Here is a 54,769-nt window from a genome sequence, read left to right on the forward strand (position 1 = left end):
CCTGCGCGCGCAGCGGCACGTGGATCACTCGATCACGACACTACGGCACCGGCTCAGCTACACCCTGATCGCACGCCTCGGGCAGTGCCCCTGCTGCGGCAGAGCAAGCGCAAAGCTACTCTTGTGACACAGTAAGATTAGGACCCTCATGGAAGCCAACACCTTCACCACCACCGTCTACGCGGCCACCGGCGACAACAAGGCCTTCGCCTACCTGCGCCACCTGCCGCACCTGAACGAGTGGACGCTCGGCAGCCGCATGGTCACGCGCATCGACGACGACACCTGGATGGGCACCGCCTCGGGCTACCAGACCATGCTGTGCTACCACGTGCGGCCGCTCGAACACCCGAACTTCCTGGCCATCGAATGGCAGTGCGGCTACCGCTACCGCGAGTACTTCAAGCAGTACCCGGTGTTCGTGTTTCCGTCGCGTTATGTCGATCCACAGGGTGACGAGAGCGGCAGCTACATCCACTGGATCAGCGTGATCGACCCGGTCCGCCGCACGCCGATGATCATGCAGGGCATCGCCGCGGTGCACCAGTACGAAGGCCGCGGGCTCAAGGCCGCGCTGGAGCGGCGTGAGCAGCTCGGTGCACCGGCCCCTGGCCGCTGGCGCATCGAGACCGACACGATGTATGTCGACGCGCCGATCGAGCTGGCGGTGGCCGAACTGAATGACCCTTCGCGCCTGCCGCTGTGGGCACCGATGTTCCGCCCCGATCCGCGCGGCGATGGCCGCGACTTCTTCGACGAGTATGACCGTCGTGTTCGCGTCACCTTCACGCCCCACCTGCTCGACGACTACATGCTGGTGGAGCAGGATTACGCGTACCCCGACCAGGCCGTCGTGCATCGCCACCCGATTGTGTTGATCCCGTCGTCACGTGCGTTCTCGCCCGCGGCATCGGGCTTCCTGCTGCACCGCATCGGCTTCTGGGACAACCGGGCCGCGCCGAGCTGCGGGCGCCTGGGGCCGCAAGAGCTGGCCGCGGAAAACATGGCGATCAAGCGCCGTGTCGAAGCCGCAGCCGGCAACTTGGCCGCGTTCGCGCGCGGCATGAGCTATGCCGCCGAAAGCTGCGCAGCGGCCACGCCAGCCAACCACACCGATGGCAGCCACGCGCCGCCGGACATCTTCTCGCCGGCTTTCGCCGACGACCCGTACCCTGCCTACCGCCGCATGCGGGACGACCACCCGCTGTACTTTCACGGGCCGTCGCAGGCCTGGATCCTGAGCCGTTACGAGGATGTGCAGGCCGCGCTGCGGCTGCCCGAGTTCACGACCCACAGCTACGCGGCGCAGACCGAGCCGCTGCTGGGCCGCACGATCATCCAGCTCGACGGGCACGAGCACAACCTCCAGCGCCTGCTGCTGGCGCCGGCGTTCCGCGGCGCCAGCATCCAGCAGCGCTGGCAGGCGGCGATCGAGCGTGTGGTCGACGAACTGGTGGCCGGCCTCGTCGGGCAACGTGAGCCTTGCCTGGTGCGCGACTTCGCGGCCCAGTTGCCGGTGCGCATGATGGTCACGATCCTCGGTCTGCCGGTGGCTGACCGCGAGCGATTTCGCGGCTGGTATGCCGGGCTCATCCGCGCCGCGCTCAATCTGCAGCGTGACCCGGCCGTGGCCCGCGCCGGCGAGCGTGCTCGCGCCGAACTCGGCGGCTATCTGCGGCCGCTGATTGCGCGCCGCCGCCGCGACCCTGGCGATGACCTGATCTCGCAGCTCACGCAGGCCGAGGTCGAGGGCCGCCGGCTGGCCGACGAAGAGATCGTGCGCTTCGGCATGCTGATGGTGTTCGCTGCCGGCGAGACGACCGAAAAGGCCCTGTCGACCACCTTGCGCAACCTGATCGCCCACCCCGAGCAGCTGGCGCGGGTGCGCGCCGACAGCAGCCTGGTGCCGCGCGCGGTGGCCGAATCCTTGCGCTACACCGCGCCGACCCACATGGTGCCGCGCCGCACCAGCGCCGAGGTCAGGGTGTCCGGCGGCGTGTTGCCGACCGGTGCCGAGGTGATGTGCTTCCTCGGCGCGGCGAACCGCGACGAGCGGCGCTTCGGCGACCCCGACCGCTTCGACATCGACCGGCCCGAGGCCGACCCCGAGCTCGCCTTCGGCCCGAAGGCGGCCCACCTGGCTTTCGGCCATGGCCGCCACTTCTGCCTTGGTGCGATGCTGTCGAAGTTCGAGACCTGCATCGCCATCGAGCGCCTGCTCGCTGCCACCCGAGACCTGCGTTTCGCGGGCGGCCAGGCACCGCCCGACGGCGGGTTGTTCCTGCGCGGGCCGTCGACGCTGCCGGTGGAGATCACCTGCTCGCATCGAGGCTGAGGCGGCGGCGTTGCCGCGGCGGGTTGACTCACAGCACGTAGTGCAGGATGGCGACATAGTGCAGCGCGCTGCCGGCGATGACGAACAGGTGCCAGACGCCGTGCGCCCAGCTGAGCCGCGAGTCGAGGGCATAGAAGACGAGCCCCACCGTATACGACACGCCGCCCGCCGCGACCCATGCGAAGCCCGCCGTGCCCAGCACCTGCAGCAGCGGCACCAGTGCGACCACCGCCACCCAGCCCATCACGAGGTAGATCACCACCGACAGGATGCGCGCCCGGCCCATTGGCCACAGCTCCTGCACGCCACCGATCACGGCCAGGCCCCACACCACGCCGAACAGCGTCCACCCCCAGGGCCCGCGCAGCGTCACCAGGCAGAACGGGGTGTAGCTGCCGGCGATGAGCAGATAGATGCCCTGATGGTCGAGCTTTCTCAGAACGATCTTGGGGCGACCGCGCAGGCTGTGGTAGAGCGTCGAGAACGAGTACAGCAGCACGAGCGTGAAGCCGTAGATCGAGACGCTGACCACTTTCCAGGTGTCACCGTCGACGGCGGCCAGCACGATGAGCACGATGGCGGCAGGCAGCGCCAGCACGGTCGCGCCAAGGTGCGTGAAGGCGTTGAATTTCTCGCCGTAGTACATGGGCCTGGCCGGCTTGCTCAGGCCTCGGCGGCATCCGGCTCGCCGCAATGCGCCAGGATTTGCGCACGCGCCGCGTCGCGCAGCGCCGCCGCGGCGGCAAACGTGTCGGCCGCGCCGGCCGGTGCGAACAGGGCCTTGCCGATCGTGACGGCGACGGCGCCGCGCCGCGGCAGCCATTGCCCGTCGCGCAGGATCGCGCGCGTGCCGCAGATGGCGACCGGCAGCACCCCGACCCGCCCTGCCACCGCCGCCGCAAACGCCCCCAGCCGGAACGATGCGAGCCCTGACGCCCGACGGAATGTGCCTTCGGGAAAGAACCCGAGCGATGTGCCGGCCGCCACTTCGTCCGCCAGCCGCCTTGCCGCCTCGACGCTTTCGCGTGGTTCGAAACGCTCGACGAACTGCACGCCCAGGCCACGCAGGTAAACGCGTGCCAGCGCATGGCCCAGTAACTCACGCTTGGCGACCAGGCTGAAATGGTGCGGAAGGGCCGTGAACAGGGCCAGGCCGTCCAGGTAGCTGGCATGGTTGGCGACCAGGACGCAGGGCGTGTGCGGCAGGTTCTCGAGCCCGCTCACCGTGAGCGGCATGCCGGCGAGCCGCAGCATGGTGCGTGCGGCCAGCCGGTTCACGCGCCATGCTGCAGCCGGGCTCGGCGCGAGCGTCGTGAACAGCCATGCCGGCGGGGCGAGCAGCGCGAAGACCAGCCAGCCGTAGAGCCCATACAGGACCTGCGCAGCGGCAAAGGCAAGGCGTCGCAGCTGGGGTGCCAGCGAGCCGGCCGCCAGGCGCACCACCTGCCACCAGGCGGCGTGCGGGTGCGCACCGACACGCCCCTGCTCGTACAGCTCGCGGCAAGCCACGCGACGCAGCTTGCCGCTGGAGGTCTTCAGCACGGCGTAGGGGGGCGCCAGCACGATCTCGTCGGGCGGCTCGCCAAGCACCTTCACGGTCACGTCGAGGATGCGTGCACGAAGCGCGTCCTGTTCGGGTGAACCGGTCTCGCGGGTTTCGGCGAGCACCACGAGGCGCTCGGTGCCGGTGGCGGCGTCCGGGCTTCCGAACACGGCGACGCAGCCTCGGCGCACCCCGGGCACCGAGCCGACAGCGTCCTCCACCTCGTGCGGGTAGATGTTGCGACCGCCGCGGATGATGATGTCCTTCACGCGGCCGGTCAGGTAGACCTCGGCATCGGCCATGTAGGCGCGGTCGCCGGTGTCGAGCCAGTCGCCGTCGAACAGGCGTTCGGTCTGCTGCGGGTTGCGGTAGTAGCCACGGGTCGCCGAGGGGCCCTTGAACTCCAGCCGCCCTTCGACGCGCTCGCCCACCTCGCGGCCAAGCGCATCGACGATGCGCACCTCGTGCCCGGGCAGCGGGCGGCCGCAGCAAACGAACTCCAGTGCGCTGGTGTCGGCGGCTGCGGCCGGCTCGGCCCGGCCTGCGCCGCTGAACGCCCCGCGGTTCACGCGGTCGATGCGGGGCCCGCGACCCAGCGGCGGGCACAGCAGCCCGACGGTGGATTCGGCCAGACCGTACACCGGCGTCATGGCCTCAGGCCGGAAGCCGCGGCGCGTGAAGCGTTCGCTGAAGCGGCGCAGCGTCTGCGGTAGCACCGGCTCGGCGCCGTTGGCGGCCAGGCGCCACGAGCGCAGGTCCAGGCCCTCGCTGCCGGCCTCGTCGATGCGCTTGACGCACAGCTCGTACGCAAAATTCGGCGCGGCGCTGATGGTGCCCCGGTACTGCTGAATTGCCCTCAGCCAGCGCTCGGGGCGGGCGAGGAACGCGAGCGGCGACATCACCACCAGCGGCGCCGCGAAGTACAGGCTGGCCAGCCACACGCTGATCAGGCCCATGTCGTGATACAGCGGCAGCCAGCTCACGAACACGTCGTCGGGGCGGATGCCGATGGCCTGGCCTTCCGCGCGGATGTTGGCCAAGACGTTCGCGTGCGTGAGCACCACGCCTTTGGGGTCGCCCGTGCTGCCGGAGGTGTACTGCAGGAACGCGATGTCTTCGCTTCGAACGGCCACCGGCAGCGCAGAGGCCGCACCCGCGCTCAGCTCGGGCAGCGTCAGGACCCGGCGCAACCCGGCCACACGAGCCTCGAGCAACCGCGCAACGCCACGCGCCTCGGGCACCGTGACGAGGATCGACGCCTGCGCGTTGGCCAGGATGCCCGCATGGCGCCGCACGTGTTCCTCAATCTGCGACAGGCGCGCGGGCGGATAGATCGGCACGGGGACGCCGCCGGCTCGAAGCACGCCAAAGAAGGTGTGAAAGTACTCCGGGCTGGTCGGCAGCATGATCGCCACCGTCTGCCCCGGCTCCAGGCCTTGTTCCTGCAGCCCGGCGGCAACGGCGCCTGAACGCTGCTGCAGCGCCTGGTAGCTGATGGGCGTCGCCTCGTTGTCGCCGAGATGCACGATGTGAACCCTGGCGCCGTGGGCCTGCGCGTGCCAGTCGAGCACCTCGACAAGGGTCGCGGCAGTCACCGGTTCGGCTGGCGCGGCTTCGGCCCAGGGCGTGGGCGGAACAGCCGGCACCGCGGTGGCAGGCGTCTTCGTGCCGCTGCGCAGCGCCACGAGCAGGTCGCGCAAAGTCACGGCGCTGGCCAGCACCTGCTCCGGCAGGTCGGCGCCGAACGCGCGCTCGATGCGAACGGCCAGTTCCACCCGGCTCAGGCTGTCCAGCCCCAGATCCTCGTCGAGCGCACTGTCGAGCGTGAGCGGGCGATGGTGTGCGGCACCCGCCTGGACCTCGGCAAGAAATTGGCGCGCCAGTTCCAGCGCCAAGGCTTCCGTGCGGGTGCGGTCGCCGATGTCCTGCCCGGCTGTTGCGACTGCCATCTTCCACGCTTCAAGACGAACCGAAAGGCCTCGCTTCGGCCTTTGCGCCGGCGCAGCGAGGGGGAAATTCGATGCGCAGACTTTGTGGCGTGCAAACGCTGCGCCGATTGAGCCCGCGCAATGCCGTTCTCGGCTCGCGGCCTAAGGTGCCCCCGGTGGCTTGTCCACCCCCCTCAACTCACTTCAAGGTGATTGCATGAACAAGGATCAAGTCAAGGGTGCCGTCAAGGAAGCAGCAGGCAAGGTGCAGCAGAAGGTCGGCGAGATGGTCGGAAGTTCGGAGCAGGAGGCCAAGGGCCTCGCCAAGAAGATCGAAGGAAAGGTGCAGCAGAAGGTCGGCGACGCCAAGGAAAAGCTCGCGCACGCGAAGGAAACGCTGAAGGACGCGAAGGACAAGGCCTGATCAACGCTCGACCCGCCGATGGCGCCCGGGCGGGCGCGGGCGACCAGGCCCGGCCCCCCGCCACCCACGGCGCAGGGCGGGCCTGGGTCAGTCCTCGACGCGGAAGCCGACCTTCAGCGTGACTTGGTAGTGGTCGATCTTGCCGTCCGCCACATGCCCGCGCGTCTCGAGCACCTCGAACCAGTCGATGCGGCGGATGGTCTTGGCCGCCGTTTCGATGGCGTTGCGGATCGCGTCGTCGGTGCCGGAGGTGGATGTGCCAACAATCTCGACCAGCTTGTAGACATGGTTGGCCATCATGGGCTCCTTACATCGTCGGATCGGGTTTCAGGATCGCGATCGCCGCGCCGAGCGAGTCGCCGAAGATCGCGATGCGGCCGACGGTGGGGATGTCGGTCGGTGGCATTGCGGTGAAGCCGGAGCCGAGCATCTGCGCCTTGGCGAAGGTGGCGTCGCAGTCTTCCACGTGCACATACGGCAGCCACATCGTCGGCATCGGCTCCTTCGGCTGGAACAGGCCGGCGCGGCCTTTGTCGCCAGCGGTGTTGAGAATGTAATAGGTGCCCTGGTCGCCCATGTCCATCGTGCTGTGGGTGTAGCCGAAGGCTTTCTCGTAGAAGGCGAGTGCCTTCTTCGCGTCACCGGTCGACAGCTCGTTCCAAATGAAGCCGCCGACGGGCACGTCGCCATCGGGCTCGTCGCCGTTCGTGCTGGTCCACAGGCAGAAGGCGGCACCGGTCGGGTCGACCAAGCCTGCGCCGCGGCCCACCGACGGGAAGTCGGTGGGTGGCAACACGACCTTGGCGCCGGCGGCGGTGGCGGCCTTCACGCCCTCGTCCACGCTGTTGACCGACATGTAGCTGATCCAGTGGTTGGGCGTGCCGGAATCGGCCGTTCGCAGGCCGCCGATGCCCTGGTTGCCGTTGAGCAGCATGTGGTACGTCTGGCCGCCCACCGGCATGGCCTCGGTGTGCCAACCGAACAGCGGCTCGTAGAACGCGCGGGCTTTGGCCAGGTCGTTCGAGAAATGCTCAAACCAGATGAACTTGCCGGGCAGGTGCGGGGTCTTGTCGGTGGGTTTCACTTCTTTCGTCCTTTCCTGTGGGCGCGGGTGGCGCCAGGTTGGTGCAGTGGCCGCTGGGTGGCGGGTGCTCAAGGGGCGGTCGTGACGAAGCTGGGCCTCTGGCGGATGACGCCCTGGGCCCGGCGGATGTTCGGCATGTCGGTCAGCAGGCGCTTGCCTTCGGGCATTTGCTCCAGGTAGTGCAGGATCGGCGCGACGAACAGGTCGGCAAACGAGATGCCGTCGCCGGCGATGAAGTCGGCACGCTCGTACACCTTCTCCAGCGCGGCCAGCTGCGCCGGCATCTCGCCGAGGGCCTGGTCGATCACGCGGCGATCAGGCTGGCCGCCGTCGCCTTTCGGGAAGAGGTACTGCATCACGTAGCGTCGCACCATGGTGTCGTACAGGTAGCAGTTGACGGCGCTGACCCACTGTTCGCACTGCACCCGGTCGCTGATGCGGCCGGGCGTGAGCAACGGGCCGTCGCCGAACGATTCGTCGACGAAACGCAGGATCGCGATCGTTTCCCAGATCGCGGCTTCGCCGTCCAACAGGGCCGGCATGCGGCCAAACGGGTGCACGGCCAGCAATTCGGGTGAATGCGCGGCGACGGGCTTGAGTGTGACCGCCACGCCCTTTTCCGCAAAGCCCATGCGGGCGGTGCGCACATAGGGGCTGCGCGCGTCGCCGAGCAGCGTGAGTGTGCCGGCGGTGCCCTGCGGGTCGACCAGGTCGTTGAGCTTGTTGAAGCATGAGTCCCAACCGTGGCGGTGGTTGCCGCGCTCCAATGCGTTGCGAAAGCCGCTGTGGCGCATGCGCATCTCGGTGCCGCCATCGCGGCCGACAAAGTCGACCTCGATCAGCGTTTGCAGGCCTGCGAGCGGCGACTCATCGCCCTCCCAAGCCCAGGTGTAAGTCAGCCGGCCCGGCGGGTCGAGCTCGACGAATTGGCCACCGACCGCGAACTGGTGGCCGTCGCGGCCCCGCATCTGCAGGTGGTAGGCGCCGCCGACCCGCACATCGGCATTCACCTCGACCGTCATGCCGCGTGGGCACTGCCAGGCGGCCATCAACTCGGGCTGCACGAAAGCCGCGTAGACCTTCTCGCGTGGCGCGCGGAAGAAGCGGGTCATCGTCAGCTCGAAGTTTTCGTTCGGGGCATTCATCGCGGTTTCCATTTCAGCGGGGTATGGGCGCGCGGGGCGCGGGTAGATGGGCGGCGCGGGTGTGCGGGCGCCTGCGCAGGTGCGGGGGCAGGGCGGGGCGCTTCCAGCAGCTCGGCCAGCCGGTCGAGGCTGGCCTCCCAGTAGCGGCGGTACTGCGCCAGCCAGTCGTGCGCGCCCTGCAGGCCCTCGGGCCGCAGGTGGCAGATGCGCCAGCGCGCGTCGACCTGGCGCTCGATCAGCCCGGCGTCTTCGAGCACCCGCAGGTGGCGAGACACCGCGGGCGCCGAGATTGCAAAGGGCTGTGCCAGGTCGCCGACGTGGGTGTGGCCCTGCGCCAGCCGTGCCAGGATGGCGCGGCGCGTCGGGTCGGCCAGCGCGGCGAAGGCGGAACTCAGCGGGTCGGTGGCAGGTGGCATGATTTCATTTAACAAGTTGGTTAAATGAAAGTCAAGCCGCCGGCGGCCCTGAGTTCACGACGGCACTTGCGGGCCTCTTGCCGGCGCGTTGATGACAAACGATGACAGGGCGCCGCAATCCGTCATCGATTGCCATCACCGGTGACACCCTCGGCGGCGACATCGGCCCACAGTCGCGGCACCCCAACGAGACACTGAAAGGGAATTGCGATGACCGATCTGCACTGGTCCACGACCTGGCTGCTGGCATTGGGCACTGCCGCCGCCTGCACCGCCGCCCAGGCACGCCGCGAGCCGACGATGGCCGAGCGCATCTCGGCTGCCCACAGCACGGCCGAGAACAACGCGTTCTGCCAGGACATCCGCCCGTTCTACTGGTCGGTGGGCGATGCCACGGGGGTGCGCACCGATGGCCGGGAGGGCCTGATGGCGCCAGGCGCGACCACCAAGATGTCGATCGCGTCGGCGTCCAAGCTGATCCATGGCGCCTACGTGGTCGAACAGCTCGGCGGCGTGCTCACCGACGAGCAGGCAAGCCTGCTGAACTTCACCAGTGGCTACACCGAATTCGACCGTTGCCTGAAGGACCAGACCGTGGCCGAGTGCCAGTCGTTCCGCAACCGGGTCATTCACAATGGCCGTTACGTGCCGGAGCACGCCGGCCGCTTCTACTACAGCGGGGGCCACATGCAGAAGCAGGCGGTGGACATCGGCCTCGGCCCTGATGACAACGCCGCGCTCGCCGCGCACGTCAACGCCCAGCTGGGCGGCGCCGCCTTCGAGTACATCCAGCCGCAACTCGCCGGCGGTGTGAAGACCAGCGCGGCGGAGTATGGGCGCTTGTTGCAGAAGATCGTGGCCGGTCGCCTGAAGATCAGCGGCCTGCTGGGCGCGCATGCCGTCTGTACCAACCCCGAGACCTGTCCGACGGCCATCTACACGCCGATCTCGCCGAACGAGAGCTGGCACTACTCGCTGGGCCATTGGGTCGAGGACGATCCGGTGGTGGGTGACGGGGCGTTCAGCAGCGCCGGCGCATTCGGCTTCTACCCGTGGATCCAGAACAAGAAGCGGTGGTGGGGTGTGGTCGCGCGCGAAAGCCTGGACCACCTGGATGACCCTGACCACAGCCATCATCCCGGCGCCAAGTCGGCCTACTGCGGCCGGCAGATCCGTGCCGCGTGGGTCAGCGGGCAGCCGCGTTGAAAGCCCGGCGCGCGCAGGCCGGCTGACCCGCAAAGCCTGTGTGCGCGTGCGCGCAGGCTTTCTTCGAACGGTTCGTTTCGCAGCGAAGCAATCTCACCGGCGGCTCCATAGAGTCGCCGGGGTCAGCCACTTTGCCTTGCGCCCGATGAACCACCGACCCCCCATCTCGACCGAGATCGCGCCCAGCATCCTCTACTTCGGAACGCCTGTTGCGCTGATCAGCACCTTGAGTCTTCAAGGTCGTACCAACGTCTCACCGATGTCTTCGGCCTGGGCGCTGGGCGATCGCGTCGTGCTGGGCCTGGCGCAGGCCAGCCAAGGCTGCGAGAACTTCCTGCAAACGCGCGAAGCGGTGGTCAACCTGCCCGGGCCGGCGCAGTGCGCCGCGGTGGAGGCGCTGGCGCCAACCACCGGAAGGCATCCGGTGCCCGGCCACAAGCAGGCCATGGGCTACCGGCATGAAGCCGACAAATTCTCGTTGGCCCAGTTGACGCCGGTCTCGTCGCGGTTCATCAGCCCGCCCCGAATCGCCGAGTGTCCGCTGCAACTCGAGGTGCGCTTGCTGGCTTCCTACGCGGCGACGATGGTCGATGGCGACGACCCCGGGTTCGTGTTGCTCGAAGCGAAGGTGCTGCAGGTCCACGCGCACGTGGACATCGTCGTGCCCGACAGCCAGCATATCGACACCGGGCGCTGGAGCCCGTTGCTCTATGTCTTTCGCCACTACTTCGGCACGGGTGGCCGGCTGGGTCGAAACTTCCGCGCCGAGACTTGAAGGGGTGCCTCGGGCGACTACCATCGCGCGATGCCTCACTGCAGTTACCCGTGCCGATGCCAGACGCTCTTCGAGGTGGTCGCATGAGCGCGCCGCCGCCATTGCCGCCCGGCCAACGCGAAACCGAAGACTTTCCGCGCTTCGGCCTGACGCCGTTTGCCGTTCGTTTCCCGACGACCGTCGACGCGATTTCGCTGCAGGTCAGCGGCGATGTGCAGACGCCGCTGGACGCCGGCCCGGCGCTCGCCTCGCTGTCCCGCGTGGAGCAGCAGTCCGACTTCCATTGCGTGACCACCTGGACGCGACGCGGCTTGCCCTGGGGCGGTGTCCGCTTTGCCGACTTCTACCGCGAGGTCGTCGTGCCCTTGGCGGGCGCCGCGCCCGAGGCCAGCTTTGTCGTGCTGCGCGGGCAGGACGGTGCCCGCACCAGCCTGCCGCTCGAAGACCTGCTCGCGCCCGACGTTTTGCTCGCCGATCGCCTGTTCGGCCAGCCGCTGTCGATCGAGCACGGTGCGCCGCTGCGGCTGGTGGCGCCCGCGCACTACGGCTACAAGAGCGTCAAGCACTTGAATCGCGTCGAGTTCTGGCGCAGCGGCGCGAACTACCGACCGTTCGGCCTGCGCTTCATGGTCCATCCGCGGGCCCGCGTGGCCCACGAAGAGCGCGGGCAATGGGTGCCGGGCTGGCTGCTGCGCCATCTGTACCGGCCGCTGATCCGCCCGACGGTGGCGCGGTTCGAGCAGGCGATGCGGCAACGTCTGCAGTCGTCCGGTGCAGGTGAGCCAGGGGAGCGTTCATGAAGACCGTCTGGGTCATCGACGGGGCCTACCTGTTCAGCTACGGCCGCACGCGGCCGTTCGACTACCTGAAGCTGAAGAACGAGCTGGTGCGGTTGAGCGGCGGACCGATCCATGAGAGCTACTACCTGAACTCGACCCGCGACCCGGCCGACGACGCGCGCAACGCCTTCCACACCTGGTTGAAATCGGCGCCGCCACGCGGGCCGAAGATCCGCGTGCAGCTCTACCAGCTGAAGGACGTGCACCTGACTTGCGTGAACTGCAACCACCAGTTCGACCGCGAGGTTCAAAAAGGCGTGGACGTCGGCATCGCCACGCTGATCGTCAAGCTGGCGGCGCAGAACCTGTACGACCGCCTGATCCTCGCGGCCGGTGACGGCGACTTCGAGGACGCGATCGATTACGTGAAGTCGGAGCGCCAAAAGGAAGTCTGGGTCTGCGGCTCGCAGACCAACCTGTCGGCCGACCTGCAGTCTTATGCCGACAACGTGGTCTGGCTGGAAGACCTGCACCCGGCGATCGACAAGGGCGCCTGAGCCCCGCTGCCGCGCGCGGCTCGCGCCGCGCGCTCCGCTCAGACCTGCACGAGCGCCTGCGCCACCGACGCGCGCACTGCACGCTGCGCCGGAGGCCTGGCCGCCAACAGCGACACGACCATCACCAGCGCGACCCAAGAGGCCACGCCCCACCACGTCACCGCAAAAGGCAACGGGGCCACGAAGCCGAGGCCGCCGATCAGCGCATCGAGCAGCGCCGTCAACGGCAGCGACAACGCGAAGGCACCGAGGCTGCTGATTGCCCCGATCCACTGGGCCTCGGCGTTCACCAGGCGCAGCAGCCGGCGCGGTGAGGCGCCCAGCGTCTTCATCACGGCCAGTTCACGGCTGCGCTCGACCACGCTGATGCCCAGGCTGGCGGCCAGGCCCAGGCTGCCCACCACCGCCATCACGGCCGCCATCGCCAGCAGCGCGCGGATCAGGATCACGATGTGGTCGCCCATCGCGGTGCGCAGCTCGGTCAACGGCTGGGCGGTCTGCACGTGGCCGCCGGCGGCCGTGACCAGGTCGTCGATGCGCCGGATCAGCGTATCGCGCTGCTGGGCACCGGTGGCGTGGGTGGCCACGCGCAGCAGCCGGGCCCGGCCTTCGGTGCCGGTGCGGCGCGCGAAGGCGCTGTCGCTGACGTAGGCGACACCGGCGGCACCGATCTCTTCGACCACACCGACCAGGCGCCATCGGCTGACCACGCCGTCGATCGACAGCGACACGACGTCGCCCAGCCGCAACCCGGGCTGCTGTGCGATGGCCGCGTGGTTCAGCACCACCGCGTCGTCGTCGCCGGGCTGCAGCCAACGCCCGCTGCGCAGCGGAAAGTCGACCAGCCGCGTCGCCGGTGGCGGTGCCATGACGGCGAAGCTGCCGTGGCCCTTGTCGGGGTAGCCGTGCGACACGTCGATGCCGTTCGGGTTGGCGAACGCGGCCTCGCTGTAGCCCCAGGCCTCGACGGCGCGCACCTCGGGCATGGCTATCAGCGCTTCGCGCAGCGCGATGGGCTGGGCCTGGTGCAGCCGCAGCTCGACGTCGTAGTGGCGAGTCAGGTAGACCTTGTCGATCGTGCGTTCCCAGCTGCCCGATACGTTCAGCGCGGTCATGAACATCGCGCCACCGGCGGCCAGCAGAAAGACCGTCAGCGCCAGGCGCGTGGGCCGCCGCAGCACGTTGCGCAGCGCCACCGGCCAACGTGCCGATGCGGCGCCGAGCCAACTCGGGTTGGCGCCGTGGCGGTCGATTGCTTCGCGCACGGTCACGCGGCACGCACGCCACACCGGCAAAGCGGCCACCAGGGCCGGCGCCAACAACCCTCCAGCACCTGCGCCGCCCAGACCCAGGCCGGGGGCAAGCTGCTGCCCAGCGTGAAGTTCAGCAGCGCGGCGACCGAGAACGCAAAGCCGCGCGAGCCGGCGTAGGCCATTGGCATGGCCAATGCCAACGACACCAGGCCAATGGCCGCGACCAGCAGCAGGTACATCGCCGCCAACTGGCCGGTGCGCGCGCCCAGTGTCTTCATCACGCCGATCTCGCGCACCTGGCGCGCCAGCAGCGCGGCGAGGTTGTTGGCCACCAGCACGCCGCTCAAGAGGAGTGCCATCAGGCTGAAGGCCAGCAGCACGAACAGGATGGTCGTCATCTGGCGCTGGTGCGGGTGCTGGCGCGGCGGCGGTACCCGCACTTCGCTGACCGGCACACCTTGCCGTTGCAGGTCTTCACCCAGCGCGGTGGCCGCGGCTTGCACTGCCGCCATGGTTTCGGGCACGCCCTGGAACCGCACTCGCAGTTCGTGCAGCCGGCCGTCCTCGCCCAGGGCCTTGAGCGTGTCGCGCGACAGGTAGGCATAACCCATTCGTTCCTGCCACGCTGGCGCCAGGCCGGGGTCGTGCACCAGCCCGCTGACGGGCACCTCGGCCAAAGCCCCGTTCGGGGTCTTCAGCTGCAGCCGGCCGCCTGCCTCGGCGCCGAGCACGCCTGTGGCCGTGCGCTCGAGCATCACGCCGCCGGTGGGTGGCAGTGCAGCGCCGGCCTCGAGCGTGAAGCGGCTCAGGCGCAGGCCGCTGAACTCGTCGACCACGAACAGCAGCAGCGGCCGCCAGTCGTTGCCGACCCGGGCCCGCGCCAGGATCACGTCCCGCGCTTCGGCGCCGGCCACGCCGGGGTGACGGCGGGCCAGCGCGAGTACCGCGGCATCCACGTCACCCGGCAGTTCCAGCGTCGCGTGGGCCGGCTCGGTTTGAAGGTAGTTGGCCTCGATCTCGCGCGTCAGCACCGCATAGGCGCCCAGCACCGCGCCGAACGCGCCCAGGCTGACGGCCACCGCCATCAGCATCAAGGCGAAGCGGCCGCGCTCGGCCTGCAGGTCGCGCCAGAGTTTTTGCCAGCGGCTCGGCCAGGTTCGGCTCATCGCACCCTCACTTCAACCGTGGGCATGTCGGGTGTGAACTGGAACTGCAGCTTGTCGAAGCTCGGCATGCCTGAGCGCCAGCTCAGCGACCAGCCGTTGGAAAAGCCCAGCGGTTCGGCGGGCAGCCGCAGCAGGTTGTGGTCCAGCGTGCCGTTGTCGTTTTCATCGTGGAAGACGATGACGGCGTAGCGGCCCGGGGCCAGGTTGGCCCATTGGAACAAGGCCTGCCCGGCGTGGGTCTCGGCGCTGGCGGTCTGCCGTCCGGGCCCGAACACGTCGTCGCCCTCGGCGAACAGCTTCGCCACCGCGTGGCCACGTTCATGGGCGAAGCCGGTGGCCTGCACGGTCAGCGCGCCGGTGTCGGGTGCCGCCAGCGCCGGCATCGTTGCGGCCAGGGCGGTGGCGAGAAACAGCAAACGTTCATGCATGGCGCAGCTCCCTTACCGCCGGGGTTGCCGGGCGTCGGGCCTCGTTGCCGACGACCCTTCCGTCGGCCAGGGTCACGACACGGTCGGCGACGGCGCTGATGTCGCGCTCGTGCGTCACCATCAGCACCGACTTGCCGTGGCGGGCCAGCGAGGCCAGCAGCGACAGCACTGCGTCTGCGGTGTGGGTGTCGAGGTTGCCGGTGGGCTCGTCGGCCACGATCAACAGCGGGTCGTTGGCCATCGCGCGGGCGATCGCCGCCCGTTGCTGCTGTCCGCCGGACAAGGCCGACGGCAGCTTGTGCGCCTGCTCGGCAATGCCCACCTGCTCCAGCAATTGCAGCCCGCGCTGGCGCGCCTCGGCCCCGGCGAAGGTGCCGCAGAAATCCATCGGCAAGGTGACGTTCTCCAGCACGGTCAAGGTCGGCAGCAGCTGGAAGAACTGGAACACCACGCCCAGGTGGCGGCCGCGCCAGGTGGCGAGCTGGCTTTCGTCGAGCCGGTGCACGGCCTGGCCACCCACGTGCACTTCGCCGCGCGTGGGGCGGTCGATCCCGGCGATCAGGTTGATGAGGGTGGACTTGCCGCTGCCCGACTTGCCGACGATGGCGATGAACTCGCCAGCCGGCAGGGTCAGCGTGACGTTGTCCAGCGCGGGTGTGCCGCCGTCGGGGCCAGGGTACACCTTGCTCAATGAGCGCAGTTCAATCATGGGGCTGTCGTTCTATAGTGGACACGTGTCCATCTTCGTGGGCCGTGCCCTGGCTGCCCAGGCACAGCAGCGGCCTCGCCGTCTGCTACTGGACACGAACCGCGCTGCTGTCCAGGAACGCCATGCCGCCACGTGCCCCGTCTTCACCCCCCACCGCTCCGGCCGACGATCGCCGCAGCGTGCGCACGCGAGATGCGTTGCGCGAGGCGCTGTTGATGCTGATCCTCGAGCGCGGCTGGGACGCGATCGCGGTGCAGGACCTGTGCGAGCGGGCCAACATCGGCCGCTCGACCTTCTACACGCACTACCCGAACAAGGACGCGCTGCTGGTCGGCTCGCTGAATGAATTGCGCGCGATGTTGCGCCAGTCCGCCAAGGCCAGTCGCGGGGATGGCCAGTCAGGTGACTTCGGGTTCGCGCTCGGCCTGATCGAACATGCCCACGAGCAGCGTCGCCTGTTCAGGGCGCTGGTGGGCCGGCGCAGCGGTTATGTCGTGCAGCAACGTTTCAAGGAGATGGTGATCAAGCTGGTGGGCGAAGAACTGCCAACCGGCGACGCACCAGGCTTGCCGCGAGCCGCGGCGCAGCGCTGGATCGCGGGCGCCTTCGTCGAACTGCTGGGCTGGTGGGTGGAGCAGCGCAGCCTGCTGCCGCCTGCCGAGCTGGCCGCCATGTTCGAGGCATTGGCGCGGCCGGTCTGGCTGACCTTGTTGACACAGCCTGCGGAGGTCCAGCATGCCGGCGGCTGAGGGCATTCGATGGCCCGCGCTGCGCGGCGGCCTGCTGGCCTTGTTGGCGGCGGCGTTGTTCGGAGTCAGCACACCGCTGGTCCAGCGTTTTGGTGTCGGCATCGGTCCGTTCGAAACAGCCGCGCTGTTGTACGCCGGTGCAGCCATCGTCGGTGCCTTGTCGAGGCGGCCCGCTGACCGGGAGGCGCGATTGGCCAAAGGTGACGCCGGCCGCCTGTTGGCGATGGCGGGTTTCGGCGCGGTGCTTGGCCCCGTGGCGCTGGCGTGGGGGCTGCAGCGCACCAGCGGGACCAGCGCATCGCTGATGCTGACGCTGGAGGCCGCCTTCACGGCCTCGTTGGCGTGGCGGATGTACGGCGAGACGATGGACCGGCGGGTATGGACCGCGATGCTGCTGCTCGTGGCCGGTGGCGCCGTGCTGGTGCTCGACCAGGCCCGCACCGCCCAGGCGCAGCTGTGGGGCTTGTTGGCGGTCTTGCTGGCGACGGCGGCCTGGGGCGTGGACAACGCGCTGTCACGCGCGCTCGCGGAGCGCGACCCCAGCCAGGTGGTGATGGCCAAGGCGGGCCTCGGCGCGGCCGCGTCGGCAAGCCTGGGCTGGGCCATGGGCGAGGGGCTGCCTGCCGCGACGTCCGCGCTCGCATTGCTGCTGGTGGGCGCCACCGGTTATGGCTTGAGCCTGCGCTTCTACCTGCTGGCCCAGCGGGCCTTCGGCGCGGCGCGCACCGGCTCGGTCTTCGCCTTCGCGCCGTTCATCGGGGCTGGATTGGCCGTGCTGTTGGGCGACCGCTCAGCCGGGTGGTTGATGGCGGGTGGCGGCGCGCTGATGATGGCCGGCGTTGTGCTGCACCTGGCTGAATCGCATGCGCATGAGCATGAGCACGACTCGCTGGAGCATGAACATGCCCATCGCCACGACGATGGGCACCACGACCACGCGCACACCGAATGGCCGGTGGGTGGACACAGTCATCGGCACTCGCACGCTGCGGTGCGCCACTCACATCCGCACGTGCCGGATGCTCACCACACGCACCGGCATTGATTGGCGCGAGCGCCGGCGCGTGGCCTAGAGTTTGTCGTCGGGATTGATCGCACCTTCCACGGCATCGCGAACCGGTGCAGAAACGGCCTTGCCCAGCGACTCCGCGATACCTTCGTCCTGCAGCTGGTCGGGATCGATCGGCTGGCCGTAGGACGACGCATCGTTGTCGCCGTCATCGGGAGGCGGGGTGCCTAGGCCGACCGCCTCGCGCTCGGGCCATTCGGCGTCGATCGGCGCCGCTGCGTCGGCGTGCTCGACGTCGCGCTCGCGCGTCGTTGCGTCATCGATGGGCATGTTCGTCGACGGGTCAGGTCGGGTTTCGCGATGCATCGCAGCCTCCGTTCGCCGCCTTCGGCGGCCACGTTCCGATGATGCCGCTCGAGCTGCACTGCCGCCGCCCGATGGCAGCGGGAGCTGGCGTAGTCCGCTGCCTACACCCGGCGTCGCATTCGCATCACTGGCGAAAGACGTATCAAACTGATGCAGATATCCCTAGAACCAATTTTTCACCGCCAGCGCCATCGAATAACATCATTCTCGCATTCAAACAACCTGGTTCAGGAGGATTATGAAGCGTAATAAATGCGCGGCCTTGCTGCTTGCGCTGGCAGGTGGCTGGGCCCAGGCTCAAAGTATCACAACGGCCTTCCCTGGCGAAGAATATATCGCCTTCGCCATTTCTTCGGTTGGTCAGGACTGCAAGCTGATCTGGGAGTATGAAACGAGTGTCTTGACGCAAGGAAAATACGGCACGGCGACTGCCGGGAAGGTCTCGTTGCCTTATGGAAACGGGTGTCCTGGTGTGTTTCCATTTGCCATCGGGAAATATAAATGGACAGGGGGCCAGGCAGCGCTCGAAGACACTTTTATTCTCAACGTCAAGTTCCCGCCAGGTGAAGGCGGGTGGCAACCGGTTCCGGTCACGGTCAAAAGGGCCGCCGTTTCGGTGAAATCCTTGAGTCTGGAAAAGGGCACGGCGGTCCTGAATTTGAATGCAGGCGTCGATACCGCCGGCACGATTACCTTCGACTTCGAAACGGCGGGCGGCGCGGTGTCTTCGCAGACCACGTCGAGCTACTACCAGCCAGGGTCGGCAGTCAGCGTCGAGATCGATCGGCCGAAGATCGGCCGGGGCAAATATGCCAAGGCCAACGTGACGTGGAACACGACCTCCTATCGCATTGGTGCCGATCCGGTCATGCATGCCGTCAAGACCACCCATACCCCGTCCAAGCCGTGGAACGTGTTGGGACTGGTTCGCTACTCGCAATATGGCGTGACGGACGAAGGCCAGTGCACGGCCCCGCTTGTGCAGAAGTGGGTGGTCGATTCGTTGACCGAGTGCAATTTCAGCCAAGCCCTTTTCAAGAGCGACTTCCTCGAGTTCACATCCCGAAATGGAACCGGCAGGTCCTCGGCGTTAGGCTACATCAAGCCCGGCACGGCGACCAACGTTGCGACAGCGTGTGCAGCCCAGATGCCGCCGGACGTCCCCCTCCAAGATATCTACGTTCAGGTGTCTTCGGTGACGGGCGCCTGCAAGACCGAATTGAAGGGCGGGGTCTCGGTGGCCACGTTCGAGAAGAATTGCAAGGCCACGGAGACGCTCGTCAAGAGCACCAACAAGCTGTTCCAGAAGCGCGACGTGGACGACAAGTGCCCCGCCTGTGATGGAGACTTTCGTGGCACCGAGGGGCACATCGATGCATTCACCAACATCAATGCTTGCGATCCTCACCAAATGGTCGACCTCGGCAACTACTGGACGCTTCAGCAACCTTAAGGGAGGATCACTGTGAAGAACATTGAATTCAACGTGCCGAGCCTTGCCGTTCGGTCGAAACTGGCAAAGACCTTCTGCCTGACGCTCTTGCTGTGTACGTCAGGCCTCCCGTACGCTGCAAATCCCGTCCGAGTCAAGGTTTCCGGGCCCAGCACGGAGGCGGTGGTCAAGGAATATGAAGACGACTTGCTGAGCGTGCGCGCGGTGGCATCCAGCAGCCGCAGCCTCATTGATCTGCGTACGCGAGACGGGGCCAGCAGGGAGATTCAACTCAGCCGCGATGTCGAGCGCACAGAGGTGGTGGCCCGCCACGGTGATCGACTCGTTGTCATCAACACACTGTTCGGGGGCGCCTCGGAGGTTCTGGTCGTCGACTGGAAGGAAGGTCGATCGATCGACCGATTCTGGTGTTATGCCCCTTCGCTGTCTCCCGACAATTCATCGATCGCATTCGTCAGGTTCTATCCGACTCACTTTGTGAGCGGTCCGGAGAGTCAGTACAGGGTGTATCGCCTTGACCGGACGCCCGAGGCGAATCGGGTCTATTCGAAGCATCAGACTGCCGGGCTTGGTCACCCCGCGTCGGATCTGGGGCAGCCGGTCTATCCGTTGGGGCGTCGTGCGTTGAGGCAGAACGTCGAGGTGCCGGAGCCCGACGCGCACCAGCACATGTCTCGTGTGGCATGGTCGGACGATTCGAAGGCCTTTGCATTCATTGACGCCGAGGGGCCGAGAGTCGATGCTGTGGTTGTCCGGGCCAACGCAGCCACGGACGAGGTCAAGGCCTGGAGCTGGCCGCTCGACAAGCTGGCCGATGTGTGCATCCGAGGCATGGAAAAGGAGGGCTGCACCACCCTGCCGGTGCAGGCCTATGAGCTGGCGCTGGACCTGAGGGGCGGGCAACTGCGGGTCAAGTTGCCCGCGTCGTCGCTCTTCCCGAACGGCTACAGCAGCGCAGTCTCGCTGCCTGCGGCGGCTGTTCAATGATCGTCGTCTGACGCACGCCGATTGAAGTTTTGGCTTGCCTGAACGCCACCCGAAGCCCTCGAAGCGGGGCAGCGCCTCGCTTCGAGAGCCTTTGTTGCCGGCCCGCAGCGCGGTAGAGCGGCCAGCGGCGGCCGGGCCGATGGATCGAGTCGCGCAGCCTGCCGACACCGCTGGCAGGAGGGCGGTGTGATGTGGCTGACGGCGTTCGTTGGCCCGCGCTTCGCGGGGGGCTGCTGGCCTTGTTGGCGGCGGCATTGTTCGGCGTGAGCACGCCGCTGCTGCAGCGCTTCGGTGCCGGCATCGGTCCATTCGAAACGGCCGCACTGCTCTACGCCGGTGCAGCGATCGTCGGGGCGTTGTCGAGGCGGCCTTGGCCGTCTTGCTGGGGGACCGATCCGCCGGATGGTTGATGGCGGGCAGTGGTGTCCTGATGCTGGCGGGTGTCGTGCTGCACCTGGCCGAGTCGCACACCCATGAGCATGAGCACGAGGCGCTGGAACAGGAGCGCGCTCACCGCCGCGACGACGGCCACCACGACCACCGGCGGGAGAGCACAGCCCCATCGGCACTCGCATGCCGCGCTGTGCCACGCCCATCCGCACGTGCCTGACGCTCACCACGGTCACCGCTACTGACGCCGTCGTGGAGCGCACCCGGCTCAGTTGCGTGCGCTGCCTGGCGGCACCAGCCCGCGGCGTGGGATCGGGGTCGAGAAGACGATCGAAGTGCGGGTCTCGCCGTAGCTGTTGATCGAGGCGAGAAAACGCTCGAGGTCTTCCAGGTCACGCGTGACCACCGTCAACAGGTATGAATCGGCCCCGGCGACGTGGTGGCACTCCAGCACTTCGGCTGCACGGCGCAACTTGTCGATGAAGGCCTTCTTGCCCGGTTGCAGCACCGTGATGCCGACAATGGCGCGCACGCTGTAGCCGGCCAGTGCGGCGTCCAGTTCGGCAGTGACCGAACGAACGATGCCCGCGTCCGTCATCCGCTTCAGACGCTCCACGGTGGCCGGCACCGACAGACCCGCGGCGGCCGCCAGCGTCTTCAATGGCGCGCGCCCGTCTTGCTGCAGCGCGAGCAGCAGTTGCCAGGCTTTCGCATCGAGCGTCAGGGCGTCGGGCATCGCGGGCATCCAACACGGCGCGCAGCGGCGCGGGAGCCGATTGTCGCGCTGACTCATCAGGTGAAATGCGGTGCTGACCTGAAAAATCGAAAACGTACCGGCGTTTCACCTGACAAGGCGTCTGGCTGCGGGCGGGGTGGCCTGAGGAAAATTCCGGCGATGGATTCGTCGTCGCCCGTGCTCGTGTTGTTTGCCCAGTCGTTGCTGATCGGCCTGTCGATCGCTGCCCCGGTGGGCCAGATCGGCGTGCTCGCCATCCAACGCACCTTGGACCACGGCCGCGCCGCCGGCCTGGCCACCGGCCTCGGTGCTGCGTTCGCTGACGCGGTGTATGGCGCCATCGGCGCTTTCGGTGTGACGGGGCTGATCGCCTGGCTGCTCGGCCTGAGGCTGTGGCTGGGCCTGTTCGGCGCTGCCTTCTTGTTGTGGCTGGCCTGGCGCATCGCCACCAAGCCGACAGTGCGTCGCAGCACCAGCCACGCTCCTCCAGGGACCTTGCTGCGCTTCGTTTCGGGCACCTTCGTGCTGACCTTGTCCAACCCCACCACCATCCTGTCGTTCATGGCGGTGTTTGGCGCGCTGGCCGGCCGTGCGCCGGCGGCGTCACCCTGGGCCATGGTGAGCGGTGTGCTGGTGGGGTCGGCCTTGTGGTGGTTGGTGCTGGCCGGTGTCGTCGGCCTGCTGCGTGACCGTTTCGACGAGCGCTGGCAACGCGCCGTCAACTGGTGCTCGGCCAGCCTGCTGGCCGGCTTGGCGGTGTGGCAGCTGGCGCAGATTCTTTCTTGAACTTCAGAGGGATATTTCTCATGCCTACCCATGTCCAGGCCAGTCATGTCATCTTGGTCGATGCGCCGGTGGCGCTGGCCTTCATGTTTTTCACGCCGGCCGGGGAGGAGCTGTGGGTCGACGGCTGGCGGCCGACCTACCTGAACCCCGCCAATGGCCGCACAGAGGCCGGCATGGTGTTCACGACGGGCGAGGGTGCCGAGCACACGATCTGGTTGATGGCCGATTTCGACCGCGAGCAACACCACTCACGTTACTTGCGCTGCACGCCCGGGTCACGCACGGGCACGGTCGAGATTCGTTGCCGTGCGCTCGACGCGGCGCGTACCGAAGTGCGGGTCAGCTACGCGCTGACGGCACTCAGCCCGACGGGCGCCGAAGCGCTGCAGGCGTTCGAGGGCGACAGATTCGCCACGATGATCGACGGCTGGAGCCGTGAAATTGCCGCGCGCTTGCCGCTGTTGCTGACGCAGCCCATCCGCTGATCGGGCCGGGCGTTACCGCACCGCGGACAAAACCGGGCTCGCCGAAGAAACCTGCTGCAGCTGGCGGCGCTTCATCTTCAAGTAGTCCGCCGCGTCCATCTCGTGCAGCTGGCGCGGATAGCGCTCGGTGGCCGCAAACCAGGTCCGCAGGCGCTTGTCGGCCCGCTGCTCGGGCGGCATTGCTTCGGCTGCTAGAAACGCCTCGATCGCGAGGAAGTAGCGCATGGCGTTGCGCTCGGCCACGCCCTGGATGCCGCCCACATAGACGGGGTGGCCGTGGGCGTCCTGCCCGGCGACGCTGAAGCCGATCTTGTCGCGGCCCGAGGTGGCCAGGTAGGCACGGGTCGCCAGGCGGGCCGTCAGCCCGTTGGTGTACGAGTACGACATGTGCATGAAGCTGCGCCGGGCGTCCAGCGGTATCGCTTCCAGCGTCAGCCGGTAATCGCGGGTGCCCAGAGGGCCCTCAGGGGCATTGATCTCCAGCGACAGGTAGTCCGGCTGGGCAGCGCGCAGCGCGTAGTTGAAGCGGATCCGGATCGCGTCCTCCAGCGGCTGCTCGACCTTCTTGCCGATCGCCACTTTCAGGCCCTGCGCGTTGGCTTCGCGTTCGACCGCGCAGCGCTTGACGTTCAGCTGCAGCATCAGCACGTCGCACCAATGCTCGGGTTGGCGCAAGGTCGAGCCGACCGTCGTGAACGGATGCTCGATCACCGCATAGACGTCGCCCTGCGGTTCCTGGAATGACGAATTGGCATGCAGCACCAACGGTCGCTGGAAGGGGCTTTGGGTCAGTGCCTGCTGCATCGCGCTGTGCTTCGCGAGCAACGCCTGCGCAGTCTCCGCGCCGTGCAACGGGTTGGCGCTGGTGGTGGTCCAAGCGGCCGCGGCACCGAGAAGCGAAGCAAGCGCCAACCAGTGGCGCCACGAGCGGGTCGTCTTCATGGCCTCAGCATAGGCAGAACGCCTGGAATTGGTGGTCGGCATCGTGGCCGGAAGCTTGTCGGACGATGGCTTGTTCACCGTGCAAGCCTTCACGCTGTGCGGCCGCGACGGCCCTCGGCGCAAACCTAGAATTTGCGCGCGCTTTGATGAAGCGCACAAGGAACGTGGATTGAGTTACGTCATTCAAATCTGGGAACAACCGGCCGACCTGGCACTGCCCGCCGGCACCGACGCGGTGTGGCAGATGCTGGACGGGCTCGCCGTGCGTTCGCCGGGGCCGAACCCCAAGTACCGGGCGCTGGCCCACCAATTGATGGCGCTCTATCCGCAAGCCGGCGCCAGTGTCGGCCATGGCGCGATCTGGCGCGACGGTCACGCACACGGCGACGGCGAAGCACTGGTGTGGCGCCTCGGCCTGTGCCGCGGTGCCTGGTTGGAGGCGATCCATGCCACCGTGGTGTCGCGCGCCAATGCGCTGGGCCTGCATGTGGCCGACGAACAGACCGGTCGGCTCTTCCTGGCCCGCCGCGCCATGCCGGTGGTCAGGCACTGGGCGCTGGTCGACGAGACCCCGACCGAGCCGGTGCCGCTCGAAGCGCTGCCGCTGCACGCGTATGGCCGATCGAACGGCCGTTGACGCCAACCCACCGGAGGCCGCCGTGTGATTGCGCTGGTGCCGCCGGCGCACTAAGCTGCGCTGCCGCCGCAGGGCCTTCTGCTGCGGTGCAACACCCCGGAGGCACACCATGCGTCAGACGATCCATCGGTCTTTGCTGATCGGCGCCGCGGCAGCTTCGCTGCTGGCGGGCTGCGCCGGCACGTCGGGCGGCAAGCCAAAAATGAGCTTCTTCGTCACCAGCGCGAACCCCGGCAAAGGGGGCGACCTGGGCGGGCTGGACGGCGCCGACAAGCACTGCCAGAAGCTCGCCGCCGCGGCCGGCGCGGGCCACCGCACCTGGCACGCCTACCTGAGCAAGCAGCCGCTGAAGGGCGAAGCCGGCATCAACGCGCGCGACCGCATCGGCAAGGGCCCCTGGACGAACGCCAAGGGAGACCTCATCGCGATCCACGTGGCCGACCTGCACAGCGCCGGCAACCAGCTCAACAAGCTGACCGCGCTGACCGAAACCGGCGCGACCATCAATGGCCGTGGCGACACCCCTAACCAGCATGATGTCCTGACCGGCTCCCAGCCCGACGGCACCTTCATCGCCGGCGATGTGAACTCCACCTGCAGCAACTGGACTGTTGGCGACGACAGCGGCCAGGCGATGGTCGGCCACCATGACCGCACCGGGCTGGACGACAGCGTGCCCGCCAAATCCTGGAACTCGTCGCACCTGAGCCGTGGCTGTAGCCCGGCTGCGCTGCAAGCCACCGGCGGCGCGGGGCTGTTCTACTGTTTCGCGGTGGACTGATCGCCCGGCGGTGCGGCAACGTCTTGAGCCGGCAACGACGGCGGCGAGGGTTCAGGCCCGCTCGAAGTCGATGAAGCGCTGGTCGACATCGACGCTGGTGAGCCTCACCTGCAACGTGTCGCCCACGTCGAGCCCTTCGAAGCCGCGCACCACGCGGCCTTCGACCAGCGGCGAGACGATGCGCACGAACGTGCCCTTCGGCGTCGCGCCGGTGACGATGGCCTCGAAAGCCTCGCCGATGCGGTCGTGCAGCAGGTAGGCTGCGGCCGCCTTCAGCACCCGTCGCTCGACCGTCGAGGCGCTGTCTTCCTGGGTGGTGCACTGCTGTGCGATAAGCGCCAGCTGATCGACGGTGTAGGGCGTCGGCCGTTGCGCGAGCGAGGCCTTCAGCAAGCGCTGGGTCACCAGGTCGGCAAAGCGCCGGTTCGGCGCGGTGGAGTGGGCGTAGTCGTTGACGGCCAGGCCGAAGTGGCCGGAAGCGCGAAGGCCCGGTGGTGCCGCGGCATAGGCACCTGAGCCCAACAGCTTGACCACCGAGAGCGACAACTCCTCGAACTCGGCCGGCGCGGCCATGCGGCGCGCGGTGAGGAACTGGTCCAGCGCCAATGCGTCCGGCACCGGCGGCAGGCTCGCACCGAGCTGCGCGGCCAGCTTGACCAGGCGGTCCCAGCGCCTGGGCTCTTGCAGCACGCGGCGCAGCGAAGGCTGGTCGTGCTCGGCGAGGTAGCGTGCGGTGGCGCCATTGGCCGCGATCATCAGGTCGGCGATCAGGTCCTTCGCGCGGTTCTTGCGGTCGGCCCGCAGGTCGACCAACTGCCCGTCAACGAACACCGGCCGGGCCTGCGCCGTCATCACGTTCAGCGCGCCGCGCCGGGTACGCCAATGCCGCAGCGAGCGGGCCACGCGGTCGTGCACATGCAACTGGGCTTGCAGCGCCGGATTGGCGGCCACCGCAGCGGGCGCAGGCGCGTTGCCGTCGAGCCAGGCCGCGACGCCGTCGTAGGTCAACTTCGCCTGGTTGCGGACCACTGCGCGGTACAGCTGAGAGCCTGCCACCTCGCCATCGTCCGCGATGGTCATCTCGACCACTACGGCCAGCCGCTCAAGGCCTTCGTGCAGCGACGTCAGGTCGTTCGACAGCCGCGTCGGCAGCATCGGGAAGACGCCGGCCGCTGTGTAGACCGAGGTCGTGTTGATCGCCGCGTGCGCGTCGATCACGCTGTCCTGGCGCACCATCGTGTCGACATCGGCCACGGCGACTGCCAACCGCACCTGCCCGCCGGGCCGTTCTTCCGCCCAGCTCAACTGATCCAGGTCCTGGGTGTCGTCGTTATCGATCGAGAACCACAGCTGCTGGCGCAAGTCGCGGATGTCCGCGTCGCGCTCCAGGCCTCGGGTGGCGAGTTGGTCGGCGCTGGCCTGCACGTCCTGCAGCACGTCCGGTCCGAAAGTCGGCGCAAGTCCGTGGGTCTGCATTTCGAGCGCGGCGATCCGGGCGAGTTCAGCGGCATCCATGGTCGGCGTCAAGCGGGAATCAGGGCAGGGTCGATTCTGACGCCTGCGCGTGGCGTCAGATCTGAACCGTCAACTGCTCGGCGAAGAACTGCTGCGCCAACGTCGCGGCGGGCCCCGGGCCTTGTCCATGCGGCAGGCCCCGCAGCATCGTCAGCTGCGAGTTGGCGCCCACGCCCAGCAGCGCACGGTGCAGGACCCGCAAGCGATCGACCCGGTTCGAGCGCAGGCGGTCGGCTTCGACCGGCCAGTGGCCGCTGGGCGGTTGTTCGCGGATCTCCCAGGTTTCCGTATCGCCGTCGCTGACGACCAACTGGATCGGCACGTTGCGCAGCAGCGCCGGGTTGAATGGCCTGCCGAACGCACTGTCGAGGTCTCGCACGCCGGCCCACCAATCGACCCGCTCGTCAGGCAAGGTGACGACGCCCGGCGCGCCGACCGACGCCGCGCGCAGCCGTTCAGGGTGCAAGAGCAGGTAGCGGTGCACGAACTGGGCGCCGCCCGAGTAACCCTGCAGAAAGAATCGCGTGCCGTCACAGCCGGTGCGACGCGTGGCCTCGTCGATCATCTCGTGCAACAACTGGTCGTAGCGCAGGCCCTGCTCGCACAGGAACTTGTAGCCGTCGACCTGGCCGTCGCCCAGCACGTTGCGAGGAAACAGCGGCGCCAGCACCACCAGCCCATGGGCCTGCGCGAAGGGCGCGAACCGTTCGATGCAGGCCAGGTGGTTGCGCGTGCTGTCGTGCACGGTCACCAGCAGACCGGGCGCCGGGCTGGCCGGTGGGTGTTCGGGTACGAACAGGGCGAAGGCAAAGCGGCTGTCCGTCGGATGGGCGAAGGTGGTGACCGGTCCGTTCAAGGGTGAGGCAACGAGTTGTTGTTGTTCGCCGCCAGGCGGCAAACGGCGCTCCTACGAGGGCCGCAGGCCCGCTTCCAGTTCGGCATCCGACAGGTGCGCCACCACCTGTTCGAGCACGGCGCGGGCGGCGGCCACCTGGCGCGCGCCCAGCCGTTCGGCCAGGCCCCGCTCGAACATCGCGTGGAAGCGCCGGGCCTCCTCGACGGCGCGTTGGCCGCGGCTGGTCAGCAGCAACAGCTTGACGCGGCGGTCGCTGGGGTCGTCACGGCGTTCGACATAGCCCTTGGCGACCATGTCATCCACCACCTTCAAGGCGCCAGGCGACGAGATCCCCAGGCGATCGGCCACATCGCGCAGGCTGGCCGGGCGGGCCAGCAGCAGGCGAAAAACGTAGCCGAACGATGGCCCGAGGTCGCCGAAGCCGGCTTCGGCGAGGTGCCGATGCAGCTGCAGTTTGAAGGCGCCGAAAGACACGTTCAGCAGCACGCCGAAGTCGAGCGGTTCGTCCGCTGTCTCGTGACGGGTGGATGTGCTTGACATTGATTCACCAAGGTTAATAAACTGCAGTGAATCAATTATCCCAGGAGATCCTGATGCCTTTCATCGATCATGCCTTGGCACCTCGTTTCGAGTTGCACGGTGTGTCGTTCACCGGCCTGGCCTCGCCCAGTCGCGGCGCCAGCGAGACGGCGGTCTGGCTCGTGACGCTGCCGCCCGGCTCCGAGGGGGTGCCGCACCGGCTGACGCGGGAAGAGGTTTTCGTCGCGATCGAGGGCGCTGCCCGCGCCCGGGTCGACGGCCAGACCCACGAGCTGCGGCCGGGTTGTGCGCTGGTGGTGCCGCCGCACGTCGAGGTCTGTCTCGCCAATCCTTACGACGTGCCGTTCCGTACGGTGGCCGTGCTGCCGGTGGGCGGCCAAGCCGTGCTGGACGGCGGCCCGCCGTTCACGCCGCCATGGGCGCAGTGAAGCCGAGGCGCGCCCTGCACACGTCGCGCCTCATGCGAGACAGCTACAGGGCGATCCGCGCGCCGAAAATCAGGCCGGCGGGTCTTTCGCGCGTGTGCGCGACACGGCCGTCATGACCCCGATACCCAGCACGATGATGCTGGCGATCCCGATGTAGACGGGCGCGAGGCCGGCTGTGCTCAGGCCCCAGGCGATGCCCGCAACAAGTAGCAGCAGGCCGATCAGGTACAGCGCGAATGACATGATGAAGCTCCTTTCGGTGGCTCGAGCCGGGGCCCGGGCTTCCCGCCGACTCTAGGCAAGCACGGCGCCACGGCCGATCGGCGAAGGACGGACGCTGGCGTAGGCAGGGTCCTACCGGCCAGGGTGACAAGACACCACGAAGTGCGCCGTCGCCCGTCGTCGCCGATCGTGGCTGGGCCCCTGCGGCCCGTCGCCGGTCTGAAACGGCTTTGGGCTCGGCCGGGCGCTGGACACACTGCGCAGCAACCAGCACCGCAGGAGACGACCGATGCCTTCCTCCTTCAGCCCGGCCGCGTCGGCTCGCGTGACAGCCGGTGCGGTTTCGCTGAATCGCCTTTTGGCCCGCGCACCGCCCTGGGCGGCCACCGCGCGGTGCGACGTCGCCGTGGCCGGTCGACCATGATCTACTTGTTGGCGCGCGTGTGGCGCCTTCACCCCTGACTGCCTTGCATGATTGCTGCCGACACCTCTTCGCCGCGTGGCCTGGGCCGCATCCTGAGCTGGCCCCGCGTGCGCACCACGCTGATCTTCGCGGTGCCGCTCGGGTTGATGCACAGCCTCAGCTCCAGCGTCACGCCGGCCAGCACCTGGGTGGCCCGCTCGATCACGATCGGCCTGTTGGCGATGCTCGTCTTCGGCCTGTGCGAGCAATGGCCCGCGCGGCTGCCGAACTGGCTGGCCCGGTGGGTGTGGCAACTGATCGGTGTGGTGGTGTCGATACCGTTCGGTGCGTTCCTGGCCTACTACTGGACGACAGGCGGCCACCCGAACTTGGTCGAAGACCGCTTGCGCTTGACCGGCTTCGCCGGCATGTGCTTTACCGGCATTCTGTTCGGCCCATGGGTGGCCTTGGGGGCGATGGTGCGACAGCGTGACGATCTGGCTCGCCATCAGGCGTTGGCCTTCCAGCTCGAACGCAGCGAGTTGGAGCGCCAGGCCCTGGACGCCCGCATGCGCTTGCTGCAAGCTCAGGTGCAGCCCCACTTCCTGTTCAACACCTTGGCCAACGTGCGGGCGCTCGTCAACACCGGCTCGCCACGTGCCAGCGCCGTGCTCGACAGCCTGATCGCCTACCTGCGCGCCGCCGTGCCGCGGCTCGACGAGCCCGCCACCACCTTGGGTCAAGAGGTGCAGCTGGTGCGCGCCTACCTGGAGCTGATGCACATGCGCATTCCCGACCGCCTGCATTTCAGCCTGCATGTCGACGAAGCCGCGCTCGGCCTGCGCTGCCCACCGATGGCCGTGTTGACCTTGGTCGAAAACGCCGTGCGCCATGGCATCGACCCGAGCGAGGAGGGCGGCCGCATCGAGGTGAACATCGCGCTGCGCGATGGACGCTGCAGCGCCCGCGTCATCGACACCGGCGTGGGCCTGCAGCAGGCCGACACCGGCCTGGGCACCGGCTTGTCGACGCTGCGCGAGCGCATGCAGCTGGCCTTCGGCGGCGACGCGCGGCTGAGCATGACCGGCGTCGTGCCGCACGGAGTGTGCGCCGAGCTGGACTTTCCGGCGCAGCGGGGGGGCGCATGAGTCCCGCCATGATCCGACTGCGCCCGACGGCGCTGATCGCCGACGACGAGCCCTTGCTGCGCGAGGAGTTGATCCGCATGCTGGCCCATGCCTGGCCCGAGCTGCAGATCGTGGCGCAGGCGCGCAACGGTCGCGAGGCGGTCGAGATGTACGAAGCTCAAGCGCCCGACATCTGCTTTCTCGATGTGCACATGCCTGGCCTGTCGGGCGTGGAGGCTGCGCGTGAGATCGGGCGCCGCGCTCACCTCGTCTTCGTGACGGCGTTCGACCAGTACGCGCTGAAGGCGTTCGAACACGGCGTGCTCGATTATCTGGTCAAGCCGGTCGAGCCGGCACGCTTGGTCGATACCGTGGCCCGGCTGCAGGCGCGGCTGGACACGGCCCAACCAGCGCAGGCCACCGAAGCCTTGCTGCAGCAGCTGGCGGCTCAACTGCAGCGTGGCGCCGCGCCGGCGCACCTGCGCTGGATCCGCGCGATGGTCGGGCAGACGGTGCGGATGATCGCGGTCGACGAGGTCGACTTCCTGAAGTCCGACGAGAAGTACACGCTGATCGCCTGGCGCGGCGACGGAGGCAAGCCTGCCGAAGCCCTGATCCGCACACCGCTGAAAGAGCTGCTGGCGCAGCTGGACGGCGCCCAGTTTGCGCAAGTCCACCGCTCGGTCGTCGTCAACCTTCGCGCGATCAGCCACGTGACGCGCGGCCTGAACGAAACGGCCGACATCTACCTCAAGGGCCGGCCCGAGGTGCTGCCGGTCAGCCGCACCTTCCTGCACCTGTTCAAGCAGATGTAGCGGCGAGGACGGTCAGGGCTTGATCGCCATCGGCACGCCGGCATCGCGGCAACCTTCGATGCCGCCCAGCAGGTAAGAGGCCTGGTAGCCCATGGCGCGCAGCGACAGTGCCGCCGCCTGGCTGACCTCCATGCCGTGGCGGCAATACACCACCACCGGCTTGTCGCGATCGAGCTCGGTGGCCCACGAGGGCAGCCGTACCGGGTCACGCCAGCTCGCGCCGGCCAGCAGATCGTGGGCATCGGCATAGGCCTGGGCCTTGCGCACGTCCACCAGTTGCGTGCCCTCGGGCAGGCAAGCGTGGCCGAGGGCCAGTGGCAACGCGTCGCAGGCGACGGTGGCCGCAAAGCGCTGCGCCACCCGGCCCCAGTGCACATTGCCCATGAACGCGTCGACATAGGCCGCGGCCTTGGCGCCGAAGTCCATGTGGTAGGCGTGTTCGTACATGTCCAGCGCCAGGATCGGCGTCGCGCCGGCCAGCAGGTGCGTGTGATCGGCCGCCCAGTGGTTGATCAGCCGGCCTTCGCGTGACGACCACGACAGCAGCGCCCAGCCGGAGCCACCGCCCATCGCCTTGGCCAGCGCGGTGAACTCCGCGCGCCATCTGTCGAACGAGCCGAAATCGCGTTCCAGCGCGGTGACCAGCCCCTGCGGCCCGATCGCGCCGTCGCCGCCCAGGCCGTCGAAGTACAGCTCGTGCAACCAGGCCGAGTTGGCGGCGATCAGCTCCTCGCGCTTGAGCCCGTTGACGGTGAACACCGGCACGCTCGCCCAGTCCAATCCCGCCAGCTGCCTGCGGATCGCGTTCAGTCGCTTCACCGCGCCGCTGTAGTTGTTCTCGTGGTGGCTGGCCACCAGCTTGGGCGACAGGCCGTGGAGTTGGTCGAGCACCAGCGTCAAGGGTTGGATTTGAAAGTCCATGTCTTCTCCCACTAGGTTTGAATGATCAAGGGGTGCACCACCAGCCCGATCACCGCGGCCACCACCACGATGACGGGCTCCTGCACTTTCTTGAAGCGCCACAGCACGACGGCGGTGACGATGGCCAGTACAGCGGTGATCCAGTCGGAGATCGAGCGTTGGCCGATCACGACCACGGCGCCAGCGATGGCACCGATGGCCGCCGCCGTGACACCGTCGACAAAGGCAACGATCGCCGGGCGCTTGCCGTGCTTCTTGAAGTACGGTGCCGGGATCACGGTCAACAGGTAGCACGGCAGGAAGGTGGCCACCGCGGCCACCACCGCACCCCAGAAGCCCTGGACCAGGAAGCCGATGAAGCCGGTCGTGATGACCACCGGCCCGGGCGTGATCATCGCCACCGCGACCGCGTCGACGAACTGCCTGTCGGTCAGCCAGCCGTATTCCTTGACGACACCGCTGTACAGGAACGGCACGATCGCCAGGCCGCTGCCGAAGACGAAGCTGCCGGCGTAGGTGAAGTAAGTGGCGATCTTGGCCAGCTTGGCCGGGTCGATTGCGTCGAGCGCGAACATCGCCGCCAGCGGCGAGGCCGCGGCATTGACGGTGTTGCGCTGGAGCCAGGCCGGCGGCACCCGCCACAGCCACACCAGCACGCCCGCGCCGATGAACAGCCAGATCTCCTCGGACTGGGTGACGATCGTGATCGCCGCGCTGACTGCGAAGATCGCCCACAGCAGCTTGTCCTTGCCGATGTTCTTGCTCGTCAGCTTGTAGGCGCTCATCGCGATGATGCCGATCACTGCCGCACCGACGCCATAGAACACCGACTGCATCCAGCCGATGCCGCCGTAGCTGACATAGGCCATGCCGATCGCGATCACCATGAAGAACGACGGCAGCACGAAGGCCAGGCCGACCAGCGTGGCACCCAGCACGTGGTAGTGCACGAAGCCGAGGTAGATCGCCAGCTGCGCGGCCAGGGGCCCCGGCATCAGCTGCGCGATGGCCATGCCCTCCTTGTAGTCGCTCTCGCTGATCCAGCGGCGCTTCTCGACCAGGTCGCGGTACATGTAGCCCACCAGTGCCACCGGGCCGCCGAAGCCCCAGGTGCCCAGGCCCAGCATGTAACCGACCAATTGCCACAGCGTGTAGCTGGCCGCGCTGGGGGCCTCGGCCGGCGCGGCGGGTGTCGTGACTTCACTCATCTCTGGGCTCAGGTTTTCGCGCGGGATGCGTCGCGTCCGAAGTGCGCATACAGGGAATCGAGCACCCTGCCCATCTCGGCCAGCAGTGCATCGTCGTCGTCGAGCCGTTCACGTGCACCGGCCATCACCGCCTCGAAGCCTATGGCCTCGGGCACCGGCTCGCCGCCGACGTCGAGCTGGTGCACCATCGCGCCCAGCCGCCGCAGGGCAGGGTCTTCGTCGAGGCCGAAGCTGGCCAGCAGCGTCTCGAAGGTCACGCGGTCGCCGACGTGTGTGAACGTGGCGCCGTCGAAGTCGAAGCCCAGCGCACTCTTCGGGCAGTCGGCAGGCTTGGCCAGCCACTTGAAGCGTGCATCGGGGTCGATGAAGCGGTGGATCAGCCAGGCACTGGCGACGCGGTCCACCCACAGGCGGCGGCGCGTGGCCCAGGTGCGGCCGCGGTACTTCGCCGCGTCCAGCCGCGGCAGTTCACCGGGCGCGTCCTGCGGCTCATCGGGCGACATCAAGGCTCCGATCCGGCGGTTGAATTCGGTCCAGGCCGCTTCGGTCTCGGTCGAGGCGTCACTGGGGAAGTAGTCGGTCGCCTTGACCGCGTCGTAGTCACGCTGAAGACGCCGCTGAAGGCGCAACAGCTCCTGCGGCGTCATCGCGACCAGGCCTCTGTTGGCGTCCTTCCAGGTCTTGCGCAGCTCGGCCAACTCGCCACCGCGGTCGAACAGCGCCAGGTAGGCAGGCTCCTCGTCAGCGCTCGGTTGCACGGCCATCAGCCAGGCCGTACCGCCTTCGCGCACGCAGTCGTCGGCGAGTTCGCGCAGCGCCTGGTGCCGATCGGCGCCGGCCGGCAACAGGTAGGCGCCGTCGCGCAGCGCGGCGCATCCCAATGCTTTCAGCGCACGCCAGATCCGCATGCGGGCCGTGGCGCCCTGCGTGGGCAGGGACACGACCAGCAGCAGCCAGGAGGAAGTGGCGTCATTCATGTAGCGAACGATACATCATTGTTGTTTACGCTACAAATGTTTTATCATCGGGGCATGGTCATCCGTCTCGTGTCCGGGGTACGCCGCTGGCTGCTGCCGGCGCAGGCTTCTGCGGTGGCGCTGCCGGTGCTGGGTGCGCGGGGCCTGCGTGCATTGGTCGACGGCTACATGAGCGTGCTCTTGCCGGCGTATTTGCTGGTGATCGGGCTGAGCACGCTGCAGGTGGGCATCGTGGCGTCGGCCACGCTGTTGGGCTCGGCCCTCGCGACGATGCTGGTCGGACTGCAGGGCCACCGCATCGGTGCCTCGCGGTTGTTGGCGGCCGCGGCCTTGCTGATGGTGGCCACGGGCTTGGGCTTTGCCGGGCTGACGGCGTTCTGGCCGCTGTTGCTGGTGGCCTTCATCGGGACCCTGAACCCGAGCGCCGGCGATGTCAGCGTCTTCCTGCCACTGGAGCACGCGCGGCTGGCGGCGGCGGCCGAGGGCCATGCCCGCACCGCGCTGTTCGCCCGCTACAGCGTGATCGGGGCCCTGTGCGCCTCGCTGGGGGCGCTGGCTGCCGGCGTGCCGGCCTGGCTGCAAAAGTCGGGGTGGTCCGAGCTGGCCGCGCTGCGGGCGATGATCCTGCTGTACGCGCTGGTTGGTCTGTGGGTCTGGTGGCTGTATCGGCGCAACAATGCAGCGCCGGCTGCCGCCACGCCGCCCCACCAGCCGCTGCGTGCGTCGCGGGGCATCGTGATCCGGCTGGCGTTGCTGTTCAGCGTCGATGCGTTTGCCGGCGGGCTGGTCGTCAATGCCTTGATGTCGCTTTGGCTGCTCGAACGCTTTGATCTGTCACTCGCGCAGGCGGGCCTGTTCTTCTTCTGGACCGGCCTGCTCAGCGCGGCGTCGCAGCTGGCTGCGGCGCCCGTGGCCCGGCGCATCGGGCTGCTCAACACGATGGTGTTCACGCACATCCCGTCCAGCGTCTGCCTGATCGGTGCGGCGCTGGTGAGCGACGTTCACGTGGCGCTCGGCCTGTTGTGCGTGCGGGCGGCGTTGTCGCAGATGGACGTGCCGACCCGCTCGGCCTTCGTCATGGCGGTCGTCACGCCGGCCGAGCGGCCGGCTGCCGCGAGCCTGACGGCGGTGCCACGCAGTTTGGCGGCTGCCTTGAGCCCCACCCTGGCCTTCGCCATGTTCTCCGCCGGGTGGTTGGCGGCGCCGCTGGTGGCCTGCGGCCTGCTGAAGATCGGCTATGACGTGGTGTTGTGGCTCGCATGCAGGAAGCAGGTGTTGCCGGAGCCGGCCTGAGCCTGCCTGGATGGCACCGTGGAACGGCCTGACCCCGGAAACAAGAAAGCCGCGCATTGGCGCGGCTTCCGAGGTGCAAGCAGGTCAGGCTCAGGACTGGTTCTTGTTGGCGTCCTTGATGCGCTCTTCCACATTGCCCAGCTGCTTCTGAGCCTTGCCGGCGATTTCGCGCGTCGTGCCTTGTACCTGTTGCTTCGGGCTGTCGATCAGCTCACCGGTCTTGCGTTGGACCTTGCCGGCGGCTTCCTTGATGCTGCCCTTCACTTGGTTGCGGTTCATGGATTCACCTCGTGTCGGTTGTTGAGCGGTGACACGCAGAGCACTGGCGCTGCGTTCGAAATCATCGTAGGCACACGGCCTCGCGCGCACCGTCCGACAGGGGCGCGACTGTGTGTAGGCTGCTTCTTACCGGCTCAGCCCCGCAGCAGCTTCTTCAACCAAGCCACCAGTCGCGCGATCGGCCCGTCGGGCTCGGCTTCGGGCGGGGGCAGTTCTTCCGGCTTGCCGTGTTTGTCGACCAGCGTCTGGGTGAAATTGCTGAAGAACTCGTTGGCCATCTTCTGTGCCGCCATGTCGACCAGACGCGAGCCGATCTGCGCGAGCTTGCCGCCGACGGTCGCGTGGGCGGTGTAGTGCAGCACCGTCTCGTTCGGGCCGTTGGGCTCCAGCCGGACGGTGGCATGGCCCTTGCCATGGCCCGCTTGGCCACCCTGGCCCTCGAAGTGCAGCGTGTAGCTCTGGGGCGGCTGCAGGTCTTCGAGCCTGAGCTTGCCCTTGAAGCGCGCCTTCACCGGGCCGACGGCGGCCATGATGGCGACCTCGAAGTGGTTCGGCTCGGCGCCGGGCGTGATGGCTTCGCAGCCCGGGATCGCGGCCTGCAGCATCGCGGTGTCGTTCAACGCGTCCCAGGCGGCTTGCTGGGACACGGGCAGGGCTTGCTGGCTGGTCAGTTCCATGCAGGGTGGGCGGTGAAGGTGGGCGAAGGGGGCTGGCGACGCGTGCTCGCCTGCGCAAGCACGGCGGCAAGTTGTTCGAGGCTGGCCAGATTGTGCGCGGGCAAGAACAGGTCCACATGCGGCCGCATCGCGCGGATGCCGCCGGCCTTGGGCTCGAACGCAGCGTAACGCAACAGCGGGTTCAGCCAGACCAGCCGCCGGCAGCTCTTGGCCAGCCGCTCGGTCTCGAACGCGAGTTGGGTGGTGTCGCCGCGTTCCAGGCCGTCGGTGACGAGCAGCACGGTGGCGCGGCCGCCCCCGAGCACGCGACGCGCCCAGTGGCGGTTGAAGGCATGCAGGCTCTCACTGATGCGCGTGCCGCCGGACCAGTCTTGCACCTGGCGCGCCACGTCGGCAATCGCCATGTCGGGGTCGCGCTGGCGCATGGCGCGGGTGATGGGGGTGAGCCGGGTGCCGAAGACGAAGCTGGCGACACGCAGGTCGCCTTGTGCCAGCGCGTGGGTGAAATGCAGCAACATGCGCGAGTAGCTGGTCATCGAACCGGAGATGTCTGCCAACACCACCAGTGGTGCCGGCTGTTCGCGTGGGCGGCGCCAGCGCAGGGCGCCTGCGTCGCCGCCGTGGCGCGCCATCGCGGCCAGGCTGGCGCGCCAATCGATGCGGCCGGGGCGCGGGTCGCGCGCGAAACGGCGCGTGGGCAGTGGTGGCGTGAAGGTGGCAATGCGCATCACCAAGCGCTTGGCTTCGCGCCACTCTGCGGCGGTCAGTGATTCGAAGTCGCGGTGGCGCAGCACTTCGCGTTCGCTGGCGCTGAAAGGGGCGTGAATCTCCACCTGGTCAGGCGGCTGCTGGGTGGCGGGTGGCGGTGGGGGCGCGCTGCCGGGGGGGAAAAGCGCGTCGGCGAGGCGGCGGTTCTCTTGCATCGGCAGCGGTGCGGCACCACCGTCGCGTGCCTGAACCTTGGGCAGCAGCATCGCCATCATCCGGCCGAGCAGGTCGGGGTCGCGCCAGAAGAGCTCGAAGGCCTGGTCGAACAGCGCGCGGTGCTCGGCGCGGTCGATGAAGCAGGCCGCCAGCGCGGCCTTGAAGTCGCGCCGAGATCCCAATGCGCCGGCGGCGAGGGCTTGCAGCGAGAGCTGGATGCGGTCTGTGCCGACGGGCAAGCCGGCGTCGCGCAGCACGCGGGCGAAGTGCAGCACGTTGTCGGCGAGGTGGCCGGGTAGGTGGGTCGACGGTGAGGCTGAGAGCATGTCACTGACACTGTCGGAAGCGTGGAGCGAGATCAGGCCAGCGGGGTACTCTGTTCCGCTCATGTCCCCCGCCGCCAGCCTGCGGCTGCCGGCTCCTCCTAATACTTCGCTTCACAGAGCACCCCGCCGTCCTGATCGGGCATCGTGTTGGCTGATCAACGAGAGGCAGACCACTTGGATTGCTGCGGGTGCTGGGTGACCGGCGCAGTGAAGTATTAGGAGGAGGTGATGGCCGAAGGCCAGCGCCGGGGGACATGAACGGAGCCGGTTACCCAGCATTCGCAGCGCGCAGCGACCGGCTGGGTCAACGCCCATCTCAGGCGCGCCCAGCGCTGCGCATCGCATCCTGCACCTCGGCCAGCAACCGGGCCGCCTCACCGCCTTGCATGCGAGCAATGTCGTCCTGGTACTTCAAGATAACCCCCAGCGTGTGCTGCACCGTCTGCGGGTCGAGCACCAGCGCATCGAGTGCCATGAGTGCACGTGTCCATTCGATGGTCTCGGCCACACCCGGCAGCTTGTACAGGTCGATGCCACGCAGCTTCTGCACGAAGGCCACGATCTGCGCCGACAGCGCCTCGGGCGCACCCGGCACACGCCGCGCGAGGATCGCACGCTCTCGTGCTGCATCCGGGAAACCAACCCAGTGGTACAGGCAGCGGCGTTTCACTGCATCGTGGATCTCACGTGTGCGGTTCGAGGTGATCACGACGATCGGCGGCTCGACCGCGCGCACGGTGCCGAGCTCGGGCACGGTGATCTGGAAGTCCGACAGCACTTCGAGCAAGAAGGCCTCGAAGGGTTCGTCGGCGCGGTCCAGCTCATCGATCAGCAGCACCGGCGGCACGAGGTTGGCCGGGTCAATGGCTTGCAGCAACGCGCGCTTGATCAGGAAGCGCTCGCCGAACAGCTCGTCGTCGAGCCGGCCATGCGCCGCCGTGCCTTCGGCCTCGGCCACGCGGATGGCCATCATCTGCCGCGCATAGTTCCACTCGTACGCGGCGCCGGCCAGATCCAGCCCCTCGAAGCACTGCAGGCGGATCAGCGGCCGGCCCAGCATCGCGGCCAGCGTCTTGGCGATCTCGGTCTTGCCGGTGCCTGGCTCGCCTTCAAGGAACAGCGGGCGCTGCAACTTCAACGCCAGGAAGACAGTGGTCGCCAACTCCCGCTCGGCCACGTAGTCGTGCGCCAGCAGCGCCTTGGCGGTGGCATCGATCGAAACGGGCAGGGCGGTCGGGTCCAGGCTCATGGGGCGTTGGAAAAGAAACGCCGCAGCGAGTGCGGCGTTTGGAAGACGAACCGTTCGCCCTGAGCTTGTCGAAAGGCCGGCGATCAGCATGACCGGCTGGGCTTCGACAGGCTCAGCCTGAACGGGGAGGGGTCGTCAGCTGGCGGCCACCGCTCGGCCAGCCAGCACCGGGATCAACGCGGCGCGGTACTCACCGGTGCCGTGCAGGTCTGTCGTTATGTCGGTGGGAGGCACGAAGACACCGTTGCAGGAAGCGGCGTCCCAGCTCGCTTGCAGCTTGGTCTCCAGCGCATTGACGCGGAAGACGCAGGCCTTGGCGCCGGTGACGGCCACGCGCGTGCCGGCCGGCCCCTTGCTGACGAAGACGCCGACCGTCGAGAAGCGCGACGCCGGCTGTTTGAACTTCTGCCAGCCGGCCTTCTCGGGCACCGGGAACTTGACCGCGGTGATCAATTCACCATCCTTCAATGCGGTCTCGTACAGCCCTTTGAAGAAGTCGTCGGCCGCGATGCTGCGCTGGTTGGTCTGGATCGTCGCGCCCAGGCCCAGCGCCGCGGCAGGGTAATCGGCCGCCGGGTCGTTGTTGGCCAGGCTGCCGCCGATGGTGCCGCGGTTGCGCACCTGGCGGTCGCCGATCTCGCTGGCCAGTTGCGCCAGCGCGGGGATCGCCTTCTGCACGTCTTTCGACGCGGCGACCTCGGCGTGCGTGGTCATCGCGCCGATCGTCACGGTGCCGCTGGCCACGGTGATGCCGCGCAGCTCGGCGATCGCGCCGAGGTCGACGAGTGAATCGGGCGCGGCCAGGCCGAGTTTCATCGCCGCAAGCAGCGATTGGCCGCCGGCCACGAGCTTGGCGCCGCCGTGGGACGCAGCTTTGGCCGCATCCGCCACCGACCCGGGGTTCTGATAAGCAAAGGCTTGCATGGTGTGGCTCCTCGGCTCAGCGGTTGTTCTTGATGGCTTGCCAGACGTTGTAGGGCGAGGCCGGCATCGGCACGTCCTTCACGCCCAGTGCATGACAGATCGCGTTGATCAGTGCCGGTGGCGAGCCGATCGCGCCCGCCTCGCCGCAGCCTTTCACGCCCAGCGGGTTGTGGGTGCAGGGCGTGCCCTTCACCGTCTCGACCGTGAACTCGGGCAGGTCGTCGGCACGCGGCATCGCGTAGTCCATGTAGCTGCCGGTCAGCAGCTGGCCGGTCTCCTTGTCGTACACGCCGTGTTCGAGCAGCGCCTGGCCAATGCCCTGCGCCAGGCCGCCGTGTACCTGCCCTTCGACGATCATCGGATTGACGACGTTGCCGAAGTCATCACAGGCGGTGAACTTGTCGATGCGCGTGGCACCAGTCGCCGGATCGACCTCGACTTCGCAGATATAGGTGCCGGCGGGGTAGGTGAAGTTGCTCGGGTCGTAGAACGCGTTCTCGTTCAGGCCCGGCTCCAGCTTGTCGTGCGGGAAGTTGTGCGGCACGTAGGCGGTGAGCGCCACCGACGCGAAGGGCACCGCCTTGTCGGTGCCGGCGACCTTGAACTGGCCGCCTTCGAACTCGATGTCGGTGTCGGCCGCTTCCAGCAGGTGGGCGGCAATCTTCTTGCCCTTGGCGATCACCTTGTCCAGCGCCTTGACGATGGCGGTGCCGCCGACGGCCAGCGAGCGCGAGCCGTACGTGCCCATGCCGAACAGCACCTTGCTGGTGTCGCCGTGCTCGATCTCGATGTCTTCCATCGGGATGCCCAGCTTGTCGGCCACCACCTGCGCGAACGTCGTCTCATGGCCCTGGCCGTGAGCATGACTGCCGGTGAACACGGTGACCTTGCCGGTCGGGTGCACGCGCACTTCGCCGGCCTCGAACAGGCCGGCCCGCGCGCCCAGAGCGCCTGCGACGCTCGACGGCGCGATGCCGCAGGCCTCGATGTAGGCCGAGTAGCCGATGCCGCGCTTCAGGCCCTTCGCCTCGCTGGCCTTCTGGCGAGCCGGGAAGCCCTTCACATCGGCCAGCTGTTCGGCGCGGTTCAGCGTCGCGTCGTAGTCGCCGATGTCGTAGGTCAGGCCGACAGGGCTCGCGTACGGGAACTCGTGGATGTAGTTCTTGCGTCGGATCTCGCCCGGATCCATGCCCAGTTCGCGCGCCGCCGTCTCGACGATGCGCTCGACCACGTAGGTGGCCTCGGGCCGGCCGGCGCCACGGTAGGCGTCCACCGGAGCGGTGTTGGTGAACACCGCGGTCACGGTGGCGCTGATCTTCGGCGTCGTGTACTGGCCCGCCAGCAGCGTGGCATACAGGATGGTCGGCACGCAGCTCGAGAAGGTCGACAGGTAAGCGCCCAGGTTGGCGGTGGTGTCGACCTTCAGCGCGAGGAACTTCCCGTCCTCGTCCAGCGCCAGTTGCGCGGTGGTTGCGTGGTCGCGGCCGTGCGCATCGGACAGGAACGATTCGCTGCGCTCGGCCGTCCACTTGATCGGCCGGTTGATCTTCTTGCTGGCCCAGACCAGCGCGGTTTCTTCACCGTAGAGGAAGATCTTCGAGCCGAAGCCGCCACCCACATCGGGCGCGACGACGCGCATCTTGTGCTCGGGGATGCCGAGCACGAAGGCGCACATCAGCAGCCGCTCGACATGCGGGTTCTGGTTCGACACGTACAACGTGTAGCTGTCGCCGGCGCGGTCGTACGACGCATTGGCCGCGCGCGGCTCGATCGCGTTCGGGATCAGCCGGTTGTTGCGGAAGGTCAGCGTGGTGACATGGGCTGCGCTCTTGATCGCCGCTTCGGTACCGGCGGCGTCACCGATCTGCCACTGGTAGCAGCGGTTGTCCGGCGACTCGGTGTGCAGCGCAGCCTTGGCGCTCTGCGCATCGACCGGGTCGACGACGGCGGGCAGTTCGTCGAACTCGACGTCGATCAATTGCGCCGCCTCCTTCGCCTGCTCCAGCGTTTCGGCCACGACCAGCGCGATGCGGTCGCCGACATAACGAACCTTGCCATCGGCCAGGATCGGGTGCTTGGGCTCCTTCATCGGCGTGCCGTCGATCGAGTTGATCAGCCAGCCGCAGGGCAGGCCGCCGACATCTTTGAAATGCTCGCCGGTGAACACGCCCAGCACGCCGGGCGCCGCCTTGGCGGCTTCAGTGTCGACCCTCTTCAGCGTGGCGTGCGCATAGGGCGAGCGCAGGAAATAGCCGTAGGTCTGACCCGGCAACGTGATGTCGTCGGTGTAGCGGCCAGTGCCGGTCAGGAAGCGGGCGTCTTCACGCCGCTTGACGCTTTGCCCAATGAAACCTTGACGTGCGTTCATGGTGTGCTCCTCAAGGCTTCATCGAAGCGGCGCCTTGGCGCACCGCCTTGACGATGTTCTGGTAGCCGGTGCAGCGGCAGAAGTTGCCGTCCAGCCCCTCGCGCACCTCCTGGTCGGTGCTGCAGGCGTGGTGCTTCACCAGGTCGACGGCACTCATCACCATGCCCGGGGTGCAGAAGCCGCATTGCAGGCCGTGGCACTCGTTGAAGGCGGTCTGCATCGGGTGCAGCGTGCCGTCGGCGGCGGCCAGGCCTTCGATCGTCGTCAGGTCACGCCCGGCGGCCTGCACGGCGAGCATGTTGCAGCTCTTCACGGCGCGGCCGTCGATGTGCACGGTGCAGGCGCCGCATTGCGCGGTGTCGCAGCCGACATGGGTGCCGGTGAGCTGAAGCCCCTCCCGGATGAACTGCACGAGCAGGGTGGAAGGCTCGACGTCGCGCGTCAGTTCGCGCCCGTTGACCTTCAGCGTCAGCATGGTCATGTCGTCTCCTTTGATTGACATCCAGGAAGGAACGCCGGACTGCGGACGCCCCCGGTGCGCTGCATCTTAGGCAGCCGGGGCGCCGCTGGCTTGTGCCACAAACACCTACCACTGTCCTGCAAGGGGTAGGGCGCGACATCAGGGTTCACCCGCAGTCTGCGGCGAGGCTGTTCCAGAACGGGACACCCACCCGCCGCGCGCCGGCCGCTCAGGGTATGCACCGCGTCGCCAAACGCAGCGCTTGCCCGTACCTTTGGCTTTCGTGGGAGATCGCGGCGCCTGCCGGCAGGCAGGGCGCAGATCCCCGACACTGGTGCCGATATGGACAACGTTGATCTGAACATCTTGCGCCAGGTGGTGGCCTGGCGCGAATCCGGCCACCGGGTGGTCATGGGCACGGTGACCCGCACCTGGGGCTCGGCGCCGCGGCCGGTCGGCTCGGTGGTCGCGGTGCGCGACGACGGCGCGATCGCCGGCTCCGTCTCGGGCGGCTGCATCGAAGACGACCTGATCGCTAGGGTGAAGGCGCATGCGCTGGCGGCCACGGCTCCGCTCGATGATCGAAGGGCCGCTCCCGAGATCATCGAACCCCCTCGGGGGGCGGGCTGGGCAGGGCCCAGCCCTGCGGGCCCGCAAGTCGTGAGGTACGGCGTTTCAGGTGACGAGGCGGCGCGCTTCGGCCTGCCTTGTGGTGGCACGCTGGAGCTGGTGCTGGAGCCGCTGGCCGACCACAGCCAGATCGAGCCGCTGCTGAAGCTGCTGCAAGCCGGCGAGCAGGTGCGGCGCGAACTGTTGCTGGCCACCGGTGCCGTCACGCTGAGCGAGCCCGAAGGCGCCGACGTGGTGGTGCTGGACGAGACCAAGCTCGTCACGACGCACGGCCCGAACTGGCGCCTGCTGATCGTCGGCGCGGGCCAGATGACGCACTACCTGGCCCAGATGGCGCAGGCGCTGGACTACCAGGTGACGGTCTGCGATCCGCGCGACGAATACACCCCCGCCGAGCCGCTGCCCGGAGTGCGCTACGTGCGCGACATGCCCGACGACGCGGTGCAAGCGCTCAAGCCCGACCCGCACACCGCCGTGATCGCGCTGACCCACGACCCGAAGCTGGACGACCTGGCGCTGATGGAGGCGCTGCATTCGACCGCGTTCTACGTCGGCGCGATCGGCTCGCGCGTCAACCAGGCCAAGCGCAAGCAGCGGCTGGCCGAGCACTTCGGCCTCGACGAGCGGACGCTGGCGAAGTTGCATGGGCCGGTCGGCATCAAGAACGGTGCCCGCACACCGCCGGAGATCGCGGTCAGCATCCTGGCGGAGCTGACGGCCGTGCGCTACGGCTGGCGGATCCCGGAGCCGGTGTTCCTGGGAGACGGGGTCGGGCCCGAAGCGGGCTGCGCTGTCTGATCAGTCCAGCGTGGCTGCGTCGGCGAACGAGTCGCTGATCTCGAAGTCCGTCGCCAGCAGCACGACGGCGTCGGTCAGCGGCAGCTTGTCGAACGAGCCGTGGAAGACGAAGGCCTGGGTCTTGTTGAAGTAGACCTGGTAGGCGCCGCCGCTGCTGCCGACGCGCACCGCCCGCACCGCGTGGATCACCTTGCCCGGCGGGCCGATCGGCTCTTTCATGCAGGTTTCGAGGGCACGCACCTCGGTATCGGCCAGCCGAACGTGGCGAACGGTTGCCAGTTTGGGTGCGACGGCGCCCTTGCAGGCCTCGTTCAACTCGATGGCGGGTTCGGGTTCGCCGCTGAGAAAGTCCTGCGGCGCGGTGATGGGGCGTCGCCAATTGGCATCGGCCGCAGCCAGTGCGGGCAGCAACAAGAGCAGGTAGGCAGCAGACAAGCGCCTCATGGGGGACTCCTTGGAGAGGCGGGCGGGTCGGCGAGCATCCGACGCGCGAGCCGCATCATCTCGGAGATCGCGGCGGCTGTAAACGGAAGCCCAGCCGGTTAGTGCCCTGTCCCGCAGAGAACTGCCATTGAGATTCGACCAGATGGTGATGATCGTGCGGTCGGGCGGCAGGGCAGATACCGGGTGTATCTGCCTTGTCGAACGGCCGCGCGAGGGCGCCATCTGGTCGAACCCTTCAGGCGGGTCGAAATGGGGCGCTCGCAGCGCCGCCAAGCCGGGCAGATACCACGAGGTATCTGCCCGGCTCGTCGACTCCCGATCATCCCCATTGCGGCCCGTCGCAATGACAGCTCTCTGCGGGACAGGGCACTACGCGGCGCGGTAACGCGTTGTCAGCCAGGCGAGGCGGCGCAGAGCCGTGCTCAGGCACCGGCCACAGCCCCCGCGGGCGCAGCAGCATCGTGGCGATCATCGCCAGCGCAATCAGCGTGGGTCGCAGGACGCCCGCGTCGAGCCGGCCGTCGGTCATCGCCTGCAGCGGCCCGGCGACGTAGCGCAGCAGCTCCGGCAGCGCGGTCAGCAGCACCGCACCAAGGACCACGCCCGGAAGGTGGCCCAGGCCGCCGAAGACCACCATCGCCACGATGAAGGTCGACTCCTGCAGGGTGAAGGCTTCGGGCGACACGAAGCCCTGGAAGGCCGCGAACATCGCGCCGGCCACGCCACCGAAACTCGCGCCGATGCCGAAGGCCAGCAGCTTCAGGTTGCGGGTGTGGATGCCCATCGCTTCGGCCGCGACTTCATCGTCTCGAATGGCCATCCACGCGCGGCCGATGCGCGAATGCTCCAGGCGATGGCAGACGATCACCATGAGCACCGTCAGCGCGAGGAACAGGTAGTAGTGCAGCGTCACCGGGGCCAGAAAAAAGCCGCCGACCGACAAGGGCTTGCCCAGGTCGAGCCCCGGGATGGTCATCGAATCGATCGGCCCGACGCCCTGCGCGCCGTTGGTGATGTTGATCGGCGCGCCGCCCATGTTGTTGATCAGGATCCGCACGACCTCGCCGAAGCCCAACGTCACGATGGCCAGGTAGTCGCCGCGCAGCTTCAGCGTCGGTGCGCCCAGCACCATGCCGAGCACGGCGGCCAGCAAGGCCGCGAGCGGGATCGTCAGCCACCAGGGCGTGTGCAGGCCGGCCGGGAAGATCGCGCCGATCGCCGCGAAGTTCTCGCTCAGGTGTGGCGAGTTCAGCAACGCGAACAGGTAGGCGCCGACGGCGTAGAAGGCCACATAGCCCAGGTCCAGCAGGCCGGCGTAGCCGACCACGACGTTCATGCCCAATGCCAGCATCAGGTACAGCAGGCAGGTGTCGACCGAGCGCACCCAGTGCGTGCCACCGGCTTGCAGCAGCAGGGGCAGCAACAAGAGTGCGGTGATACCGGCCGCCCAGCCAGTCTTGCTTTGAGGAATCATCGACCAAGGCTATTCGAGCCTGAAACAATATAAAACTGGCCGAGAATCCGTTCATTGCGGAATGATTTGCTTCAATTGGGGGCGATCGATGGCGATGGACAAGCTGAACGGCCTGCTGGCCTTCGTGAAGACGGCCGAGCTGGGCAGCTTCGTGGCGGCCGGGCGCACGCTCGAGATCTCGGCATCGGCCGTTGGCAAGGCCGTGGCGCGGCTGGAGCAGGAGGTCGGTGTGCGCCTGCTGCACCGCAGCACCCGCCGCGTCCAGCTGACCGACGAAGGCCGGCTGTTCCACGAGCGTTGCCGGCGCGTGCTGGACGACCTCGACGATGCACAGGCGATGCTGGTGCGCACGAGGGAAGCGCCGCGCGGCCGGCTGCGGGTCAGTGCGCCGATCGTCGCCCACCATTTCCTGATGCCGCTGATCCCTGACTTCCTGGCCCGCTACCCGGAGGTCGAGCTCGACATCAACTTCACCGATCGCAGCGTCGACCTGATCGAAGAGTCCATCGACATCGCGATCCGCAGCGGCGACCTGCCTGACTCGCGCCTGGTCTCGCGGCCGTTGCAGCCGTTCCGGCTGCTGCTGTGTGCCTCACCCGCCTACCTGGCGCAGCACGGCACACCCAAGCAGGTACGTGACCTGGAGGGCCACGCGTCGATCCGCTTTCGGCACCCGAACACTGGCAAGCTGCTCGACTGGCCGATGTTGCAGGCCACGCCCGACATCGACACGCGCCTGCGAACCGTGCTCGCCTGCAACAACATCGAAGCGGTGCTCAGCGCCGCGCTGCGCAGTCTGGGCATCGCGTGCATGCCGGACTTCCTGGTCCGCGGCGTGCTGGCCGATGGCCGCCTGTTGAGCGTTCTCGACGACCAGCTCAACGCAGGCGGCCGGTTCAATGTGCTGTGGCCGTCGAGCCGTCATCTGTCGCCGAAGGTGCGGGTCTTCGTCGACCATCTGGGCCAGCACTTGTCCAGTTAGGCTTTCGACTTCGCCGCGCGGTAGTGCCACCACGGCAGCGCGCGGGTCAGCGACAGCACCTCGCCCGGGCGTTCGGCACGGGTGTAGCCGGGCAGGGTGGCCAATGCCTCTCGCCAAGTGGGTGCGGCCAGCGCTTCGCGCAGCTTGACGACGCCGGGATGTTCCAGCGCGTCTTTCAGGCAGACGAGGAAGTAGTCTTCCTGCACCAGTGGCACGAAGCCGAGGCCGAAGGCACGCGCCGCGGCCTCGACGCCCAGACCGGCGTCGCCCTCGCCGCTGGCCACGGCCGCGGCCACCGCGTTGTGGCTGTCTTCGGGCTCGCGGGTATGCAGGCTCGTCGGCGCCAGCTTGTGCTGCGCCAGCAGGTGCTCGGTCAACAGCCGGGTGCCTGAGCCGGGTTGGCGGGTGACGAAGCGGGCGTTCAACGTGGCGACATCGGCCAGGCCACGCAGGCCCAGCGGGTTGCCGGCCGCCACGATCAGGCCCTGGCTGCGCCGGCTGCAGCCGATCAGCTTGTGGCGGCCCGGCTTGAGCAGTGGCTTCAGCGCCGCGGCAAAGAGGTTGCGGCTGTCGGCCAAAGGTGGCACGTGAAAGCCCGCCACCTGGCAGCGGCCTTCGGCCAGCGCGCGCAGCGCGTCCAGGCTGCCGGCGAAGCGCAGGTCGATGTGCAGGCGCTGCACGGCACTGGCCTGCCCACGCAGCAGTGGCAGCGCCAGGTCGTGGCTGGCGTAGACGGTGAGCACCTGCTGGCTGCCATCCAGCGCCTCGCCGACCACGCGTTCGAGTTCGGCCCGCAGCGCTTCGATGTGCGGCGTCAGGCGGGCACGGGCGCGTGCCTCGGCCCACAGCAACCGCTCGGCAAACGGCGTCAGCCGCGCCGGCTGGCCGCGCACCCAGTGCACCAGCGGTTCACCGAGCACGCCCTCCCAGTGCTTGAGCGCGCCCCACACGTGGCGGTAAGAGGCACCGGTGGCGCGCGCTGCATGCTGGATCGAGCCCTGCTCGTGCACGGCGGTGAGCAGGTCGAACAACGGGTTGTGCAACGCTGCGCCACGCTGGCCCAGAGGCTCGAAGCTGTATTGAAGGTGAACCCCGCGCGAATGCATGCCTGAACCGTTGCTCCGTTCAGGGCAGTGTACGAAGGCCGTGACATCGCACGAAGCACGCAGCGGCGTTGTCAGTTCACGGGTTTCGAAGCCAGCTGGGCTTGCAGGTGGCCCACCAGTGTCAGCAGTTCGTCGTGCAGGCCATGGGCCATGTCGGCCAGCGCCGTCGCGTCGAAGGGTTCGTGCAGCTGGTGCTCGAGCTGCCGCGCCTGCTGCACCAGGGTCTCGGCGCCGATCGAGCCGCAGGCACCGCGCAGTGAGTGGCACAGGGCGCGCCAACGTTCGATCCGCTGCGGGCTCGGCGCTTCGAGCAGTTCCGGTACGCCGCCGCGGTAGGCCTTGACGAAGCCGTCGAGTACACGCTCCAGGGCGACCGTGCTGCCGCCCAGGTTGTCCAGTGCCTGGCGCCAGTTCAAGGTTGGCACAGCGTTCAGGCGCTCGGTCAGCGGGCGCAGCGGCGGTGTGGCGCCGGCCAATTGCCGGATGGGCGGCGGCGACGGCGTGAGCTCGGGGTGGGGCCTGCGTTCGGGCAGCCAGCGCAGCAAGGTCGCGTACAGCCCGGCCGGGTCGACCGGCTTCGCGACGTGGTCGTTCATGCCGGCGTCGAGGCAGGCCTGGCGGTCTTCGCCGAAGGCATTGGCGGTCATCGCGATGATCGGCAGGCCTGGCCCGAGGCGGCGGCGGATCGCACGGGTGGCCGCCAGGCCGTCCATCACCGGCATCTGCATGTCCATCAGGATCAGGTCGTAAGCGCGGGTGCTGGCCAGCTCGACCGCGCGCCGGCCATCGAAGGCCGCCTCGACCGCCAGGCCGACGCGGTCCAGCAGCTCGCCGCCGACTTCCTGGTTGATCGCGTTGTCTTCGACCAGCAGCACCCGCTGGCCGGCGTGTTCGCGGCGCAACCGAGACTCGGATTCGGCCAGCGGCGATAGCGGCTCGGCCCTCGCGACCGTCTCCTCGGCCTGGTCGAGCCAGGCGGTGAACCAGAACGTGCTGCCGACCCCGAGCTCGCTTTGCACGCCCGCGTCACCCTGCATCATCGTCGCCAGGTGACGCGTCAACGCCAGGCCCAGCCCGGTGCCGCCGTGGCGGCGGGCGATCGAGCTGTCGGCTTGCTCGAAGGCACTGAACAGCGCGGCCTGCCGGTCCGGCGCGATGCCCTCGCCGGTGTCCTGGACCTCGAAGCGCAGTTGCACGCGGTGGTCCTGGCGCGCCAGCACCTGGCCGCTCAGCCGCACCCAGCCGTGCTGGGTGAACTTGACGGCGTTCGACAGCAGGTTCAGCAAGGCTTGCGACAGCCGGGTCGGGTCGCCGCGCAGGCGTGAAGGCAGCTCGCCGAGATCCAGCGTCAGTGCCAGGCCCTTTTCGCCGGCCCGCCCGGAGACCAGATCGACCGTCTGCTCCAGCAGCGCCGGCAGTTCGAAATCGGTGATCTCCAGCGTCATCTTGCCGGCCTCGATCTTCGACAGGTCCAGGATGTCGTTGATGACCTGCAGCAAGTGCTTGGCGGCGTGGTCGACCTTGCCCAGCCGTTCGTGCTGCACCGGATCACGGGTGTCCTGCGCCATCAGGTGGGTCAGGCCGATGATTGCGTTCATCGGCGTGCGGATCTCGTGGCTCATGTTGGCCAGGAAGGCGCTCTTGGCGCGGCTGGCCGCTTCGGCCGCATTGCGCGAGCGTTCCAGTTCCGCATTGACCTGGCGCAGGTCGTTCTCGGCGCGCTTGAGCGGCGTGATGTCGAACGCCATCACGTAGGCGCCCAGCACCTCGCCGGGTGCGGCTTCGTCGGGCAGGTAGTGCAGCTGGTAGAAGTGGGTTTCGCCCCGCCGGTCCACCTGCTCGCGTTCGAAATGCATCGCCTCGCCGCGAAACGCCGCTTGCAGGCGATGCAGCACACGCTGCAGAAACTCGCCCTCGAAGATCTGGTCGACGCGTTGCCCGATCACCTCTTGCTCGGTCTTGTCGAACCATTCAAGGAAGCTGCGGTTGGCGAAGCGGCATCGCATCTGCTTGTCCCAATAGACCACCCGGCCCGGCAGTGTGTCGGTCAGCGTGCGGTTGAAACGCACCAGCTCTTCGAGCCGATTCACCGCCTCTCGCAACTCGCGCGTGCGGGTGGCCACTTCCTCTTCGAGGTGCTCGCGGTGGCGGGCGATCTCGTCGTCCTGCTGCTTGCGCCGGGTCACGTCCGCAAACGAGGTGACCACCGCCATCAGCTCGCCGTTCTCCGGGCTCAGCACGGGCAGCGCGCTGACTTCGAACCAGGTGGTGGCGCCGTCGGGGTTGATCGTGTGCACCAGCACGCCTTGCTGGGCGGGCTGGCCGCTCAGCACGCGACCGGGCGGCGTCTCTTCCGGCGGCATCGGTGTGCCGTCTTCGCGCAGCGGCGTCCAGCCGGGCGCCACGACCGAGCGGCCCTGCCAGTCCCGCTGCAGGGCGCCAACGATGCGCTCGGCCGCCGGGTTGCAGCTGATCACAGCGCCCTGCGGGTCGCACACCAGAACGCCCTCGTTCAGCACCGAGACGACGGTGCGGTAGTGCGCTTCGCTGTCGCGCAGCGCGCGGTCCGCCTTGTGCGCGTCGGTCATGTCGCGCGACACGCCGAACAGGCCGACGCGCTGGCCGTCGGCACCGAACAGTGGCCCGCGTGTGCACACGTTGATGTGCTCGCCTTCGGGGCCGGGCAGCCGCTCGTCGAACACCTGTGGCGTGCCGGCATTCAGCGCCGCCTCATCATGGCTGGCCAGTTGCGCCGCCAGCTCCCTGCTGAAGATCTCCGAGTCGTCGTGGCCGAGCACTTCGTCGGCCCGCCTGCCGAATTCGACGCAGGCAGCGCGGTTGACGAAAACATAGCGGCCTTGCCGATCCTTCGCGAAGATCGCATCGGACGAGCTGTGGGCGATGGCTTCGAGCAATGCCAGCGTCTCCATGCGTGCATCCTGCTGCAGCCGGTCGCGGCGGGCCTGGATCAGCGACTGGCGCTGGTTTCGCAGGCGGCTGGCCACGCCGAAGCTGAACACCGCCAGCGCCGCGCTCAGCAGCGTCCACCAGGTGGTGGCCCAGGCCGGCGCATCGACCTCGCTGGCATCGATCTTCGAGACCAGCCACCAGTCGGTGCCGCGAATCTGCCGCACCGTGGCCAGCACCGGCCTGCCGCGGTAGTCGAGCGCTTGCATGACCTCCCCGGGGCGGGCCTCGGACCGCAGCACGCGGGCCACCGGCACCCGTGAGCTGGCCGCGGCCTGGGGATGGTTGCCGGCACTGCCGGGTTGGTCGCGCACGTCGCTGAGATTGACGAGCAGGTCGCCGGCTCGCCGCCACAGCACCGATTCCCCGCTCGCGCTGGGGACGGGCCAGCTGACCAGCATCGGGAAGAGCACCCGGCGAGGATCGATGCGCAACACGATCGCCCCTTGCGGCGGCGACCCGGTGCCGGTCAGCGGCACGACCACGTCGAACTGCCGGCTCAGCCGGGCACCCTCCTGGTGGTAGATCCCGGTGTGGTGAGGGGTGCCGCTGGCGATGGATTCCCGTATTGCAGCGTCCAGCTCGACGTTCGGGCCAGGCGCTTGCGGGTGCTCGCTGGCCAGCACCTGGCCTTGCGCGTCGAGCACCACGACACCATCGCCATCGTTGGCGCGGCGGAATTCGATGCTGCGGGCCAGCAGGCGCTCGATCGCTTCGGCGTCCTGGGTCTGTGTCCAGCGGTTGAACAGCTCGGCCAGCGCCGGCCCGCTGGAGATGGCACGGGCCAGCATCATCTGTCGCCCGACCCAGGCCTCGACCTGGGTGGCGCGCAGCTCGGCCAGCGATTGCAGCCGTGCACCGGCCTGTTGTCGCTGGCTGTCGAATTCTCGCCAGACGACCCAGCTGCAGCCCAGGGTCACGGCCGCGGCGAACGCAACCACGGGTGGCCACCACCGTTGTGCCGGCGTGCTGCGCCTGATGGCGCCCCGTGCGAATACGGATCTTGGCACCAGCCTTCCCTGCGCGTCCGTTCTGAAAAGCGCCCCGGGGGGGGCGCCCTTCGTTTCCTTGGGAGACGTCTGCAGCCGATTGTGCGCCGCCGCCCAATGACCGTGAAGCCAGTCGGGGCGCCCGTGCGGGATGTATGGGCCTGCCGCTGGCACGCGGACCGTGGGGTTGACCCAAGGTGGTCCGGTACGGTTCATCCCCGCGAATGCGCATTTCGTCGGAAGGGCGACGTTAGGCCCGCGGGCTGAGGCATATTGGCGGCCTTGCGAAAACCGTCGACTGCCGACAACCATGAAAAGACGACTGACCCCGTGCCGCCTGGCGGCGCTGATGCTCACGACGGCGATGGCCACCCAGGCCCACAGCGCAGCGCCCGCGCCGCTGGGCCCGCTGAAGGATCCGCTGTGGCTGCGCTATTCGGCCATCTCGCCGAACGGCCAGGAGATTGCGTTCGCGTTCCAGGGCAACCTGTTCGTCGTGCCCGCGGGCGGCGGCGTGGCGCGGCTGCTGGTGGGCAACGGCCACCACAGCTTCTCGCCCGTCTGGTCTGCCGACGGCCGCAGCATCGCCTACGCGAGCGATACGCACGGCAACTTCGACGTCTTCGTGGTCGATGCGGCCGGCGGCCCGTCGCGCCGGCTGACCACGCATTCGGCCGGCGAGACCCCGCTGTCTTTCACACCGGACGGCAAGGAGGTGCTTTTCACCTCGCAGCGCATGGATGCGCGCACCAACGTGCAGTTTCCGAGCCGCGCGGTCAACGAGCTCTACAAGGTCTCGGTCGAAGGCGGCAAGCGGCCGACGCAGATCTTCAGCACGCCGGCGATGGCCGGCCAGTTCAACAGCGCCGGCAGCCAGCTCGTCTACGAAGACTGGAAGGGCTACGAAAGCCCGTGGCGCAAGCATCACATCTCGCCGGTCGCGCGCGACATCTGGCTGTACGACGCCAAGACCGGACGTCACCGCCAGCTCAGCAGCTTCGGCGGCGAAGACCGCAACCCGGTCTGGGCGCCCGACGAGCAGTCGGTTTACTTCCTGAGCGAGAAGAGCGGTTCGTTCAATGTCTGGAAGATGCCGCTGAACCAGCCGGAGGCGGCGACGCAGGTCACCAATTTCACGAAGAACCCGGTGCGCTTCCTGAGCGTGGCGAAGAACGGCACGTTGAGCTTCGGCTACGACGGTGAGCTCTACACGCTGGCGGCCGGCGCGAGCGAGCCCAAGAAGGTGGCCGTGCAGATCGCCGCCGACACCCGCGTCGACCGTATCGAGCACTTGAAGCTGAGCGAAGGCGTCACCGAGATCGCCGTCAGCCCGGACGGCGAGGAGGTGGCCTTCATCATCCGCGGCGAGGTCTTCGTCGCGTCGACCGAATTCGGCGACACGCGTCGCATCACCGACACGCCGGCGCAGGAGCGCTCGCTCAGCTTCAGCCCGGATGGCCGGCGCATCGTCTTCGCTGGTGAGCGCGACGGCTCGTGGAACCTGTACGAGGCCAGCCTGCCGGGTAAGAAGAAGACCGCTCCGCACTTCTTCAGCGCCGCGAACGTGCCGGTCAGGACGCTGCTGAAGAACGGCAAGGAGAACTTCCAGCCGCGCTACTCGCCCGATGGCAAGGAAGTGGCCTTCCTCGAGAACCGCACGACGCTGAAGGTGCTGAACATCGCCAGCGGCAAGCTGCGCGAGGTGATGCCCGGCGCGCTGAGCTACTCGTACTCCGATGGCGATCAGTGGTTCGACTGGTCGCCCGACGGCAAGTCGTTGCTCGTCAATTTCGTCGACCACAACCGCTGGAGCTACGAAGTCGGCCTGATCGACGCGCAGGGCAAGAGCCCGCTGCTGAACCTGACGAAGAGCGGCTACGAGGACTACCACCCGGTGTTCACCAACGGCGGCAAGGCCATGCTGTGGGCCAGCGACCGCATGGGCCTGCACGGCACCGGCGGCGCGGCCCAGCAGGACCTGTTCGCGATGTTCTTCACCCAGGAAGCCTTCGACCGCTTCAACCTGGAGAAGAGCGAGTTCGCCCAGCTGAAGAAGCAGGAAGAGGACAAGAAGGGCGACAAGAAAGACGACAAGAAGGACGAGAAGAAGGCGGACGACAAGGACAAGGCCGACGAGAAGAAGAAGGGCAAGGAAGACGACGAAGACGAGATCAAACTGCCCGAGCCGGTCAAGGTCGAGCGCGAGGGCCTCGAAGACCGCATCGTTCGCCTGACGCCGAACTCGGCCCCGCTGCGCGCTGCCGCGATGACGCCTGACGGCGAAACGCTGTTCTATCTCGTGCAGACGGCCGAGGCCTATGAGCTGTGGTCACTGAAGCCGCGGCAGAAGGCGGTCAAGAAGATCGCCGAGTTCCCGGCCGGCAAGGCCGAACGCGGCGAGCCGGAAGGCGTGGACATCCAGCTCGATGCGAAGGGCGAGAACGGCTTCGTCCTCGTCAGCGGCGGTATCAGGAAGTTCAAGGTGCCGAAGGAAGAGGGCGAGGTCAAGGCCGAGGCGATGGAGATCAGCGCCGACATGCGCCTGGACCGCGTGGCAGAGCGCCAGGAGATGTTCGAGCACATCTGGCGCCAGACGCGCGAGAAGCTGTACGTGGCCGACATGGAAGGCGTCGACTGGGGCTACTACCGCAAGGTCTACGAGCGCCAGCTGCCGTACATCGCCGACAACCACGACTTCGCCGAGGCGATGAGCGAGATGCTGGGCGAGCTGAACGTGTCGCACACCGGCTCGGGCTACCTCCCGCACCCGAAGGACGCCGACGCGACGGCCGCGCTGG

General features: G+C 68.0%; 52 protein-coding genes and 1 pseudogene (1 of these 53 cut by a window edge). 22 read left to right on the plus strand and 31 right to left on the minus strand.

Translation table 11 applies throughout. From position 1 onward, the window contains the following. Nucleotides 1-148: 148 nt before the first annotated feature. Complete coding sequence (locus VFY73_RS10780) at nucleotides 149-2,335, plus strand: cytochrome P450 (RefSeq protein WP_329718492.1); 2,187 nt, start codon at nucleotides 149-151, stop codon at nucleotides 2,333-2,335. Between the two features lie 28 nt (nucleotides 2,336-2,363). Here VFY73_RS10780 and trhA read toward each other — a convergent pair whose 3' ends face one another. Together trhA and VFY73_RS10790 are read right to left on the minus strand one after the other, a co-directional pair. After that, nucleotides 2,364-2,981 (minus strand): PAQR family membrane homeostasis protein TrhA, encoded by a 618-nt coding sequence (trhA, locus tag VFY73_RS10785; RefSeq protein WP_329718494.1) that lies wholly within the window; start codon nucleotides 2,979-2,981, stop codon nucleotides 2,364-2,366. Between the two features lie 17 nt (nucleotides 2,982-2,998). Continuing rightward, the gene (locus tag VFY73_RS10790) at nucleotides 2,999-5,827 is read right to left on the minus strand and encodes an AMP-binding protein (RefSeq protein WP_329718496.1); all 2,829 of its coding nucleotides are present in this window, start codon (nucleotides 5,825-5,827) and stop codon (nucleotides 2,999-3,001) included. A 196-nt stretch (nucleotides 5,828-6,023) separates the two neighbouring features. On the opposite strand from VFY73_RS10790, the gene VFY73_RS10795 reads away from it, so the two are divergent. Then, entirely contained in the window at nucleotides 6,024-6,230 is a 207-nt protein-coding gene (locus VFY73_RS10795) for a CsbD family protein (RefSeq protein ID WP_329718498.1), read from the plus strand. Nucleotides 6,231-6,317: 87 nt separating this feature from the next. On the opposite strand, the gene VFY73_RS10800 is transcribed toward VFY73_RS10795, so the two are convergent. The 4 genes from VFY73_RS10800 to VFY73_RS10815 form a co-directional block, all read right to left on the minus strand. Continuing rightward, nucleotides 6,318-6,527, minus strand: a complete 210-nt coding sequence (locus tag VFY73_RS10800) for a dodecin (RefSeq protein ID WP_329718500.1) — start codon at nucleotides 6,525-6,527, stop codon at nucleotides 6,318-6,320. 10 nt (nucleotides 6,528-6,537) lie between these two features. Further along, nucleotides 6,538-7,314 (minus strand): VOC family protein, encoded by a 777-nt coding sequence (locus VFY73_RS10805; protein WP_329718502.1) that lies wholly within the window; start codon nucleotides 7,312-7,314, stop codon nucleotides 6,538-6,540. A 68-nt stretch (nucleotides 7,315-7,382) separates the two neighbouring features. Further along, a complete protein-coding gene (locus VFY73_RS10810; RefSeq protein ID WP_329718504.1) occupies nucleotides 7,383-8,459 on the minus strand; it encodes an SRPBCC domain-containing protein in 1,077 nt (358 codons plus the stop codon). After that, complete coding sequence (locus VFY73_RS10815; protein WP_329718506.1) at nucleotides 8,456-8,875, minus strand: metalloregulator ArsR/SmtB family transcription factor; 420 nt, start codon at nucleotides 8,873-8,875, stop codon at nucleotides 8,456-8,458. The genes VFY73_RS10810 and VFY73_RS10815 overlap by 4 nt, the downstream gene beginning before the upstream one ends. Before the next feature lie 210 nt (nucleotides 8,876-9,085). Between VFY73_RS10815 and VFY73_RS10820 the strand changes: the two genes are divergently transcribed. The 4 genes from VFY73_RS10820 (at nucleotide 9,086) to VFY73_RS10835 (ending at nucleotide 12,192) form a co-directional block, all read left to right on the plus strand. After that, the gene (locus tag VFY73_RS10820) at nucleotides 9,086-10,081 is read left to right on the plus strand and encodes a hypothetical protein (protein ID WP_329718508.1); all 996 of its coding nucleotides are present in this window, start codon (nucleotides 9,086-9,088) and stop codon (nucleotides 10,079-10,081) included. A gap of 145 nt (nucleotides 10,082-10,226) precedes the next feature. Continuing rightward, nucleotides 10,227-10,856: a flavin reductase family protein gene (locus VFY73_RS10825; protein ID WP_329718510.1), complete on the plus strand. Its 630-nt coding sequence runs from the start codon at nucleotides 10,227-10,229 to the stop codon at nucleotides 10,854-10,856. A gap of 83 nt (nucleotides 10,857-10,939) precedes the next feature. Next, nucleotides 10,940-11,656 carry a molybdopterin-dependent oxidoreductase gene (locus tag VFY73_RS10830; protein ID WP_329718512.1) on the plus strand — a complete coding sequence of 239 codons (717 nt, stop codon included), beginning with the start codon at nucleotides 10,940-10,942 and terminating at the stop codon, nucleotides 11,654-11,656. Further along, a complete protein-coding gene (locus VFY73_RS10835; protein ID WP_329718514.1) occupies nucleotides 11,653-12,192 on the plus strand; it encodes an NYN domain-containing protein in 540 nt (179 codons plus the stop codon). The genes VFY73_RS10830 and VFY73_RS10835 overlap by 4 nt, the downstream gene beginning before the upstream one ends. A gap of 38 nt (nucleotides 12,193-12,230) precedes the next feature. On the opposite strand, the gene VFY73_RS10840 is transcribed toward VFY73_RS10835, so the two are convergent. Genes VFY73_RS10840 through VFY73_RS10855 form a run of 4 tightly spaced genes read right to left on the minus strand, consistent with a single transcriptional unit; the run spans nucleotide 12,231 to nucleotide 15,748 of the window. Further along, complete coding sequence (locus tag VFY73_RS10840) at nucleotides 12,231-13,511, minus strand: ABC transporter permease (RefSeq protein ID WP_329718516.1); 1,281 nt, start codon at nucleotides 13,509-13,511, stop codon at nucleotides 12,231-12,233. Next, the gene (locus tag VFY73_RS10845; protein ID WP_329718518.1) at nucleotides 13,460-14,611 is read right to left on the minus strand and encodes an ABC transporter permease; all 1,152 of its coding nucleotides are present in this window, start codon (nucleotides 14,609-14,611) and stop codon (nucleotides 13,460-13,462) included. The genes VFY73_RS10840 and VFY73_RS10845 overlap by 52 nt, the downstream gene beginning before the upstream one ends. Then, a complete protein-coding gene (locus VFY73_RS10850) occupies nucleotides 14,608-15,039 on the minus strand; it encodes a DUF2141 domain-containing protein (RefSeq protein WP_329718520.1) in 432 nt (143 codons plus the stop codon). Before VFY73_RS10850 ends, VFY73_RS10845 begins: the two co-directional genes overlap by 4 nt. Beyond that, a complete protein-coding gene (locus VFY73_RS10855) occupies nucleotides 15,032-15,748 on the minus strand; it encodes an ABC transporter ATP-binding protein (protein WP_329718522.1) in 717 nt (238 codons plus the stop codon). The genes VFY73_RS10850 and VFY73_RS10855 overlap by 8 nt, the downstream gene beginning before the upstream one ends. 122 nt (nucleotides 15,749-15,870) lie before the next feature. Between VFY73_RS10855 and VFY73_RS10860 the strand changes: the two genes are divergently transcribed. Continuing rightward, nucleotides 15,871-16,497: a TetR/AcrR family transcriptional regulator gene (locus tag VFY73_RS10860; protein WP_329718524.1), complete on the plus strand. Its 627-nt coding sequence runs from the start codon at nucleotides 15,871-15,873 to the stop codon at nucleotides 16,495-16,497. Beyond that, entirely contained in the window at nucleotides 16,484-17,542 is a 1,059-nt protein-coding gene (locus VFY73_RS10865) for a DMT family transporter (RefSeq protein WP_329718526.1), read from the plus strand. The genes VFY73_RS10860 and VFY73_RS10865 overlap by 14 nt, the downstream gene beginning before the upstream one ends. Nucleotides 17,543-17,566: 24 nt before the next feature. On the opposite strand, the gene VFY73_RS10870 is transcribed toward VFY73_RS10865, so the two are convergent. Then, nucleotides 17,567-17,872, minus strand: coding sequence for a hypothetical protein (locus tag VFY73_RS10870; RefSeq protein WP_329718527.1), 306 nt, complete (start codon nucleotides 17,870-17,872; stop codon nucleotides 17,567-17,569). A 238-nt stretch (nucleotides 17,873-18,110) separates the two neighbouring features. Between VFY73_RS10870 and VFY73_RS10875 the strand changes: the two genes are divergently transcribed. The 3 genes and pseudogenes from VFY73_RS10875 (at nucleotide 18,111) to VFY73_RS30430 (ending at nucleotide 20,947) form a co-directional block, all read left to right on the plus strand. Then, nucleotides 18,111-19,325 (plus strand): hypothetical protein, encoded by a 1,215-nt coding sequence (locus tag VFY73_RS10875; protein ID WP_329718529.1) that lies wholly within the window; start codon nucleotides 18,111-18,113, stop codon nucleotides 19,323-19,325. A 12-nt stretch (nucleotides 19,326-19,337) separates the two neighbouring features. Beyond that, nucleotides 19,338-20,312: a hypothetical protein gene (locus VFY73_RS10880; protein ID WP_329718531.1), complete on the plus strand. Its 975-nt coding sequence runs from the start codon at nucleotides 19,338-19,340 to the stop codon at nucleotides 20,310-20,312. A 191-nt stretch (nucleotides 20,313-20,503) separates the two neighbouring features. After that, nucleotides 20,504-20,947 (plus strand): annotated as a pseudogene (locus VFY73_RS30430) (hypothetical protein). Between the two features lie 23 nt (nucleotides 20,948-20,970). Here VFY73_RS30430 and VFY73_RS10890 read toward each other — a convergent pair. Beyond that, nucleotides 20,971-21,438, minus strand: coding sequence for an Lrp/AsnC family transcriptional regulator (locus VFY73_RS10890; protein WP_329718535.1), 468 nt, complete (start codon nucleotides 21,436-21,438; stop codon nucleotides 20,971-20,973). A gap of 159 nt (nucleotides 21,439-21,597) precedes the next feature. On the opposite strand from VFY73_RS10890, the gene VFY73_RS10895 reads away from it, so the two are divergent. Next, nucleotides 21,598-22,224, plus strand: coding sequence for a LysE/ArgO family amino acid transporter (locus VFY73_RS10895; protein ID WP_329718537.1), 627 nt, complete (start codon nucleotides 21,598-21,600; stop codon nucleotides 22,222-22,224). Between the two features lie 20 nt (nucleotides 22,225-22,244). Further along, entirely contained in the window at nucleotides 22,245-22,709 is a 465-nt protein-coding gene (locus VFY73_RS10900) for an SRPBCC family protein (protein ID WP_329718539.1), read from the plus strand. 12 nt (nucleotides 22,710-22,721) lie between these two features. Here the strand turns inward: VFY73_RS10900 and VFY73_RS10905 are convergent, their stop codons facing one another. Beyond that, on the minus strand, nucleotides 22,722-23,651 hold the full coding sequence (locus VFY73_RS10905; RefSeq protein WP_329718541.1) for a hypothetical protein: 930 nt from the start codon (nucleotides 23,649-23,651) through the stop codon (nucleotides 22,722-22,724). Between the two features lie 169 nt (nucleotides 23,652-23,820). Between VFY73_RS10905 and VFY73_RS10910 the strand changes: the two genes are divergently transcribed. Together VFY73_RS10910 and VFY73_RS10915 are read left to right on the plus strand one after the other, a co-directional pair. Beyond that, the gene (locus VFY73_RS10910; RefSeq protein WP_329718543.1) at nucleotides 23,821-24,288 is read left to right on the plus strand and encodes a hypothetical protein; all 468 of its coding nucleotides are present in this window, start codon (nucleotides 23,821-23,823) and stop codon (nucleotides 24,286-24,288) included. A gap of 109 nt (nucleotides 24,289-24,397) precedes the next feature. Then, entirely contained in the window at nucleotides 24,398-25,069 is a 672-nt protein-coding gene (locus VFY73_RS10915) for a hypothetical protein (RefSeq protein ID WP_329718545.1), read from the plus strand. A gap of 51 nt (nucleotides 25,070-25,120) precedes the next feature. Here the strand turns inward: VFY73_RS10915 and VFY73_RS10920 are convergent, their stop codons facing one another. Genes VFY73_RS10920 through VFY73_RS10930 form a run of 3 tightly spaced genes read right to left on the minus strand, consistent with a single transcriptional unit; the run spans nucleotide 25,121 to nucleotide 27,980 of the window. Then, nucleotides 25,121-26,584 carry an RNB domain-containing ribonuclease gene (locus tag VFY73_RS10920; protein WP_329718547.1) on the minus strand — a complete coding sequence of 488 codons (1,464 nt, stop codon included), beginning with the start codon at nucleotides 26,582-26,584 and terminating at the stop codon, nucleotides 25,121-25,123. A gap of 55 nt (nucleotides 26,585-26,639) precedes the next feature. Further along, nucleotides 26,640-27,440 carry an alpha/beta hydrolase gene (locus tag VFY73_RS10925; protein ID WP_329718549.1) on the minus strand — a complete coding sequence of 267 codons (801 nt, stop codon included), beginning with the start codon at nucleotides 27,438-27,440 and terminating at the stop codon, nucleotides 26,640-26,642. Between the two features lie 51 nt (nucleotides 27,441-27,491). Next, nucleotides 27,492-27,980, minus strand: coding sequence for a MarR family winged helix-turn-helix transcriptional regulator (locus VFY73_RS10930; RefSeq protein ID WP_329718551.1), 489 nt, complete (start codon nucleotides 27,978-27,980; stop codon nucleotides 27,492-27,494). 53 nt (nucleotides 27,981-28,033) lie between these two features. On the opposite strand from VFY73_RS10930, the gene VFY73_RS10935 reads away from it, so the two are divergent. Further along, nucleotides 28,034-28,408, plus strand: a complete 375-nt coding sequence (locus VFY73_RS10935) for a cupin domain-containing protein (RefSeq protein WP_329718552.1) — start codon at nucleotides 28,034-28,036, stop codon at nucleotides 28,406-28,408. 69 nt (nucleotides 28,409-28,477) lie between these two features. Here the strand turns inward: VFY73_RS10935 and VFY73_RS10940 are convergent, their stop codons facing one another. Next, nucleotides 28,478-28,651 carry a hypothetical protein gene (locus VFY73_RS10940; RefSeq protein WP_329718554.1) on the minus strand — a complete coding sequence of 58 codons (174 nt, stop codon included), beginning with the start codon at nucleotides 28,649-28,651 and terminating at the stop codon, nucleotides 28,478-28,480. Nucleotides 28,652-29,101: 450 nt separating this feature from the next. Here VFY73_RS10940 and VFY73_RS10945 point away from each other — a divergent pair, with 450 nt between their 5' ends. Next, nucleotides 29,102-30,181 carry a sensor histidine kinase gene (locus tag VFY73_RS10945; protein WP_329718556.1) on the plus strand — a complete coding sequence of 360 codons (1,080 nt, stop codon included), beginning with the start codon at nucleotides 29,102-29,104 and terminating at the stop codon, nucleotides 30,179-30,181. 8 nt (nucleotides 30,182-30,189) lie between these two features. Then, nucleotides 30,190-30,975: a LytTR family DNA-binding domain-containing protein gene (locus VFY73_RS10950; protein ID WP_329718558.1), complete on the plus strand. Its 786-nt coding sequence runs from the start codon at nucleotides 30,190-30,192 to the stop codon at nucleotides 30,973-30,975. A 12-nt stretch (nucleotides 30,976-30,987) separates the two neighbouring features. Here VFY73_RS10950 and VFY73_RS10955 read toward each other — a convergent pair whose 3' ends face one another. From VFY73_RS10955 to VFY73_RS10965, 3 genes are read right to left on the minus strand one after another with little or no spacing between them, the layout of a single operon-like run. Beyond that, nucleotides 30,988-31,896, minus strand: coding sequence for a Fe-Mn family superoxide dismutase (locus VFY73_RS10955; protein ID WP_329718560.1), 909 nt, complete (start codon nucleotides 31,894-31,896; stop codon nucleotides 30,988-30,990). 11 nt (nucleotides 31,897-31,907) lie between these two features. Continuing rightward, complete coding sequence (locus VFY73_RS10960) at nucleotides 31,908-33,104, minus strand: chromate transporter (RefSeq protein ID WP_329718562.1); 1,197 nt, start codon at nucleotides 33,102-33,104, stop codon at nucleotides 31,908-31,910. Nucleotides 33,105-33,112: 8 nt separating this feature from the next. Further along, nucleotides 33,113-34,081 carry a chromate resistance protein ChrB domain-containing protein gene (locus tag VFY73_RS10965; protein WP_329718564.1) on the minus strand — a complete coding sequence of 323 codons (969 nt, stop codon included), beginning with the start codon at nucleotides 34,079-34,081 and terminating at the stop codon, nucleotides 33,113-33,115. Between the two features lie 54 nt (nucleotides 34,082-34,135). Here VFY73_RS10965 and VFY73_RS10970 point away from each other — a divergent pair, with 54 nt between their 5' ends. Beyond that, nucleotides 34,136-35,374, plus strand: a complete 1,239-nt coding sequence (locus tag VFY73_RS10970; protein ID WP_329718566.1) for an MFS transporter — start codon at nucleotides 34,136-34,138, stop codon at nucleotides 35,372-35,374. A gap of 90 nt (nucleotides 35,375-35,464) precedes the next feature. Here VFY73_RS10970 and VFY73_RS10975 read toward each other — a convergent pair whose 3' ends face one another. The 7 genes from VFY73_RS10975 to VFY73_RS11005 all read right to left on the minus strand — a co-directional run bounded on the left by VFY73_RS10975 (nucleotide 35,465) and on the right by VFY73_RS11005 (nucleotide 42,602). Further along, nucleotides 35,465-35,653 carry a CsbD family protein gene (locus tag VFY73_RS10975; protein ID WP_329718568.1) on the minus strand — a complete coding sequence of 63 codons (189 nt, stop codon included), beginning with the start codon at nucleotides 35,651-35,653 and terminating at the stop codon, nucleotides 35,465-35,467. Between the two features lie 134 nt (nucleotides 35,654-35,787). After that, on the minus strand, nucleotides 35,788-36,330 hold the full coding sequence (locus tag VFY73_RS10980) for a carbon monoxide dehydrogenase subunit G (RefSeq protein WP_329718570.1): 543 nt from the start codon (nucleotides 36,328-36,330) through the stop codon (nucleotides 35,788-35,790). Continuing rightward, complete coding sequence (locus VFY73_RS10985) at nucleotides 36,321-37,643, minus strand: VWA domain-containing protein (protein WP_329718572.1); 1,323 nt, start codon at nucleotides 37,641-37,643, stop codon at nucleotides 36,321-36,323. The genes VFY73_RS10980 and VFY73_RS10985 overlap by 10 nt, the downstream gene beginning before the upstream one ends. Nucleotides 37,644-37,896: 253 nt before the next feature. Then, a complete protein-coding gene (locus tag VFY73_RS10990) occupies nucleotides 37,897-38,829 on the minus strand; it encodes a MoxR family ATPase (RefSeq protein ID WP_329718573.1) in 933 nt (310 codons plus the stop codon). 135 nt (nucleotides 38,830-38,964) lie between these two features. Continuing rightward, the gene (locus tag VFY73_RS10995) at nucleotides 38,965-39,753 is read right to left on the minus strand and encodes a xanthine dehydrogenase family protein subunit M (RefSeq protein WP_329718575.1); all 789 of its coding nucleotides are present in this window, start codon (nucleotides 39,751-39,753) and stop codon (nucleotides 38,965-38,967) included. Between the two features lie 16 nt (nucleotides 39,754-39,769). Beyond that, nucleotides 39,770-42,121 (minus strand): xanthine dehydrogenase family protein molybdopterin-binding subunit, encoded by a 2,352-nt coding sequence (locus VFY73_RS11000; RefSeq protein ID WP_329718577.1) that lies wholly within the window; start codon nucleotides 42,119-42,121, stop codon nucleotides 39,770-39,772. A 10-nt stretch (nucleotides 42,122-42,131) separates the two neighbouring features. After that, a complete protein-coding gene (locus tag VFY73_RS11005; RefSeq protein WP_329718579.1) occupies nucleotides 42,132-42,602 on the minus strand; it encodes a (2Fe-2S)-binding protein in 471 nt (156 codons plus the stop codon). A gap of 321 nt (nucleotides 42,603-42,923) precedes the next feature. Here VFY73_RS11005 and VFY73_RS11010 point away from each other — a divergent pair, with 321 nt between their 5' ends. Next, nucleotides 42,924-44,009, plus strand: coding sequence for an XdhC family protein (locus tag VFY73_RS11010; RefSeq protein ID WP_329718581.1), 1,086 nt, complete (start codon nucleotides 42,924-42,926; stop codon nucleotides 44,007-44,009). On the opposite strand, the gene VFY73_RS11015 is transcribed toward VFY73_RS11010, so the two are convergent. Both VFY73_RS11015 and VFY73_RS11020 read right to left on the minus strand, forming a co-directional pair. Next, nucleotides 44,010-44,453, minus strand: a complete 444-nt coding sequence (locus VFY73_RS11015) for a hypothetical protein (RefSeq protein ID WP_329718583.1) — start codon at nucleotides 44,451-44,453, stop codon at nucleotides 44,010-44,012. A 319-nt stretch (nucleotides 44,454-44,772) separates the two neighbouring features. Further along, nucleotides 44,773-45,927, minus strand: coding sequence for a branched-chain amino acid ABC transporter permease (locus tag VFY73_RS11020; protein ID WP_329718585.1), 1,155 nt, complete (start codon nucleotides 45,925-45,927; stop codon nucleotides 44,773-44,775). A gap of 94 nt (nucleotides 45,928-46,021) precedes the next feature. Between VFY73_RS11020 and VFY73_RS11025 the strand changes: the two genes are divergently transcribed. Further along, complete coding sequence (locus tag VFY73_RS11025) at nucleotides 46,022-46,909, plus strand: LysR family transcriptional regulator (protein WP_329718587.1); 888 nt, start codon at nucleotides 46,022-46,024, stop codon at nucleotides 46,907-46,909. On the opposite strand, the gene VFY73_RS11030 is transcribed toward VFY73_RS11025, so the two are convergent. Then, nucleotides 46,906-48,015 (minus strand): substrate-binding domain-containing protein, encoded by a 1,110-nt coding sequence (locus VFY73_RS11030; protein ID WP_329718589.1) that lies wholly within the window; start codon nucleotides 48,013-48,015, stop codon nucleotides 46,906-46,908. The genes VFY73_RS11025 and VFY73_RS11030 overlap by 4 nt on opposite strands. Before the next feature lie 71 nt (nucleotides 48,016-48,086). After that, nucleotides 48,087-51,923, minus strand: a complete 3,837-nt coding sequence (locus tag VFY73_RS11035) for a PAS domain-containing protein (RefSeq protein WP_329718591.1) — start codon at nucleotides 51,921-51,923, stop codon at nucleotides 48,087-48,089. 358 nt (nucleotides 51,924-52,281) lie between these two features. Between VFY73_RS11035 and VFY73_RS11040 the strand changes: the two genes are divergently transcribed. Then, nucleotides 52,282-54,769 carry the 5' portion of a S41 family peptidase gene (locus VFY73_RS11040; RefSeq protein WP_329718593.1) on the plus strand. The gene runs 878 nt beyond the window's last position, so the window shows 2,488 of its 3,366 coding nt (coding positions 1-2,488); its start codon is at nucleotides 52,282-52,284; the stop codon falls past the right edge of the window.

Origin of the sequence: Ideonella sp. (assembly GCF_036277275.1) — a bacterium.
Taxonomy (GTDB): Bacteria; Pseudomonadota; Gammaproteobacteria; order Burkholderiales; family Burkholderiaceae_C; genus Ideonella.

What these genes read in the sequence shown, in the direction of transcription:
- VFY73_RS10930 (WP_329718551.1), bottom strand. Translation starts at nt 27,980, where the DNA reads ATGTCAAGCACATCCACCCGTCACGAGACAGCGGACGAACCGCTCGAC.
- VFY73_RS11020 (WP_329718585.1), bottom strand. Translation starts at nt 45,927, where the DNA reads ATGATTCCTCAAAGCAAGACTGGCTGGGCGGCCGGTATCACCGCACTC.
- VFY73_RS10965 (WP_329718564.1), bottom strand. Translation starts at nt 34,081, where the DNA reads ATGAATGACGCCACTTCCTCCTGGCTGCTGCTGGTCGTGTCCCTGCCC.
- trhA (WP_329718494.1), bottom strand. Translation starts at nt 2,981, where the DNA reads ATGTACTACGGCGAGAAATTCAACGCCTTCACGCACCTTGGCGCGACC.
- VFY73_RS10860 (WP_329718524.1), top strand. Translation starts at nt 15,871, where the DNA reads ATGCCGCCACGTGCCCCGTCTTCACCCCCCACCGCTCCGGCCGACGAT.
- VFY73_RS11025 (WP_329718587.1), top strand. Translation starts at nt 46,022, where the DNA reads ATGGACAAGCTGAACGGCCTGCTGGCCTTCGTGAAGACGGCCGAGCTG.
- VFY73_RS10980 (WP_329718570.1), bottom strand. Translation starts at nt 36,330, where the DNA reads ATGGAACTGACCAGCCAGCAAGCCCTGCCCGTGTCCCAGCAAGCCGCC.
- VFY73_RS10825 (WP_329718510.1), top strand. Translation starts at nt 10,227, where the DNA reads ATGAACCACCGACCCCCCATCTCGACCGAGATCGCGCCCAGCATCCTC.
- VFY73_RS10855 (WP_329718522.1), bottom strand. Translation starts at nt 15,748, where the DNA reads ATGATTGAACTGCGCTCATTGAGCAAGGTGTACCCTGGCCCCGACGGC.
- VFY73_RS10945 (WP_329718556.1), top strand. Translation starts at nt 29,102, where the DNA reads ATGATTGCTGCCGACACCTCTTCGCCGCGTGGCCTGGGCCGCATCCTG.
- VFY73_RS10905 (WP_329718541.1), bottom strand. Translation starts at nt 23,651, where the DNA reads ATGAAGACGACCCGCTCGTGGCGCCACTGGTTGGCGCTTGCTTCGCTT.
- VFY73_RS10780 (WP_329718492.1), top strand. Translation starts at nt 149, where the DNA reads ATGGAAGCCAACACCTTCACCACCACCGTCTACGCGGCCACCGGCGAC.
- VFY73_RS10835 (WP_329718514.1), top strand. Translation starts at nt 11,653, where the DNA reads ATGAAGACCGTCTGGGTCATCGACGGGGCCTACCTGTTCAGCTACGGC.
- VFY73_RS10920 (WP_329718547.1), bottom strand. Translation starts at nt 26,584, where the DNA reads ATGGATGCCGCTGAACTCGCCCGGATCGCCGCGCTCGAAATGCAGACC.
- VFY73_RS10830 (WP_329718512.1), top strand. Translation starts at nt 10,940, where the DNA reads ATGAGCGCGCCGCCGCCATTGCCGCCCGGCCAACGCGAAACCGAAGAC.
- VFY73_RS10890 (WP_329718535.1), bottom strand. Translation starts at nt 21,438, where the DNA reads ATGCCCGACGCCCTGACGCTCGATGCGAAAGCCTGGCAACTGCTGCTC.
- VFY73_RS10790 (WP_329718496.1), bottom strand. Translation starts at nt 5,827, where the DNA reads ATGGCAGTCGCAACAGCCGGGCAGGACATCGGCGACCGCACCCGCACG.
- VFY73_RS10820 (WP_329718508.1), top strand. Translation starts at nt 9,086, where the DNA reads ATGACCGATCTGCACTGGTCCACGACCTGGCTGCTGGCATTGGGCACT.
- VFY73_RS10895 (WP_329718537.1), top strand. Translation starts at nt 21,598, where the DNA reads ATGGATTCGTCGTCGCCCGTGCTCGTGTTGTTTGCCCAGTCGTTGCTG.
- VFY73_RS10875 (WP_329718529.1), top strand. Translation starts at nt 18,111, where the DNA reads ATGAAGCGTAATAAATGCGCGGCCTTGCTGCTTGCGCTGGCAGGTGGC.
- VFY73_RS10850 (WP_329718520.1), bottom strand. Translation starts at nt 15,039, where the DNA reads ATGCATGAACGTTTGCTGTTTCTCGCCACCGCCCTGGCCGCAACGATG.
- VFY73_RS10795 (WP_329718498.1), top strand. Translation starts at nt 6,024, where the DNA reads ATGAACAAGGATCAAGTCAAGGGTGCCGTCAAGGAAGCAGCAGGCAAG.
- VFY73_RS10960 (WP_329718562.1), bottom strand. Translation starts at nt 33,104, where the DNA reads ATGAGTGAAGTCACGACACCCGCCGCGCCGGCCGAGGCCCCCAGCGCG.
- VFY73_RS10815 (WP_329718506.1), bottom strand. Translation starts at nt 8,875, where the DNA reads ATGCCACCTGCCACCGACCCGCTGAGTTCCGCCTTCGCCGCGCTGGCC.
- VFY73_RS10975 (WP_329718568.1), bottom strand. Translation starts at nt 35,653, where the DNA reads ATGAACCGCAACCAAGTGAAGGGCAGCATCAAGGAAGCCGCCGGCAAG.
- VFY73_RS10950 (WP_329718558.1), top strand. Translation starts at nt 30,190, where the DNA reads ATGATCCGACTGCGCCCGACGGCGCTGATCGCCGACGACGAGCCCTTG.
- VFY73_RS10800 (WP_329718500.1), bottom strand. Translation starts at nt 6,527, where the DNA reads ATGGCCAACCATGTCTACAAGCTGGTCGAGATTGTTGGCACATCCACC.
- VFY73_RS10995 (WP_329718575.1), bottom strand. Translation starts at nt 39,753, where the DNA reads ATGCAAGCCTTTGCTTATCAGAACCCCGGGTCGGTGGCGGATGCGGCC.
- VFY73_RS10955 (WP_329718560.1), bottom strand. Translation starts at nt 31,896, where the DNA reads ATGGACTTTCAAATCCAACCCTTGACGCTGGTGCTCGACCAACTCCAC.
- VFY73_RS11010 (WP_329718581.1), top strand. Translation starts at nt 42,924, where the DNA reads ATGGACAACGTTGATCTGAACATCTTGCGCCAGGTGGTGGCCTGGCGC.
- VFY73_RS11000 (WP_329718577.1), bottom strand. Translation starts at nt 42,121, where the DNA reads ATGAACGCACGTCAAGGTTTCATTGGGCAAAGCGTCAAGCGGCGTGAA.
- VFY73_RS10900 (WP_329718539.1), top strand. Translation starts at nt 22,245, where the DNA reads ATGCCTACCCATGTCCAGGCCAGTCATGTCATCTTGGTCGATGCGCCG.
- VFY73_RS10845 (WP_329718518.1), bottom strand. Translation starts at nt 14,611, where the DNA reads ATGAGCCGAACCTGGCCGAGCCGCTGGCAAAAACTCTGGCGCGACCTG.
- VFY73_RS10870 (WP_329718527.1), bottom strand. Translation starts at nt 17,872, where the DNA reads ATGCATCGCGAAACCCGACCTGACCCGTCGACGAACATGCCCATCGAT.
- VFY73_RS11005 (WP_329718579.1), bottom strand. Translation starts at nt 42,602, where the DNA reads ATGACCATGCTGACGCTGAAGGTCAACGGGCGCGAACTGACGCGCGAC.
- VFY73_RS10970 (WP_329718566.1), top strand. Translation starts at nt 34,136, where the DNA reads ATGGTCATCCGTCTCGTGTCCGGGGTACGCCGCTGGCTGCTGCCGGCG.
- VFY73_RS10940 (WP_329718554.1), bottom strand. Translation starts at nt 28,651, where the DNA reads ATGTCATTCGCGCTGTACCTGATCGGCCTGCTGCTACTTGTTGCGGGC.
- VFY73_RS10915 (WP_329718545.1), top strand. Translation starts at nt 24,398, where the DNA reads ATGCGTCAGACGATCCATCGGTCTTTGCTGATCGGCGCCGCGGCAGCT.
- VFY73_RS11030 (WP_329718589.1), bottom strand. Translation starts at nt 48,015, where the DNA reads ATGCATTCGCGCGGGGTTCACCTTCAATACAGCTTCGAGCCTCTGGGC.
- VFY73_RS10935 (WP_329718552.1), top strand. Translation starts at nt 28,034, where the DNA reads ATGCCTTTCATCGATCATGCCTTGGCACCTCGTTTCGAGTTGCACGGT.
- VFY73_RS11015 (WP_329718583.1), bottom strand. Translation starts at nt 44,453, where the DNA reads ATGAGGCGCTTGTCTGCTGCCTACCTGCTCTTGTTGCTGCCCGCACTG.
- VFY73_RS10990 (WP_329718573.1), bottom strand. Translation starts at nt 38,829, where the DNA reads ATGAGCCTGGACCCGACCGCCCTGCCCGTTTCGATCGATGCCACCGCC.
- VFY73_RS10865 (WP_329718526.1), top strand. Translation starts at nt 16,484, where the DNA reads ATGCCGGCGGCTGAGGGCATTCGATGGCCCGCGCTGCGCGGCGGCCTG.
- VFY73_RS10810 (WP_329718504.1), bottom strand. Translation starts at nt 8,459, where the DNA reads ATGAATGCCCCGAACGAAAACTTCGAGCTGACGATGACCCGCTTCTTC.
- VFY73_RS10985 (WP_329718572.1), bottom strand. Translation starts at nt 37,643, where the DNA reads ATGAGCGGAACAGAGTACCCCGCTGGCCTGATCTCGCTCCACGCTTCC.